At 65.0% G+C, this 47,719-nt stretch carries 44 protein-coding genes (1 of these 44 cut by a window edge); 20 read left to right on the top strand and 24 right to left on the bottom strand.

Annotated features, from left to right (window positions below):
• Positions 1 to 91: 91 nt before the first annotated feature.
• Genes KYX69_RS11865 through KYX69_RS11855 form a run of 3 tightly spaced genes read right to left on the bottom strand, consistent with a single transcriptional unit; the run spans position 92 to position 2,353 of the window.
• Positions 92 to 841: a molybdopterin-binding protein gene (locus KYX69_RS11865; RefSeq protein ID WP_300497503.1), complete on the bottom strand. Its 750-nt coding sequence runs from the start codon at positions 839 to 841 to the stop codon at positions 92 to 94.
• Positions 838 to 1,572, bottom strand: a complete 735-nt coding sequence (locus tag KYX69_RS11860; protein WP_300497501.1) for a cytochrome b/b6 domain-containing protein — start codon at positions 1,570 to 1,572, stop codon at positions 838 to 840. The genes KYX69_RS11865 and KYX69_RS11860 overlap by 4 nt, the downstream gene beginning before the upstream one ends.
• Before the next feature lie 31 nt (positions 1,573 to 1,603).
• The gene (locus tag KYX69_RS11855; RefSeq protein ID WP_300497499.1) at positions 1,604 to 2,353 is read right to left on the bottom strand and encodes a sulfite exporter TauE/SafE family protein; all 750 of its coding nucleotides are present in this window, start codon (positions 2,351 to 2,353) and stop codon (positions 1,604 to 1,606) included.
• 144 nt (positions 2,354 to 2,497) lie between these two features.
• Between KYX69_RS11855 and KYX69_RS11850 the strand changes: the two genes are divergently transcribed.
• Both KYX69_RS11850 and KYX69_RS11845 read left to right on the top strand, forming a co-directional pair.
• Positions 2,498 to 2,887, top strand: a complete 390-nt coding sequence (locus tag KYX69_RS11850) for a CZB domain-containing protein (RefSeq protein ID WP_300497498.1) — start codon at positions 2,498 to 2,500, stop codon at positions 2,885 to 2,887.
• A 72-nt stretch (positions 2,888 to 2,959) separates the two neighbouring features.
• A complete protein-coding gene (locus KYX69_RS11845; RefSeq protein ID WP_300497495.1) occupies positions 2,960 to 3,796 on the top strand; it encodes a PhzF family phenazine biosynthesis protein in 837 nt (278 codons plus the stop codon).
• A 57-nt stretch (positions 3,797 to 3,853) separates the two neighbouring features.
• Here KYX69_RS11845 and KYX69_RS11840 read toward each other — a convergent pair whose 3' ends face one another.
• From KYX69_RS11840 to KYX69_RS11825, 4 genes are all read right to left on the bottom strand, one after another.
• Entirely contained in the window at positions 3,854 to 4,318 is a 465-nt protein-coding gene (locus KYX69_RS11840) for an outer membrane beta-barrel protein (RefSeq protein ID WP_300497492.1), read from the bottom strand.
• A gap of 152 nt (positions 4,319 to 4,470) precedes the next feature.
• Positions 4,471 to 5,679: a 23S rRNA (adenine(2503)-C(2))-methyltransferase RlmN gene (rlmN, locus tag KYX69_RS11835; RefSeq protein ID WP_300497490.1), complete on the bottom strand. Its 1,209-nt coding sequence runs from the start codon at positions 5,677 to 5,679 to the stop codon at positions 4,471 to 4,473.
• An 87-nt stretch (positions 5,680 to 5,766) separates the two neighbouring features.
• Positions 5,767 to 6,231 (bottom strand): hypothetical protein, encoded by a 465-nt coding sequence (locus KYX69_RS11830; RefSeq protein ID WP_300497488.1) that lies wholly within the window; start codon positions 6,229 to 6,231, stop codon positions 5,767 to 5,769.
• Positions 6,228 to 6,854 (bottom strand): histidine phosphatase family protein, encoded by a 627-nt coding sequence (locus KYX69_RS11825; RefSeq protein WP_300497486.1) that lies wholly within the window; start codon positions 6,852 to 6,854, stop codon positions 6,228 to 6,230. Before KYX69_RS11825 ends, KYX69_RS11830 begins: the two co-directional genes overlap by 4 nt.
• Before the next feature lie 132 nt (positions 6,855 to 6,986).
• Here KYX69_RS11825 and KYX69_RS11820 point away from each other — a divergent pair, with 132 nt between their 5' ends.
• The 9 genes from KYX69_RS11820 to KYX69_RS11780 all read left to right on the top strand — a co-directional run bounded on the left by KYX69_RS11820 (position 6,987) and on the right by KYX69_RS11780 (position 17,967).
• Positions 6,987 to 7,643 (top strand): outer membrane beta-barrel protein, encoded by a 657-nt coding sequence (locus tag KYX69_RS11820; RefSeq protein WP_300497484.1) that lies wholly within the window; start codon positions 6,987 to 6,989, stop codon positions 7,641 to 7,643.
• A gap of 147 nt (positions 7,644 to 7,790) precedes the next feature.
• Positions 7,791 to 8,894 carry a DNA polymerase III subunit beta gene (dnaN, locus tag KYX69_RS11815; protein ID WP_300497483.1) on the top strand — a complete coding sequence of 368 codons (1,104 nt, stop codon included), beginning with the start codon at positions 7,791 to 7,793 and terminating at the stop codon, positions 8,892 to 8,894.
• 143 nt (positions 8,895 to 9,037) lie between these two features.
• Positions 9,038 to 10,210 (top strand): tyrosine-type recombinase/integrase, encoded by a 1,173-nt coding sequence (locus KYX69_RS11810; RefSeq protein WP_300497481.1) that lies wholly within the window; start codon positions 9,038 to 9,040, stop codon positions 10,208 to 10,210.
• Between the two features lie 35 nt (positions 10,211 to 10,245).
• Positions 10,246 to 11,811, top strand: a complete 1,566-nt coding sequence (locus tag KYX69_RS11805; protein WP_300497479.1) for a tyrosine-type recombinase/integrase — start codon at positions 10,246 to 10,248, stop codon at positions 11,809 to 11,811.
• Between the two features lie 83 nt (positions 11,812 to 11,894).
• A complete protein-coding gene (locus tag KYX69_RS11800) occupies positions 11,895 to 13,868 on the top strand; it encodes a hypothetical protein (RefSeq protein ID WP_300497476.1) in 1,974 nt (657 codons plus the stop codon).
• Positions 13,861 to 14,334, top strand: a complete 474-nt coding sequence (locus tag KYX69_RS11795; RefSeq protein WP_300497474.1) for a hypothetical protein — start codon at positions 13,861 to 13,863, stop codon at positions 14,332 to 14,334. Before KYX69_RS11800 ends, KYX69_RS11795 begins: the two co-directional genes overlap by 8 nt.
• The gene (locus KYX69_RS11790) at positions 14,331 to 14,828 is read left to right on the top strand and encodes a hypothetical protein (protein ID WP_300497472.1); all 498 of its coding nucleotides are present in this window, start codon (positions 14,331 to 14,333) and stop codon (positions 14,826 to 14,828) included. The genes KYX69_RS11795 and KYX69_RS11790 overlap by 4 nt, the downstream gene beginning before the upstream one ends.
• The gene (locus tag KYX69_RS11785) at positions 14,825 to 17,014 is read left to right on the top strand and encodes an AAA family ATPase (RefSeq protein ID WP_300497469.1); all 2,190 of its coding nucleotides are present in this window, start codon (positions 14,825 to 14,827) and stop codon (positions 17,012 to 17,014) included. Before KYX69_RS11790 ends, KYX69_RS11785 begins: the two co-directional genes overlap by 4 nt.
• Before the next feature lie 59 nt (positions 17,015 to 17,073).
• A complete protein-coding gene (locus tag KYX69_RS11780) occupies positions 17,074 to 17,967 on the top strand; it encodes a hypothetical protein (RefSeq protein ID WP_300497467.1) in 894 nt (297 codons plus the stop codon).
• 264 nt (positions 17,968 to 18,231) lie between these two features.
• Here KYX69_RS11780 and KYX69_RS11775 read toward each other — a convergent pair whose 3' ends face one another.
• Both KYX69_RS11775 and KYX69_RS11770 read right to left on the bottom strand, forming a co-directional pair.
• On the bottom strand, positions 18,232 to 18,888 hold the full coding sequence (locus tag KYX69_RS11775; protein ID WP_300497464.1) for a hypothetical protein: 657 nt from the start codon (positions 18,886 to 18,888) through the stop codon (positions 18,232 to 18,234).
• On the bottom strand, positions 18,881 to 19,093 hold the full coding sequence (locus KYX69_RS11770) for a helix-turn-helix transcriptional regulator (RefSeq protein WP_066660637.1): 213 nt from the start codon (positions 19,091 to 19,093) through the stop codon (positions 18,881 to 18,883). The genes KYX69_RS11775 and KYX69_RS11770 overlap by 8 nt, the downstream gene beginning before the upstream one ends.
• Positions 19,094 to 19,214: 121 nt before the next feature.
• Between KYX69_RS11770 and KYX69_RS11765 the strand changes: the two genes are divergently transcribed.
• A complete protein-coding gene (locus KYX69_RS11765) occupies positions 19,215 to 20,177 on the top strand; it encodes an IS1595 family transposase (protein ID WP_300497458.1) in 963 nt (320 codons plus the stop codon).
• Between the two features lie 186 nt (positions 20,178 to 20,363).
• Here KYX69_RS11765 and KYX69_RS11760 read toward each other — a convergent pair whose 3' ends face one another.
• The 3 genes from KYX69_RS11760 to KYX69_RS11755 all read right to left on the bottom strand — a co-directional run bounded on the left by KYX69_RS11760 (position 20,364) and on the right by KYX69_RS11755 (position 21,411).
• Positions 20,364 to 20,696 carry a hypothetical protein gene (locus KYX69_RS11760; RefSeq protein WP_300497455.1) on the bottom strand — a complete coding sequence of 111 codons (333 nt, stop codon included), beginning with the start codon at positions 20,694 to 20,696 and terminating at the stop codon, positions 20,364 to 20,366.
• A 70-nt stretch (positions 20,697 to 20,766) separates the two neighbouring features.
• The gene (locus KYX69_RS23205) at positions 20,767 to 21,144 is read right to left on the bottom strand and encodes a DUF3800 domain-containing protein (protein ID WP_367280202.1); all 378 of its coding nucleotides are present in this window, start codon (positions 21,142 to 21,144) and stop codon (positions 20,767 to 20,769) included.
• A 129-nt stretch (positions 21,145 to 21,273) separates the two neighbouring features.
• On the bottom strand, positions 21,274 to 21,411 hold the full coding sequence (locus KYX69_RS11755) for a hypothetical protein (protein ID WP_300497452.1): 138 nt from the start codon (positions 21,409 to 21,411) through the stop codon (positions 21,274 to 21,276).
• Here KYX69_RS11755 and KYX69_RS11750 point away from each other — a divergent pair.
• Positions 21,410 to 22,036: a hypothetical protein gene (locus KYX69_RS11750; RefSeq protein WP_300497449.1), complete on the top strand. Its 627-nt coding sequence runs from the start codon at positions 21,410 to 21,412 to the stop codon at positions 22,034 to 22,036. The genes KYX69_RS11755 and KYX69_RS11750 overlap by 2 nt on opposite strands.
• Positions 22,037 to 22,180: 144 nt before the next feature.
• Positions 22,181 to 22,930, top strand: a complete 750-nt coding sequence (locus KYX69_RS11745) for a Coq4 family protein (RefSeq protein ID WP_300497446.1) — start codon at positions 22,181 to 22,183, stop codon at positions 22,928 to 22,930.
• Positions 22,931 to 23,043: 113 nt separating this feature from the next.
• Here the strand turns inward: KYX69_RS11745 and KYX69_RS11740 are convergent, their stop codons facing one another.
• On the bottom strand, positions 23,044 to 23,931 hold the full coding sequence (locus tag KYX69_RS11740) for a hypothetical protein (protein WP_300497445.1): 888 nt from the start codon (positions 23,929 to 23,931) through the stop codon (positions 23,044 to 23,046).
• Between the two features lie 68 nt (positions 23,932 to 23,999).
• On the opposite strand from KYX69_RS11740, the gene recF reads away from it, so the two are divergent.
• Entirely contained in the window at positions 24,000 to 25,061 is a 1,062-nt protein-coding gene (gene recF / locus KYX69_RS11735) for a DNA replication/repair protein RecF (RefSeq protein ID WP_300497550.1), read from the top strand.
• Between the two features lie 47 nt (positions 25,062 to 25,108).
• A complete protein-coding gene (gyrB, locus tag KYX69_RS11730) occupies positions 25,109 to 27,643 on the top strand; it encodes a DNA topoisomerase (ATP-hydrolyzing) subunit B (protein ID WP_300497443.1) in 2,535 nt (844 codons plus the stop codon).
• Positions 27,644 to 27,956: 313 nt separating this feature from the next.
• Here gyrB and KYX69_RS11725 read toward each other — a convergent pair whose 3' ends face one another.
• Positions 27,957 to 28,403 carry a hypothetical protein gene (locus KYX69_RS11725; RefSeq protein ID WP_294080342.1) on the bottom strand — a complete coding sequence of 149 codons (447 nt, stop codon included), beginning with the start codon at positions 28,401 to 28,403 and terminating at the stop codon, positions 27,957 to 27,959.
• 497 nt (positions 28,404 to 28,900) lie between these two features.
• Positions 28,901 to 29,026, bottom strand: a complete 126-nt coding sequence (locus KYX69_RS11720; RefSeq protein ID WP_294080340.1) for a hypothetical protein — start codon at positions 29,024 to 29,026, stop codon at positions 28,901 to 28,903.
• Between the two features lie 232 nt (positions 29,027 to 29,258).
• On the opposite strand from KYX69_RS11720, the gene KYX69_RS11715 reads away from it, so the two are divergent.
• On the top strand, positions 29,259 to 31,130 hold the full coding sequence (locus KYX69_RS11715) for a DUF262 domain-containing HNH endonuclease family protein (RefSeq protein ID WP_300497439.1): 1,872 nt from the start codon (positions 29,259 to 29,261) through the stop codon (positions 31,128 to 31,130).
• A 336-nt stretch (positions 31,131 to 31,466) separates the two neighbouring features.
• On the opposite strand, the gene KYX69_RS11710 is transcribed toward KYX69_RS11715, so the two are convergent.
• Genes KYX69_RS11710 through KYX69_RS11700 form a run of 3 tightly spaced genes read right to left on the bottom strand, consistent with a single transcriptional unit; the run spans position 31,467 to position 37,172 of the window.
• The gene (locus KYX69_RS11710) at positions 31,467 to 34,730 is read right to left on the bottom strand and encodes an error-prone DNA polymerase (RefSeq protein WP_300497437.1); all 3,264 of its coding nucleotides are present in this window, start codon (positions 34,728 to 34,730) and stop codon (positions 31,467 to 31,469) included.
• Positions 34,730 to 36,535, bottom strand: coding sequence for a DNA polymerase Y family protein (locus KYX69_RS11705; RefSeq protein WP_367280201.1), 1,806 nt, complete (start codon positions 36,533 to 36,535; stop codon positions 34,730 to 34,732). The genes KYX69_RS11710 and KYX69_RS11705 overlap by 1 nt, the downstream gene beginning before the upstream one ends.
• On the bottom strand, positions 36,453 to 37,172 hold the full coding sequence (locus KYX69_RS11700) for a protein ImuA (RefSeq protein ID WP_300497434.1): 720 nt from the start codon (positions 37,170 to 37,172) through the stop codon (positions 36,453 to 36,455). The genes KYX69_RS11705 and KYX69_RS11700 overlap by 83 nt, the downstream gene beginning before the upstream one ends.
• A gap of 271 nt (positions 37,173 to 37,443) precedes the next feature.
• Between KYX69_RS11700 and KYX69_RS11695 the strand changes: the two genes are divergently transcribed.
• On the top strand, positions 37,444 to 37,644 hold the full coding sequence (locus tag KYX69_RS11695) for a hypothetical protein (protein ID WP_300497432.1): 201 nt from the start codon (positions 37,444 to 37,446) through the stop codon (positions 37,642 to 37,644).
• Here KYX69_RS11695 and KYX69_RS11690 read toward each other — a convergent pair.
• From KYX69_RS11690 to KYX69_RS11675, 4 genes are all read right to left on the bottom strand, one after another.
• Entirely contained in the window at positions 37,641 to 37,790 is a 150-nt protein-coding gene (locus tag KYX69_RS11690; RefSeq protein WP_300497430.1) for a DUF2256 domain-containing protein, read from the bottom strand. The two genes, KYX69_RS11695 and KYX69_RS11690, sit on opposite strands and share 4 nt — an antisense overlap.
• A gap of 6 nt (positions 37,791 to 37,796) precedes the next feature.
• The gene (locus KYX69_RS11685; RefSeq protein WP_300497428.1) at positions 37,797 to 38,441 is read right to left on the bottom strand and encodes an SOS response-associated peptidase; all 645 of its coding nucleotides are present in this window, start codon (positions 38,439 to 38,441) and stop codon (positions 37,797 to 37,799) included.
• Positions 38,442 to 38,562: 121 nt separating this feature from the next.
• Positions 38,563 to 38,733, bottom strand: a complete 171-nt coding sequence (locus KYX69_RS11680) for a hypothetical protein (RefSeq protein WP_300497426.1) — start codon at positions 38,731 to 38,733, stop codon at positions 38,563 to 38,565.
• A 99-nt stretch (positions 38,734 to 38,832) separates the two neighbouring features.
• Entirely contained in the window at positions 38,833 to 39,201 is a 369-nt protein-coding gene (locus tag KYX69_RS11675; RefSeq protein WP_300497424.1) for a hypothetical protein, read from the bottom strand.
• Positions 39,202 to 39,875: 674 nt separating this feature from the next.
• On the opposite strand from KYX69_RS11675, the gene KYX69_RS11670 reads away from it, so the two are divergent.
• Positions 39,876 to 41,129 carry a DNA repair exonuclease gene (locus KYX69_RS11670; RefSeq protein WP_300497422.1) on the top strand — a complete coding sequence of 418 codons (1,254 nt, stop codon included), beginning with the start codon at positions 39,876 to 39,878 and terminating at the stop codon, positions 41,127 to 41,129.
• The gene (locus tag KYX69_RS11665) at positions 41,129 to 44,572 is read left to right on the top strand and encodes a YhaN family protein (protein WP_300497421.1); all 3,444 of its coding nucleotides are present in this window, start codon (positions 41,129 to 41,131) and stop codon (positions 44,570 to 44,572) included. The genes KYX69_RS11670 and KYX69_RS11665 overlap by 1 nt, the downstream gene beginning before the upstream one ends.
• Here the strand turns inward: KYX69_RS11665 and KYX69_RS11660 are convergent.
• Both KYX69_RS11660 and KYX69_RS23200 read right to left on the bottom strand, forming a co-directional pair.
• Positions 44,569 to 47,229 carry an AAA family ATPase gene (locus KYX69_RS11660; RefSeq protein WP_300497418.1) on the bottom strand — a complete coding sequence of 887 codons (2,661 nt, stop codon included), beginning with the start codon at positions 47,227 to 47,229 and terminating at the stop codon, positions 44,569 to 44,571. The two genes, KYX69_RS11665 and KYX69_RS11660, sit on opposite strands and share 4 nt — an antisense overlap.
• A gap of 290 nt (positions 47,230 to 47,519) precedes the next feature.
• A protein-coding gene (locus KYX69_RS23200; protein WP_367280200.1) for an SH3 domain-containing protein crosses the window boundary here: on the bottom strand, positions 47,520 to 47,719 show its end. It continues 565 nt past the right edge of the window; only the last 200 of its 765 coding nucleotides appear in the window; its start codon lies off the right edge, out of view; the stop codon is at positions 47,520 to 47,522.

Here is a 47,719-nt window from a genome sequence, read left to right as displayed (position 1 = left end):
ATTTGTTTATAAGAGACAGCACCCATAGAATACAGTGTCGTTGGGTGGCCGGGTGGGGGAGCGGGCCGGTGCCGCCCAACTAGAAGCGACTCTAAATCCCCGCATACCATTCGTAATCGGCGACATCCTCCCAATAACCGCCCTTGCCGCGGCCGATCCCGTCGAGCGATGCCACCGCCTCGATCCGCATGACATATTTGGCGTGCTTGTAGCCCAGCTGTCGCTCGACCCGCAGCCGCACCGGCGCGCCATGCGCGATCGGCAAGATCGCATCGTTCATCGCCCAGGCGAGGATCGTTTGCGGGTGGAAGGCATCGATCAGGTCGATCGATTCATAATAAGCTCCGCCGCGCAGACTGTCCGCGCAGTGGAACACCAGATAGCGCGCATTGTCACGCAGCCCCGCCGCGTCCAGAATCCCCGACAGCTTCGGCCCCTGCCATTTGCCGATCGCGCTCCACCCCTCGACACAATCGTGTCGGGTGATCTGCGCGCGCTGCGGCATGGAGCGCAGGTCGGCGAGCGACAGGCTGAGCGGCCGTGTGACCAGCCCGTCGACCCGTAGCCGCCAGTCGGCAAAGCGGTTGGCGGCCAGCGCCTGATAGGCGGGCGTGCCCGGATTGCGCGTGCCGTTCGAGCGGAAGCGCGGCGACATGTCCTCCGGCGAGAATTCACGGGCGAGCGCATTGCGGTTGGTGATGACGCGCTGCAGACTGCGATGCACCGCTTCGGCCTTGAACAGGATGTCGCGCCCGGTCTCACTGCTGCCAACGCGATCGCATCCGACGAGCAGCCCGCCCGCCCCCGCGACGATCAGATTACGGCGCGTGATCAGCGTCATGCCCCCTCCACCGGCGGCACGCGCCATTTGCCGGTCAGCATTGACCGCACCTCGTTCAGCGGCCCGGCCAGGATCACCAGCGCCAGATGCACGATGATGAACCCGGCCAGCAGCATCGCAACGATGAAATGGATCGACCGCGCGCTCTGCCGCCCGCCGAAAATGTCGAGCAGCCACGGCCACGCCGCATTCATCCCCGGCGACATGGCAAGGCCGGTAAAGATCACCAGCGGCAGCAGCACGAAGATCACCCCCGCGTAGCTGATCTTCTGGAAGTTATTATAAGCCCGAGGGTTCTCGGGATCGTGGAAGCGCAGCGCGAGATGCGACTTGAAATCCGCGAGCAGGTGTCCGCGCGACAGCTCGCTCCGCTGGATGCGCAGATCGTTCTGGAAATGCCGGTTGATCAGGCTGACGATCATGTACGCGAGCAGCGCGAACCCCAGCACCAGCGCGAAGAACAGGTGCCAGCGTCGCGCGATCGACAGGCTGTAGCTCGACGGGATTGTCAGCCACCCCGGCACGCGCGCGGTGTCAAAGAACCAGATCAGCTTGAACCAGGGCTGGTCGTAATTCGCGCCATATTCGCCCCAATAAAGCTGGCCATGCGCGTTGAGGATCATCAGCCCGCTGCCAAGCAGAATGATCACGCTGACTGCGGTCGTCCAGTGCCACAGCCGTGTCGCCAGCGTGTGTCGGCGAATGACATCGGGGCTTTCCGGTTCGCTCATATCCACCACTACGCCGGAGGGGTCGAAAAGGTTACAGCCGGGCGAAGAACAGGATCGTCGTTCCGGCCGTCACAAGCAAGGTCCAAATCCGCACCACGCGCGGCGACAACCGCTTGCCGATCGCCGCGCCGCCGAATCCGCCGACGATCGAACCGCCCAGCATCGGCAGGCACGCGCGCCACTCCACCATCGCAAAGCCGATGAACACGAACGCGGCAGCGAGATTGGCCACCGCCAGCATCAGCGTGCGGATCGCGAACAGCGCGCGCGGCTCGATATTTGCGAGCAGGCCATAGGTCGCGGTGGTCATCAACCCCACGCCGCCCCCGAAATAGCCGCCATAAATGCCCAGCAGCCCCTGCGCCCCGATCAGCGTGCGCCGCCCGATCGTTACCCGCGCATGCAGCCAGTCCGCCGCGCGCCGCCCGAACGCCATCACGACGAACGCGAACAGCAGCAGCCACGGGATGATGACGTCGAATGTGTCGGTCGGGGTCAGCACCAGCAACAGGCTGCCCCCGAGCCCCGCAACAAAGGTGATCGTCGCCAGCAGCAGCACCGACAGCCCCGCCACCGGCCCCAGCTCGTCGCGAAATCCCCATGCGCTCGCCGCCGCGCCGGGCAGCAGCGCCACGTTCGAGGTCGCATTGGCGATGTTTGCTGGCAAACCCAGCGCGATCAGCGCGGGCAGCGTCGCAAAGGTGCCCCCGCCGGCCAGCCCGTTCATCACGCCGCCGACGACCCCGGCCCCGGCGGCGAGAAACAATGCGGACCATTCCATTCTGCGCCACTAAGCGCGGCGCGCATAAATGCAAAGACCGCGCGCGGCATTCGCTTTGGGTAGATGATTTGGCGTTCAGGCAGCCCGGCGGGCGCTGCGCGGTCTAAGATGGTATCGGTAAATAACGATAACGGATAGGATTTCATGCACGAACGGGATCTGCTGGCACAGGTACAGGCAGCAATTGGCGCGCATGGCGCGTGGAAGCTGAAGCTGAGCACTGCGGTGTCGACCGGCCGCAGCGACGACGAACCTGCCTCGGTGTGCCGCGACGACCTGTGTCGCTTCGGCGTATGGCTGCACGGCCCGGATATCGATCCTGCCACGCGCGAAAGCAAACCCTATCAGGTCATTCGGCGTCTCCATGCAGAGTTCCACCAGTGCGCTGGCGCGGTGCTCGATCTGGTCAAGCGCGGCGATCAGGCGCGTGCGCGCGCGTTCCTTGAAGGTGAGTATACCGATCGTTCGGCAACGCTGATCCGCGCGCTGACCTTGTGGAAGAGCGAACTTCAGGCGGCATCCGAACTCGCCTGAGCCCCCGGCATCTGCCCCTTGCGCCAGCCCGCGTCGCGGTCCAATCCGCCGGGCCGGAATGAGGAGCGCGACATGAAGCTGGATCTGGTCGATGTGTTCGGGGCGGACGGGAACACCGGCAATCCGCTCGCCGTGGTGCATGACGCCCAGGCGATGGACCCCGATGCCATGCTCGCGCTCACCCGCTGGCTGGGCTTTTCGGAAACGACCTTCCTCATTCCCGCGACCGATCCGGCGGCGGACTACCAGGTCCGCATCTTCTACCCCGCAGGCGAGCTGCCCTTTGCCGGGCATCCCACGCTCGGCACCTGCCATGCCTGGCTCGAAGCGGGCGGCGTGCCGCGCGATCCGACCCGCATCGTCCAGCAATGCGGCGTAGGGCTGGTGCCGGTCGCTCGGACAAGCGACATGCTGTCGTTCCGCGCCCCACCGCTGGTCCGCTCCGGCCCGCTCAGCGACGCCGAGCGCGCCGAAGCGGCGCGGCTCGCCAATGTTCCGTCGGAAGCGATCGTCGATGCGGTCCACGCCAATAACGGCCCCGGCTGGCAGCTGCTCCGGCTGCGCTCCGCGGCCGATGTGCTCGCGGTCGATCCGCCCGCGCGTGCGCCGCTCGGCACCGATATCGGTCTGGTCGGCCCGCACCCTGCGGGCAGCGCCATCGCGTTCGAAGTCCGCGCCTTCTTCACCGATGGCAATGGCCGACTGGTCGAAGATCCGGTGACCGGCAGCCTCAATGCCGCGACCGCCCAATATCTGTTCGGCGCAGGGCTGGCGACCGGCAGCTACACCGCCGCGCAGGGCCGCATGACCGGATGCGACGGTCGCGTCGAAGCGCGGATCGACGCCGATGGCCAGGTCTGGATCGGCGGACGCACGGCCACCGTGGCGCGCGGAGCCGAACTCGCCTGAATCAAAAAGGGCGGACCTTGCGGCCCGCCCTTTCCGTTTGTCACTTCGACCGAAAGATCAGAAGCGGAAGCCGACGCCGACGCCGGCGAAGTTCACGTCCGGACCCTCGACCAGGGTGCGGCGATACTCGACCTTGGCGAAGACGTTCGAGCCCAGGTTGTGCTGGTAGCCAGCGCCTGCGAACGCGCCGTCGTCGCCATCAGCGAAGCCGTAGCCGCCGAGCACATAAGCGCGGCCGGCGTCGCCGACCTTGGCGCCGACGCGACCACCGATGGTCCAGAACACGTCTGCGCCCTCGGTCAGGACCTTGTCGGCCCCGCCTTCAACGCCGATGAACGCGGTGTCGCCCAGGTCGAAGTCATAACCGACTGCAACGCCAGCGAACGCTTCTTCAGCGCCGTCGGCCCATGCGATACCGCCGCGGACTTCGACGCGGCCTTCACCCGGGGCTGCGTCCTGAGCGAACGCGGGCGAAGCGACGGTGGCGGCAGCAAGCGCCGCAAGAATAGCGATCTTACGCATAACAGATTCCCCAAGCAGGATGTTGTTTTGGTTTACGCAACATGTCGTTGCGGAGGCACAACTAGGCAGCGTCCGCGTGCGTTACAAGAGTAACACGGTTCAATTTTGCAACATTGTAGAAATACCGTGATATATCGGCCACAGTCGCTCGATCAGCCGAGCGCGGCCTGCTTCTCTTCGGCCAGCCGGTCCAGCTCGGCGCGGCTCTTTTTCTCGCTCGCCGTCTTCAACTGACCGCACGCGGCGTCGATGTCGCGACCGCGCGGCGTGCGCGCCGGGGCAGAGATGCCCGCACCGAACACGATTTCCTGAAACGCCCGGATCCGTTCCGGCGTGGAGCATTCATAGGGTGCACCGGGCCAGGGATTGAACGGGATCAGATTGACCTTGGCGGGCAGCTTGTACTGCTTGATCAGCCGCACCAGCTCGCGCGCGTCCTCGTCGCTGTCATTCTTGTCCTTCAGCATCACATATTCGAACGTGATACGCCGGGCGTTGTTCGCGCCGGGATAGTCGGCACACGCCTGCAGCAACTCCTCGATCCCGAACTTGCGGTTGAGCGGCACGATCTCGTCGCGCACCTCCTTGGTCACCGCGTGAAGCGAGACGGCGAGGTTGACCCCGATCTCCTCACCCGCGCGCGCCATCATCGGCACGACGCCGCTGGTCGACAGCGTGATCCGCCGCTTGCTCAGCGCCAGCCCGTCGCCATCCATCACGATCTTCAGCGAATCGCGAACATTGTCGAAATTATAGAGCGGCTCGCCCATCCCCATCATCACGATGTTGGTCAGCATCCGGCCCTCCGGCGTGCTCGGCCACTCACCCAGCGCGTCGCGCGCCAGCATCACCTGTCCGACGATCTCGCCGGGCTCGAGATTGCGGACCAGGCGCATCGTGCCGGTGTGGCAAAACCGGCAGTTGAGCGTGCAGCCGACCTGGCTCGACACGCACAAGGTTCCCCGATCCGCGTCGGGGATGAACACCATCTCGTAATCCTGCCCATCGTCGGACCGCAGCAGCCATTTGCGCGTGCCGTCGGTCGACACCTGCGCCTCGACCACCTGAGGGCGCGAGATCACGAAACGCTGCGCCAGCCAGGGCTGCATTGCTTTCGAGATATCGGTCATCAGGCTGAAATCGGTGACGCCGCGATTATAGATCCAGTGCCACAATTGCTTGGCGCGCAATTTCGCCTGCTTCGGCTCGAGCTGAGATGTCTCCAACGCCATGCGCAGATCGGCCTTGGACAGGCCGAGCAGGTCGATGCGGCCGTCGGCGCGCGGCTTCAGGCTGCGCGGAACGGGCACGGGATCAATGTGCCCGGGGATGGGCATGAGCGGCGTCGAGACTGATTGCATCGCGCGCATATAGACGAAGTGGGGTTACATTTCCATGCCCCGCCGCCGTGTGACGCGCGGAGCAGCGCAGCTGGCCGAACGCCGCGCTTACCGCCGTGCGCACCCCATCGCCGCTGCGTCGATCGCCGTCGCCGCGCCCTTGAGCGCATAGACATCGGCAAACGCGCCGCCGCCGCGCGCGACGCTTTCGACGCTCATCGAACGGCTGGACCGGATGGCCGCGACGATCGCGCGGTCGGTCCGGGCGTCCGGGGCCCAGGCGTCACTCGCCCCGGCGATCAGTTCGAACCGCCGCTCGCCGATCGCGAGCGTCACCTTCGCCCGGGGATCGCGCGCGCGGCTGAGGCGGATATGGATCTGTCCGCGCGCACCCGATCGCGGCCAATTGGCAATGCTGGCAAAGGCGGCGCTCCGCGTGCGCACAGGCTGCCCGATCGCATAGCAGCGCGCGGGGGCGGCATCGCGGAACGCCCCCCAGGCGTCGAACACGCCCAGCGATTCGCGGCCCTGCGCCTGGGCGGCGAATGCGATCGCCAGCACCAGCGCGCTCACGCCGGAGCCCGTCCGCTGCCCAGATGCACGACCGTCTCGCGTCCCTGCTCGATCATGACGATCGATCCCTGCGGCAACCCGCCCGCAACCGGCGTCGCAAACTCGGGATGCACGTCGCACCCGGTCATCACGCCGCGCAGCACCCGACTGGAAATGCCGTGCATGATGATCAGTCGGTCGCCCGGATCGTTTTCGGTGTCTGCCAGCCAGGCCGAAACGCGCTCTACAATTTCAGGATAGGTTTCGCCATCCGGCGCCGGATAGAGCAGGCCGGTGGCGGCAACGACCGGTAGATCCCCCGCCATCAGCTCGGCATATGTGCGACCGCCCCAGCTGCCCATGCCGATCTCCGTCAGCCGCGGGTCGTGCCGCGCGCTGTGCCAGTCGAGAGCGAGATGTTCGGCGATCACCGCCAGCGTTTGCAACGCCCTGCCGGTGTCCGACGCCCATAGGGTGAGGGTCGGCGCTGAGCCAAGCAGGCCAGCGAGCGCGCGTCCCATCTCATCCGCCTGCGCGAACCCGGCGCGGGTCAGCGGCGTGTGCAGATGATCGCCCTGCAGCCGCCGGGCGGCGTTGAACACCGTCTCGCCATGCCGTGCGATGAAGTCGCGTCCCTTTCGCATGGCCCCATGGATGGGTGCCCTGTGGCACAAAAGCAACGGTTTTCCGTGTTTATCCAACGTTCATGCAACTTGTGCGGCGCAGCGTCATTAGAGCCCCCGACCCGAGCACGGGTTGAGTTAAGGAGTTTCAGTATGCGTATCGCAATTGCCGCCGCACTGGCCGCATCGACCATGATCGCCGCCCCGGCCTTCGCCCAGGACACCGATCCGACCTTCACCGGCTTCCGCGCCGGCGTCATCGGCGGTTACGACATCGTCCGTCCGGGCAGCACCGAGGACAGCGACATCGACGGCGACGACCAGAATGTCGACGGTTTCCTGTACGGCGTCGAACTCGGCTATGACATCGGCGTCGGTGGCGCGGTGGTTGGCGTCGAGGCCGAATTGTCGGATTCGACCGGCAAGGTCGAGGCACAGTCGACCGATCCGAACTTCTTCGGTTTCGGCGAAGTCGGTGCGGGCCGCGACATCTATGTCGGTCTGCGCGCCGGTGTCCTCGCCTCGCCCAGCACGCTGGTCTATGCCAAGGGCGGCTACACCAACGCCCGCCTGAACGTCCTCGCGACCGACGGCACCACCGAACTGCGCGACAATTTCGAGCTGGACGGCTGGCGCATCGGCGCGGGCATCGAGCAGGCGATCGGCACCAACAGCTATGCCAAGCTCGAGTATCGCTACTCGAACTATTCGAACGCGAATTTCGAATATAGCAACGGTGCGATCACGGAAGATTTCGACATCGACACCGATCGTCACCAGATCGCAGTGGGCGTCGGCTTCCGCTTCTGAGCGCACGCCTGTCCACAAATGAATACGACGAAGGGTCGGAGCCGCTTGCTCCGGCCCTTTTTCGCGTTAAGGATAGCTTGAACTTCCGACGGCAATCCACGCGCCGTCTGTTGAATTTGGGCGACCGCCCGGGGGTTTGGAATACACATGAAAGCGACGATCGAACGCGCCACGCTCCTTCGGGGCCTCAGCCACGTCCAGTCGGTGGTCGAGCGGCGCAATACCATCCCGATCCTGTCCAACGTGCTGATCGAGGCATCGCTCGACGGATCGCTGCGGCTGATGGCGACGGACCTCGACCTGCAGATCGACGAAACCGTGCCTGCGGCGGTCGATCAGGCCGGCGCGATCACCGTGCCCGCGCACACGCTGTTCGACATCGCGCGCAAGCTGCCCGAAGGGTCGCAGGTCGAGCTGACCGCGGCCGAGGGCAAGATCAAGGTCAATGCCGGTCGCGCGAAGTTCGAGCTCGGAACCCTGCCGCGCGACGATTTCCCGGTGATTGCGGAGGGTGAACTGCCCACCGTGTTCGAGCTGCCCGCAGAAACGCTGAAGCAGATCATCGACAAGACCCGCTTCGCGATCTCGACCGAAGAGACGCGCTATTATCTCAACGGCATCTTCCTGCACGTCGCCGACGACATGCTGAAGGCCGCGGCGACCGACGGCCACCGCCTCGCCCGCGTCACCGTGCAGCGCCCCGAAGGGGCCGAGGCAATGCCCGACGTCATCGTGCCGCGTAAGTGCGTGGCCGAACTGCGCAAGCTGCTCGATGAGGTCGACGGATCGGTCGGCGTGTCGCTGTCGGGATCGAAGATCCGCTTCGACCTTGGCGCCGCGATCCTGACGTCGAAGCTGATCGACGGCACCTTCCCCGATTACAGCCGCGTGATTCCGACCGGGAACGACAAGATCCTCAAGATCGACCCGCGCAGCTTCATGCAGGGCGTCGACCGCGTCTCGACCATCGCGACCGAAAAAACCCGCGCGGTGAAGATGGCGCTCGACCGCGACCGCATCACCCTGTCGGTCACCAGCCCCGACAATGGCACTGCCGCCGAAGACGTCCCCGGCGAATATGCCGCGCAGCCGTTCGAGATCGGGTTCAACTCGCGCTATCTGATGGACATTCTCGGCCAGATCGAAAGCGACCTGGTCGAAGTCCACCTCGCCGACGCCGCCGCGCCGACGCTGATCCGTGAAAATGACAAGTCGCCGGCGCTCTATGTGCTGATGCCGATGCGCGTCTAGGTGGTAGTAAGTTGCGTTCGTCAAGTTTGGCGCTTCAACCTACTGATCTAACACGGTTTTTCATCTTTACACTTCTGCTAAAGTGTCAAGTTAAGGTTTCCGATATCCGGCAGTAGATTGAAGTGTAAAGTTTGAGGCCAGATATGTTCGAGATTCGGCAGGTCGTTATGGAAGATGGCGAACGCCTCTTCCATCTCGCCGACAAACAAACCGGCCTACCCGTCGCCGACGTCACCCGCTTCATGATCGTGGAAGTCCGGCCCTCCGGCGCCAGTTCCGGCACAATCCGCAACAAGCTGGCCGGCATAGGCGTCGGGCTGACCCTGCTGAGCGACCTCGGCATCGATCTTGAACAACGGATCCGGAGCGGCCGCTTCCTGGACGACGAGGAGCTGCTCTTCTTCTCGAACCGCTTCGTCGCCCGTGCCAACGGACAAGGCCGGATCAGCGGCAGCGTGGCTGCCGATCGCTACGTCACCTTCCTCGACTTCGTCGCATTCCGCGCCGGCGAGCTGCGGGGTTACGCGCCTGATGACGACCAGAAGATGATCACAACGGCGCTTGCCTCCTTCAAGGCACGCGCGGGACGGCATCGTCCTCGCCCGACGGGCGGATCAGAGTCCAGCGAGCGGCTCGGCCTCGATCCGGCGGTTCGCCTGCGCTTCCTCGAAGTGATCCAGCCCGGACACCCGGAGAACCCGTTCCAGAAGGCGCTTCAAGTCCGCAACCACGCCATCCTGCTGCTCGCCTACACCTTCGGCTTCCGCTCGGGCGAGGAGTTCTCCCTGAAGCGCAGCGACTTCGACGATCGCTCCACGCCGGCCACGATCACCATTAATCGCCGCGCCGACGACGTCGACGAGACTCGCAGGGAACCCGCGCTCGTGAAGACGCATGGCCGAACCCTTCCCATCGAGGGAGAAGCGCTTGCTGCGCTGGAGGCGTGGCTGGCGGAACGCGGCGACCGGAACAGATATCCGGCGGCGCGGAAGCACCCCTTCATCTTCGTCAGCCGCCTCGGCGATCCGCTCACCCTTCGACGCGGACGCCAGCTCTACGAGCAGCTTCGCGCCGCGCATCCCGAACTTGCGGGGCTCGTCCAGCATCAGCTGCGGCACGACGCCAACGACCGCTGGACCGAGGACGACAGGATCCACAAACCGGATCCGGCAGTGTCGCGGCAGGAGCGCAACTACGCGATGGGCTGGTCTGAACAGTCAGCCATGCCGGACCGGTATTCGAAGAAGTCCATCCGCGCCGGCGCCGCCAAGCGCATGGAAAGAATCCAGAAAGAGGGAATGGGGCAGAAGAAATAGTCACTGCTTCAGCCCGGGATACGAACTGCACGCCAATGCCAACCCACGCCCACGACTTCATCGAACGCTTAAACGGCGCGGACGAGACGTTCATCGTCTCGTTCTCGGGCCACCGCGTCGATACTTCGGCAAGGCGGTGGCGGCTTAGCCAGCAGCATGTGATCGACGTGTCCTGGATCGACGACGTGGAACGGCCTGTAGGATCGGCGCTTCGCCGGTTTGCCCGACATCTCGTCGCAAACTATTCGGCTGACTACGCCCGAGGCCAGCTCAGCTATCTAAAGAAGCTGGTCGCGCCCGATGTGGCGACCGCCATTTCGCGAGACCTGCAGTTCGACGACGCACTCAGCTATCGAACCTACGCCGCGTTCGGCGAAGAGGTCGCGAAAGGCATCTCCGGACAGCATCAGGGCGGATACCTCTCCGCCTACATCCGCTGGTATCTGTGGTGTCTGGACGGCGGGCTGTCTGTCTTCGACGCCGACGTCGGAGCCGAACTCGACCGCATTGAGTTCCGTGACGTCGCCAAGGGCGTCGCCGTCATGCGCCAGGACCCGTCCGCAGGCCCGCTGACGCGCGTGGAATACGAGGCTCTCCAAGAAGCTCTGCGCGGTGATCGCGCAACGGACCTGTCGCTTAGCGACCGCGTCGCCGTCTGGCTTTTCATCGCCTTCGGCACAAATCCCAAGAACCTCATCTGGCTCGACGAATCCGACCTGGTCTCCACCTCCCTTCAGGACGGAACCACCGTCCACGAGCTGCGCATTCCCCGCATCAAGAAGCGGACTGCCGGGCCCAGAGACCAGTTCCGCACGCGCAAGCTCATCCCCGAAATCGCAGCGCTGCTGCAGGAGCTGATCGTCGAGAATCGCGCGCTGGCTAGCGCAACGAACGGAACGACTGCGGCACGTCCTCTCCTGCGTCGTGACGAGCGGGCTGCGCTTATAGGGACCGAGTTCGAAGACGAGCGCTTCAGGATGGTCCCGACCGATCTGCGCGAAACGCTGTTCCGCGTCGTTCGCGTTCTCGACCTCCGCTCCCGCGACGGCTCCCCATTGCAGTTGACGCCGCGGCGCCTGCGCTACACGTTCGCGACCAGACTCGTCGCTGGCGGGGCGTCTCCCCAGGAAGTCGCGGATGCGCTGGACCATACCGACACCAGCCACGTCATGGTCTACTTCAACACGCGTTCCGACATCGTTCAGCGACTCGACAAGGCTCTCGGTCTCGCGCTGGCACCGATCGCCCAAGCCTTCATGGGGACCGTGATCGGCGGCAAGGATCAGGCCACGCGGGGCGCCGACAGGGCGAGCCGGATCCCTCACTACAGCCCAACCCTCAAGTCGCTCGAGACCGTCGGATACTGCGGGTCCTTCAGCCTGTGCGGGCTCTTCGCCCCCATCGCCTGCTACACCTGCAAGCACTTCCAGGCGTGGATCGACGGTCCGCACGAAGCCGTCTTCGACGAACTCGAACGCCAGCGCGACGAGCGGCTGGCGAGTGGCGCCGATCCCAAGATGACGCAGATCCACGATCGCACGATGCTCGCCGTCGCCGAGGTCGTCATCCGCTGCTCGCAGCGCGAAACGGACGCCGCATGACAGCCATTCCGTTTCCCCGCCATGGCCTCGGTGACGTCGTTCGCCCCTTCGCTACTCATGGCGAACGCAGGGCCCAGGCGAACATGACCGACTTCATCGCGACCGCGAAGGCGCGGAATCCGATCGGCGTCGCGGACTGGAACGCCATCCGCTGGCCGTTCCCGAAACGCAGTCGCGCGTCGGCGGCCAGCGAAGGAGGCCTGGTATTCAGCCTCCGCTCCGCCAACACGGCTGATCCCGGCGAATTCCCCGAGCCGTTCATGTCCTTCGTGAAGGCCATGGTCTGCGTCTACAACACCCGATCCAGCCAGCTATATGCGGTCGGCCAGTCGCAGACCCTCATCGCCGCTGCGCGCCTCCTGTTCGCCGAGATCCGCGACCGAGGCGGCGATCCCGCCCTGCTGGTCCACGGCGACTTCGACGGGGCGGCCAACAAGGCGGCGGCCTTGATGGGAGAAGGCGCAGCAAACATCGGCAGCAAGCTGAAGGTCATCGCCGACGAGATCGACAGGCATGGCCTCACCCGCCAGCCGATCGGCTGGCGCAACCCGATCAGCCGCGACCACAAGCACGATAGGGTGGGCGAGAAGGCGCTGAAGCGCCGGCACGCCAAGCTCCCCCCGCTCGCCACGCTGGACGCCATCGCCCACGTCTCGGCCCGCGACGATCTCGACGACCGCGATCTCGTCCTCCAGCGAGCCATCGACCTGCTCGTCTGCGGGGGCTTCCGGATCAACGAGGTGCTGACCCTTCCGCGGAACACCTGGGTGGAGGAACCCTCCCTCGACGAAGATGGCAACCAGCTCGTCGACCGCTTCGGCAAGCCCGCAGTCAACGTCGGCTTGCGTTACTGGCCGGAGAAGGGCGGCCATGAGGTCGCCCAGATCAAGTGGCTCCCCACCGTCATGGTCGATCTGGCGCGACGCGCCGTCGACGATCTGCTTCGCATCACGGCCCCGTATGCCGCCACGGCGCTCCACCAGCGCGCCCATCCAGGATCGACGCTTCTCGGCGAGCCATGGGACGGCATGCCCGATGACGCGCTTCTGACCACCGCAGACGTTGCCGCTGCGGTCGGATTGAGCGTGCGGATGCCCCAGATCGCGGGACGCCAGTTCGCCGTGGCGCAGGAGCTCGAAATGATCCGCGTCAACACGCGCGGCAAGCCGATCCTGGTCCCGCTTGGCTCCCTGCGTCGGCGACTATTCGAGCGATCATTCCACGGAAACGTCCTGAACGGCCTCGTCGGCACACTCGACGTCGCCGACTGTCTGTTCGTCGTCCCTTACATGTTCGTGAAGCGATCGCAGAACCGTGGCATCGCCGGCACCGTCCAGCTGATCACCGACGCCATGGTGCAGGTCTATCTCGTGAGCCAGGCCAACGGCAGCCAGCCATCCGTGTTCGAGCGGCTGGGCTACTTGGACGAGAACGGCGAGCCACTGCGCCTGAACTCCCACCAGTTCCGCCACCTGCTCAACACCCTGGCAGCCGAAGGGTCCGTATCCGAGATGGAGATCGCGCGATGGATGGGCCGTCGACAGCCTTCGCAGAACGCCGCCTACCAGCACGTCACGCCCATGGCCCGCGCTGAGGCTCTGCGGGAGCGACTGCGCGGCGGCCAGTCGATCGGCCCCGTGGCCGATCACGTCATGTCGATCCGCGATCCGGTTAGACGCGAAGAATTCATCGCGACTACGACGGCGACCGCCCACGTCACCGACCTCGGCTTCTGCGTGCATCCGTGGGACTCGCTGCCCTGCGCCGAGTTCGGCTCATGCACATCCTGCACCGAGCACCGCTTCCTCAAGGGCGATCCCGCCTCCCGCGCCCGAGCCGAGGCCGACCTGCGGCAGACGGAAGAGATCATCGGAATCGCCGAGACGGAATCCGCCGACGGCACATACGGCGCCGACAACTGGCTCGAGGCCCATCGGACGACCGCCGACAGCTTGCGCCGCATAGTCGCCACCCATGACGACGATAGCGTTCCGGACGGCACGCTCGTCCAGCTCGACCGTCGGCCGACGCATCGCAGGAGCGCGAACGATGCCTAAGGCCACAGCCCGCACTCAGCTCACGGCCAAGGACATCACCGGCATCGTCGTGGCCGTGACCGACCTGTCGCATCGCGTGCGGCCGACATGGGGGCACGTCCAGGGTGCCGCCCTGTCCGTCGCGAAGCGGACCTTCTCACGCCAGGCGCTGTCGGCGCACCCGGCGATCGTCGAGGCATACGAGTCCAAGGTCCAGGAGTATCGCAGCTTCCGCACGACCGGATCGGTTCCCAAGCTGGTTGAACACGACGTCTCGCCGGAACGATCCCGGATCGAACGGCTCGAGGCAGAGAAGGCCGACCTGGCGAAGAAGGTGGCCGCCCTCGACGAGCGGCTGATGCTGCACATCATCAACGCGGTCCGCCTCGGCATTCCGACGCGTGAACTCGAGCGGCCTAGCGAGAAGCCCTACAAGGGCGCGACCGACAGCACGACGGGCCGCAGGCCGCTCAAGTCGGTCAGATGACGCCCAACCCGCAGCGAGATGATAAGGGCATCGGTTCGCGGATCGCGGCCGTCCTCGCCGATCTCGACGCCACCTCCGATCGAACGCTCGGCGGGTCGGCAGCGGCGGCACGAGCCAACGCCCGCCGCGTCGCCGACCACCTCCTCGCAATGGCGGCCGCCGGCGAGGCCCTGCCGCGACATGCAGGGAAGGCCTCGCCGGGCAAGGTCGCCGCTGCAATGGCCGAGCGATCGGGCGCATCCTTCAACCGCCAGAACTTCGCCACGAACGAATGGTGCGCCAGGCTCCTCGCCGAGTTCGCCGACTGGGAAGGGAAGGCCCGAGGCGGCGCGCTGGCGGACGCGGTGGAGGCAGCCGAGGCGAAGCGTCCGGCCGAACGGCGCGTCGGCGAACTCGAGCGCGAGGTCCTCCTCCTGCGGGCGGAGAACCAGCAGCTGCGCAACGAACTCGCCGCGGTCCGCAGCCTGATCGCTCGCACCGGGCGGACACCTTGAGCCGAGCCGCCGTCTCGGTCGAGCTGACGGTCACGTCCTTCCACCCCGGTCCATCCGGCGGCGGCATCCTGATCGGCTGGGATCGCGACGATCGGCAGCGGCCCCGGCGCGCGCGGCTGCAGGACGAATCCATTCCGCGCCACCCGGCCCCGGGCGAGACGTGGCGGGTCACAGGGCCCGTCGTCGAACACCCCCATCACGGTCCCCAGATCCTCGCAGCCATAGCGCTGCCGCTGCTTCCGTCTGGCGGAAGCATCGTCCGCTGGATCGCCACCAGCAAGGCGATACCGCGCGTCGGCGAACGCACCGCGCTCCGCCTCTGGCTTGAACTGGGCGAACGCCTCTACGACCTTCTTCGTCAGGGCGACGCGGCGGCCATGTCTCCGCTCGTCGGTCCCGTTGCCGCCGCCGACATCGTCGCCGCCTTCGCGGGCCTCCGGCACGAAGTGGACGTCCTGCAGGCATTCGACCGCTACGGCGTCGAGCCACGCACCGCGATGGCGGCCTGCACCCTGTGGGGCGAGGCCGCCGTCGACCGGCTCTACGCCGATCCATACCTCGTCAACGCCGTCGAAGCCTGGAAGGTCGTCGACCAGCGGGCGCTTCGGCTCGGCGTCGCGCCCGACGATCCCCGCCGCCTGATCGCGGCGGTGGGCGAGACCTGCTCGCGCCGCTATTCCGGGCGCGAGCATGGCCTTGGCGGCAACCTCGCCAGCACCCGGCAGGAGCTTGAAACCGGGGTGGCGAGGCTTCTCGGCCAGCCGTTCGCGCATCTCGCCGGCCACGCCGTCGATCTGGCGCTCGATGCGGGCGAGCTCGTCGCCGAAGGCGATCTCCTCCAGTCTCGCGGCTGCAGCCTGATGGAGCGCGACGTCGAACGGCTGGTCCGCGCGCGATCCCATCGGCCCCGCACGCTCCTCGCGCCAGACATCATCGACGGCGCGATCCGCAGCGTCGAGGACGAGGCCGGCCATCACCTGGAACCCGCGCAACGCGATGCCGTCCACATGGCCGCGACCACCGGCTTCTGCGTGGTCGACGGTGGGGCCGGCACCGGCAAGACCACGGTGACCCTCGCCATCCTGCGCGCGGTCCGCGCCGGCGGTGGCGGCTACGTGCAGATGGCGCTCAGCGGACGGGCGGCGAAGCGCCTCGCCGAGGCGACCGGCCATGAGGCCATGACCGTCCATCGCTTCCTGAAGGGCGTCGTCAACGGCCGGATCCGCATCGCCGCCGGCACCGTCGTCATCGACGAGGCCTCCATGATCGGCACGCCCGACCTGTGGCAGATCCTCGCCTGGCTGCCGGTCGAGGTGGACGTCGTCCTCGTCGGCGATCCCGGCCAGCTGCCGCCGATCGCGCCAGGTCGCCCGTTCGCCGCCGCCATCGAGGGAAGCGTCGCTCGCACGACGCTGACCCGCATCCACCGCCAGGCGGCCGGCAGCGACATCCCGACGGTCGCAGCCGCCATCCGCACAGGAACCCTTTTGGACCTGCCGGACTTCGATTACGACCGTCCCCACCAGCCCGGCGCGTTTCTCGTCCGCGTGTCCGAAGCCGCCACGGCCGATGCGGCGCTCGCCACCTTCGAACGGATGGCCGGGCCACCGCCGACGGGCGACCGCGACTCGCTGCGTGCCTTCCATGCCGCCCAGGTCCAGCTGCTCGGCGCGACGATTCACGGCCCGGCCGGCGTTACCACGCTGTCCGATCGGATCGAGACGCGCTGGATGTCGAAGCAGCAGCCGATCTCCGACTGGGGCCTGTCGGTCGGCAGCAAGATCCTGTGGACCCGCAACTCCTACGACAGACCGGCGTCGTCGGATCGCCCCGAGGACGTTGTGGATCTCATGAATGGAAGTCTGGGCGTCGTCCAGCGGCCGACCTCCAACGGCGCCATCGTGCTGTTCGACGACGTGGACGGAAGCAGGGCCGAGGTGCTGCGTTCGGATCTGCGCAACATCAGGCGGGGATGGGCCGTGACGGTCCATAAGGCGCAAGGGTCCGCCTTTGCGCGCGTCGTCATGCCGATCTCGCGATCAAGGCTGCTCGACAGGCTGCTGATCTATACCGGCCTGACCAGGGCAACCACCACGGTCGTGCTGGTCGGTGACGAAGACCTGCTTCGGCGTGCACTGGCCGCAGTTCCGACATCCTGGTCCGGTCGGCAGACCCTCCGGCTTTGAGGGTGGGACAGGGGCTTCGGGATTGATCGCAGCGACGATCCCGAAGAAAGGAAATGAAGGTGTCATCCGTCGAACGGACGCAGCCGGCCCCGCTTCGGCTGGACCAAGACAGCATCCGACTGCTCGTGGCGCTGCACCGCGGCCATCACGTCCACCTGACCGACGAACCCACGCTTGCTTGGCAGATCAAGCCGCGCATGGTCGTCCCGGTCGAACTGGATCCCTTCAGCGGCGTCGAACTGGTCGATTACGATCCGTTCGAATTCGTCGATGCAAAGGTCGTCGGTGCGATGCGGCCGCTTGACCAGTGGCCGGCCGAGGCCGAAACCATCGACCTCGCAGTCGGTATCCGTCTGATCCGGCAGGGTCTGGCCCGTCGCATGGGCTACGCCCTCGACGTCACCCATGCGGGACGCCTTATCACCGTTCCCCGCACGGTCGACTGGCCGAAGGTGACCGAGATGCACCCGCGGCCGCCCGTCGAAGGCACACCGCCCGAATTCATTATTGTCGACGAGCCGATCCCCGTCAGCGAGATGCAGGCGATCCCTTGTGAGCAGCGCATCATCGTCTCGGCCCTCGACGACGGTTTCGAGCGACTGATCACCATCAAGGCCGTCGCCGGGGACCGCAGCGTAATCGCCCATCTCACTGTCCCGGAAGCAAAGGTGCTTCGCGGCGTGCGACTCCCGGTCGATGAAGACGGAAAGACCGTCGTGGACATCAGCCCCACAGTCCGTGTGGAACGTCGCGGCCGCAAGCCGACGACGCTCGAGCTCGACATCATCCAGGACTTCGAGCGGAAGCAGGACTTCGATCGGACGATCATCAGCCTGCCGAATGCGATGGCCGCCGTGTTGCGTCATGCGTTGGACATGGCAATCGCCGAGCGTCGAACGACCGACATCCGCGCAAGCGTCGCCTATGCCTCTTTCGATGCTGTTACATCATGAACCGCTATTCGACGCAGCGACTCTTTCTCATCGCGCAGCCGGCTGCTATGATGCCGCAGAGCCAAGTGGCAAGTTTCGCTCCGGGAACATCGATTCTAACGGCTCGATTCGAGCCTATTCGAAGCGAGACTTGACACAATGAGTTCGAAGAGCGTCGAAAACCTCGGAAAGCCGGGCTGTCTGACTGACACTTGTCAGTTAGTCTGCCGCATACGGGTCTGACCGGACCGGGAAGGTGCCCTGCGCGCCTTCCCGCCCGCGTCGTCAGAGCTGACCGAGGCCGCGGCGAAAGCCGATCCAAGTCGACACGACCAGATACACCGCCATCACCAGCGTGATCAGCGTCCAGCTGTCGACGTCCGCCACCAGCCCGAGCTTCGCCAGCGTGGCCCACACGAACAGCGCCAGCTGCGCGCCCCAGAAACACACTGCGCCGGCCATCACCGTCACCTGCCGTACAAGCTCGTCGCTTGTGCGATAGAGCCGCCAGTTGAGCCAGGTCTGGAACGCCAGCACCGCCAACACCGCCGCCGCACCGATCGCACGCCCGTTATCGCCCAGGCCCAGATGTGCCAGCACCGGCGGCGCGGCGAGGATCGGCCCGGTCAGCGCGATGATCACGCCCTGACGCCGGATCGCCAGCATCGAGTCGCGGTCGGGCGGCTCGCTGCCCGGCTGACGAAACGCCACCAGCCGCCGCCAGCGATCTTCCGACGCGCTCATCACCAGCACGAAACCGCCCATGAAGAACAGCATGAATGCGATGCCGAGCGAGGCAAGTTCGGCGATCGTCCAGCGCTCGAACCCGGTCGCATCGACAAAATTGGCGATGCCAAAGCCGAATCCGGCGCCCATCACGCCACCGATCAGCGCCTCCACGGCATGCCGCCGCACGCGTTGCCCGCGCGTCATCTCAGTCACGCTCGGGTGCAATCCAGTCATCGAGGAAGATTTCATCGACTGCCACTCCAAAGATTTTCGCCATCCGCAACGCCAGCGGTAAGCTGGGGTCATATTTGTCCGTCTCGACCGCGTTGACGGTCTGACGCGAGACGCCGAGCAGGCGTGCAAGGTCCCCCTGACTGAGACCCGCCTCTGCCCGTAAGATACGCAACCGGTTGTTCACCGAACATGTCCAGAAGTCTTGTCCATATGACAAGAGCTCTTGTCATTATTCGGCCGCAGCTGTCAAGAGCTCTGGACATTATATACTTTACAAAGCAGCCAATCCGGGGTAGTGAGAATGCATGACGAACCTCACCGCACCCCGCTTCACCGACGCAGACGCAGCCCGCGAGCATCTTGAAGCTCTGCGTTGGCCGCAGGGTCCGGTTTGCCCCCGTTGTGGTTCGGTTGACGCGAAGCGCCTTCCCGACCAGCGCGGCAAGCCTTCCAAGCGTCACCCGGAAGGCGCGGTTCGCAAGGGCGTGATCCAGTGCAACGGTTGCCGCCAGCAGTTCACCGTCACGGTCGGCACCGTGTTTGAGGACAGCAAGGTTCCGCTCAACAAGTGGCTGCTCGCCAACCACCTTATGGTTGCCAGCAAGAAGGGTATCAGCGCGCACCAGCTGCACCGTATGCTTGGCGTCACCTACAAGACGGCATGGTTCATGGCGCATCGCATCCGCGAAGCGATGACCTCGACCGACGATACCCCGATGGGCGGTAACGGTGGCGACGTTGAGGTTGACGAAACCTACATCGGTCGCGTCCCCGGCGCTTCGCGCACCCCGATCCACAACATGAACAAGGTTATCTCGCTGGTGGATCGCACCACGGGCCGCGCTACCTCGGTAGTGTTCACCGGCCACTTCACCGCTGACACCGTGGGCGCGATCCTGAACGACCGCGTTGCGACCGATACCCGCCTACTGACCGACGAAGCCCGCTTCTATAAGCTCCCCGGCAAGGCGTTCACTGGTGGTCACGAAACCGTCAATCATCGCGTTGGCGAGTATGTCCGCAAGGGTGACCGCGCCATCCATACCAACACGATTGAGGGCTTCTTCGGCATCTTCAAACGCGGGATGCGCGGCATCTACCAGCACTGCGGTTCGCAGCACCTGCAGCGCTACCTTGCCGAATTTGACTTCCGTTACAGCAACCGCGTGGCGCTCGGCATCAATGACGAGCAGCGCGCTGACCTCTCGCTTAAGGGCATCGCTGGAAAGCGCCTGACCTATCGGCGGATTGGTGCAGTCGCAGCCTAAGCACCCCGCGCTGGGGCGTAAGCGCGGTTTTAGGATTAGGGGCAAAGTGATGCCTTGACCTTGCCACATCAACGAATCATATCTGATACGTCCAGCGGGCCAGAGGGGTCGATCGACACCTAGAGCCAGCAACGCCGCCCTATAATGGTGCTATCGCAGGCATATCACCTAGGGCGGCGAGGACACCTAGAAGCCGTAATAGAACCGCATCCAAGCCAGTCTCTGGTCGGTGAGAGGCAGCCCCTCTGCCTCATAAGGAAATAGCTTTATGCTGTTTCCCTTATAGGCCTTTGCGGGTGCGTAGTATCTTCCGAGTAGCTCAATCTGCGGTCGGCTGTCGGTAATCCCAAACTCCGTGGACTCTACCGCAAGCGTCAGCGCACTTGCCGCCGCATCGGCAAAGGCGCATCCGTCTGACTGATGGTGCGGGATCGCTGTAACCAACTCAGCGTCGATATGCTCCCATGCCGCACGAGACTTTTTGTCAGTCTGCGGCAGTCGGCGAATATAGTCCTGCATCTCATCGTAGGGAAACTTGTTGCGCTTTGAGAAAACTATCTGGCAACGCTTATCGTCGTTCGATGCACTCTTAGAATCGCGACATATCCACGAAATTCTCGATCAGAAATTTCCCGTAATAAAAATACAATCTCTTGTGGTCACGTCTAAGCTTATCGTTCGTAAGCGATGGCTTGTGAACCAATATGCTTACTATTTGCACCGGGAGTGACGAAAGTATCTGCGCGATACGTATTTTGCGCTTGGCGTCTAGAGACGTAAACTTAAAAGACCAATCTTGGGACTTTTTGTATTCTGCTTTGAAATCGGAAATAGCCTCCGTCAAATTCGGGATGTTTTCCTGAGTAGTGACAACGGCGGTTAGCCCGAACCATTCGCTCGCGCCCTTTCCATGCTCGCCGCCCTCGCATCCCGACTCATCTATGTATGCTACAAAAGTTCCTGCCATAGTGCGCAGAAAGCCAGGCTAGGCTGATCGGAGTCAATCCACAGCTAGGACCTAACGCTCCCAGCGCTTGGATCACGTGAGCCAAATCTGCTATAGGGGCTTTTCGAGGTCCACGCCGGAAAGGCTCGGTCACAGCGACCGGGCCTTTCTGCTGTCTGGTCGCGGCTTAGGCTCGCTTGACTCTTTCGGCTTGTCGTGCGGCTTTGGTGGGGTGTTGAGCATCCGGCGCAACACGTCGTCTTCCTCGCGTCTCTCGGTGGCTTCCATGTCAAACTCCGTCGATGATCAAGAAGTCGATCTGGCAATGCGCTGCGCGGTGGGCGGGGCCATTTTCTCCTGGTCCAGGCTGGAAAACGTTCTGGCGAAGACGTTCAATCTGACCATCGGCAACAGCGCAGCTTACTCAATTCTCGGCTGCATCCGCGCATTTGAGGCGCGTCTGAGCATCGTCAATGCCTCTATCACACAAACCTTCGGAGGCTCAAACGACGATATAATCGAGAAATGGCGCGCACTGTCCGCGCACATTTCCAAGATATCCAAAAATCGAAATATGATCGCGCATTCGCACCAGATCGCGCCCGGAAAGATACAGCCGTATTTCGATTGGTCCAAGGTATTCGACTACGATCCGAATGCATTCCTAAGCGTATCGGACGTTGAGTCATTCGCCAATGACTTCGCCCAAGCGACGGGCGCGCTCTTAGCGTTGAACGATCACATTAGGTATCATGTCGATCTATCTCGCGGGGGCGGTGAAGGCGCGGAGCTTTGGTATAAGAACGCGATAGGATTTCATAAACAAGGTCATGATCTACTAGACCAGCTTGTTCACGATAAAGCCCAGAATCGCGCAAAGCACGGACGCCCTCCGCAATCATCTCGTCAGTAATTTCGAACTCAACCGGCCTGTCACGCTCGGTTTGCGTAGCTCGTTCAGTGTGCTTTGTCATGTATATAATGTCCAGAGCTCTTGTCACCTTGCATAACTGCGGCTAACCACTTATTGACAACTCTGTCAGTAAGGGCGGTCCATATGGCAACTCAGGCGATCGACTGGAGCAAACCGCGCAAGCGCGAATGGGGGACGGCGCTTACCGCGCTGCGCCGTCTGCTCGCCAACGGCGACGATACGGTGCAGGTGTTCCGCATCATGCGCGCGCTGAACGGCGACACGCTGGCGCGCAATTATCGCCGTCTGCTGAGCACGGCGGAGGGCGGGCGAATCGCCTATCGCCGCACCGAACTGGCCGACAAATTCTCCGACCGCGCCTGGCTCGACTCGCTGCCCGAAGGCAGCGTCGGCGCGGCCTATCGCGCCTTTCTCGATCGCACCGGCTATTCGGCTCAGGGGCTGGCAGATGTGAGCTATGCCGACGCCGATGTCGAACGCGGGATCGAGCATCCGCATGCCTGGTATGGCCGGCGCGAGCGCGACATTCACGACATCTGGCACGTCGTCACCGGCTACCAGGCCGACGAACCGCTCGGCGAAGCGTGCCTCGTCGCCTTTTCCTATGCGCAGACCGGCGGGCTTGGCTGGGCATTCATTGCGCTGGGTGCGGCGCTCAAGAGCCTGCGCGTCACCGGATCGCGCAGCTTCGCCAAGGCGGTGCGCGAAGGCTATCGCCATGGCAAAGCCGCGCGCTGGCTGTCGGGCGAGGATTACGAGCTTTTGCTCGCCGAACCGCTCGCCGCGGTGCGCAAGCGGCTGAACATCGGTGATCCGGTGCTGTACCGCGCGGCGCAGGCCGAATTGCGCGACAAGGGCCTGATCGGGATCTGAAAGCAACGTTCCGTTTGTGCTGAGCCTGTCGAAGCACCGCTCCTGCCGCTGATGTCGGGCACGCCCTTCGACAAGCTCAGGGCAAACGGGCGGATGGCTTAGCCATGCCCGCCCTAACGCCGCACCCCGCGCATCGGGCTGTCATCCTCGACCGGGGTGAGCACCTTGAGGTCTTCGCGCAAGGTCTTGCGATCGCGCACCGTCGCCGGCAGCATCAGCACCGCGCCCCGGAAGCTCGCCGGACCGAAGCGTTGTAGCCGGTACAACTCCATCGTCTGTCCCGCCTCACCCCGCACCGACAGGCGCAGCAATGTGCCCTTGCCGAACAATTCCGCTGCAGCCTTGGCGAGGTTGCGGCGCGTGCCCTCGGGCTCCAGCGCGGCGACATCGGCGGGCGCCATGTGCATGCGAATGAGGCGCCCGACCTGCGCCAGCTCCGGATCGCTCGACATCACCGCTTCCAGCCCGTTGGGGCGCGGGTCGCCGACCGCGCTGAGCCGCCAGACCTTGCCGCTGCGGCCACCCACCTCTTCGGTGCCGACCGGCACGACCTGAAACGTGACCACCGGCGGCGGCGTGATCAGCATTTCACGCCCATCGTACAGGCGGACGACCCGTGTGCCGTCCGGGCGCAACTCGCCCGACGCCTTCGCCGCTGCCTCGGCCTGCTCCACGCGCTTGCGTTGCGCATCCGCCAACGCAGACAATGCCGCCATCACATCGCCGCGCAGCGCCGCGACCGGTTCCATCTTGTACTTGGTCTTGTCGATCGCGACGCGGCGCTCGTTCATCAGATAATCCTGGCCGTCGCGGACGATGATGCCGCGCCGCTTGCCGGCCCACAGCCGCGCATTGCCATCGTCATCGAAGTTGATCGTGATCGCGTCGGCGCGTCCCTCCTTGCTGTAGCTCGCCTCGATCCCGTCGATCACCCGCGTCGCCGGATCGCCGCCGCATCCGGCCGTGCCGAGCAGGATTGCCGCCAGAATCAGTCGCTTCATAAGTCCCCCCGGACGCTATCGCCGCGCGGACGCTATCGCGCGCCACGCTGGAACGCTAGATGCCGCTGATGGCCCTCACCCGCCTCGTCCTGACCGATTTCCGCAACCATCGCGACACGATCCTGAATGTCGGGACCGGCTTCGTCGTGCTGGCGGGCGACAATGGCGCGGGAAAGACCAATGTGCTGGAGGCGGTGTCCCTCCTCGCCCCCGGCCGCGGCCTGCGCCGCGCGCCGCTGACCGAAATGGCGCGACAGGGTGGCAGCGGCGGGTTCGGGGTGGCGGCGCAACTCGATGGTGAGGTCGAGATCGGCACCGGCACCCAGCCCACTGCGCCCGAGCGTCGCATCGTCCGGGTCAATGGCGCGACCGCCGCGGCGACCTCGCTCGGCGAGTGGCTGACCGTGCTGTGGCTCACGCCCGCGATGGACCGGCTGTTCGCCGAACCGGCAAGCGAGCGGCGGCGCTTCCTCGACCGCCTCGCCCTCGCACTCGTCCCCAGCCATGCCCACCACAGCGCGCGCTACGAAGCCGCGATGCGCGAGCGCAACCGGCTGCTCGGCGCGGAGGAGCCCGCCGATCCCGACTGGCTGACCGCGCTGGAGGCGCGCATGGCCGAACATGGCGCGGCAATCGACGCGGCGCGCCGCACCACCGTCGCCCAGCTCTCCGAACGCCTCGTCGCGCAACCCGAAGGGCCCTTCGCCCGTGCCGGCCTTGCCATCGAAGGTGACGATGCGACCGACCTCGCCCAGCGGCTGCGCATTGGCCGCTCCCGCGACACCGCCGCCGGGCGCACGCTGACTGGGCCGCATCGTCAGGACTTGGCAGTCACGCATCTCGGCAAGGGCCAGGCCGCGCATCTCTGTTCGACCGGCGAGCAAAAGGCGCTGCTGCTCGCCATCGTCCTTGCCCATGCCGAACTGGTCGCGGACCGCACCGGCCGCGCCCCGATCCTGCTGCTGGACGAGGTCGCCGCGCATCTCGATCCCGCCCGCCGCGCGGCGCTGTTCGAACGGCTCGCCGGGCGCGGACAGGTATGGATGACCGGCACTGAACCGGCGCTGTTTGCAGAAGCAGGGGCGGCGATTCGGCTTACCGTTCACGACGGCGCGATCCACCCCGCTTAAGGCCCATTTCGCTTCCGTTTTGTGACGGCGGACCCTATATGCTGGGCATGGCATCAGACGACAACAACACCACCGATTCCGCCCCCAACTCCAACGCCTACGGCGCCGACAGCATCAAGGTCCTCAAGGGCCTCGACGCGGTCCGCAAGCGGCCGGGCATGTATATCGGCGACACCGACGACGGTTCCGGCCTGCACCACATGGTATTCGAGGTTTCGGACAATGCGATCGACGAAGCGCTTGCCGGGCATTGCGACAAGATCATCATCCAGCTGAACGCCGACGGATCGGTCTCGGTCGAGGATAATGGTCGTGGCATCCCGACCGGCATACACAGCGAAGAGGGTGTGTCGGCGGCGGAGGTCATCATGACCCAGCTCCACGCCGGCGGTAAGTTCGAAAACACCTCGGACGACAATGCCTATAAGGTGTCCGGCGGCCTGCACGGCGTCGGCGTGTCGGTCGTGAACGCGCTCAGCGAATGGCTCGATCTCAACATCTGGCGCGATGGCGAAGAGCATTACATGCGCTTTGCCTATGGCGACGCCGTCGCCCCGCTCAAGGTGATCGGTCCGGCGAACGGGAAAAAGGGCACGCGCGTGACCTTCCTCGCCTCGACCGAGAAGACGCCGGGCGATGGCGGGACGTTCAAGAACCAGATCGAATATGATTTCGACAAGCTCGAGCATCGCTATCGCGAGCTGGCGTTCCTGAACTCGGGCGTGCGCCTGTTCCTGCGCGACGCGCGGCACGAAGAGGTCAAGGAAGTCGAACTCTATTACGAGGGCGGGATCGCCGCCTTTGTGAAGTGGCTCGACCGCAACAAGTCGCCGCTGTTCCCCGACCCGATTTCGGTGACCGGGCAGCGCGACGATATCGGCATCGACGTCGCGCTGGAGTGGAACGACTCCTACTATGAAAACGTCCTCTGCTTCACCAACAACATCCCGCAGCGCGACGGCGGCACCCACTTGGCGGCCTTCCGCGCCGCGCTGACCCGCACGATCAACAGCTATGCCGACAAGTCGGGCTTGCTGAAGAAGGAAAAGGTCACGCTGACCGGCGACGACATGCGCGAAGGTCTGACCGCGATCGTCAGCGTCAAGCTGCCCGATCCCAAGTTCAGCAGCCAGACCAAGGACAAGCTGGTCAGCAGCGAAGTCCGCCAGCCGCTCGAAGCGCTGATGGCCGACAAGATGAACGACTGGCTGGAGGAAAATCCCGCCCACGCCCGCATGATCATTCAGAAGGTGATCGACGCCGCCGCCGCGCGTGAGGCGGCGAAAAAGGCGCGCGAACTCACCCGGCGCAAGGGCGTGATGGACATCGCCTCGCTCCCCGGCAAGCTCGCCGATTGCCAGGAGCGCGATCCTGCCAAATCCGAACTGTTCCTGGTGGAGGGTGACTCGGCCGGCGGATCGGCAAAGCAGGGCCGCGACCGCCATTTCCAGGCGATCCTTCCGCTGCGCGGCAAGATCCTGAACGTCGAGCGCGCGCGCTTTGACCGGATGCTGTCGTCCAAGGAAATCGGCACGCTGATTCAGGCGATGGGCACCGGCATCGGGCGCGACGACTTCAACCTCGAAAAGCTGCGCTACCACAAGATCGTCATCATGACCGACGCTGACGTGGACGGCGCGCATATCCGCACGCTGCTGCTTACCTTCTTCTACCGCCAGATGCCCGAGATTATCGAGGCCGGGCACCTCTTCATCGCCCAGCCGCCGCTGTACAAGGCGAGCAAGGGCCGGTCGGAAGTGTATCTGAAGGACGATGCCGCGCTCGACGACTATCTGGTCGAGGCGGGCGTTGCGGGCAACCGGCTGGAAACCGCCACGGGCACGCGCTTCGGCGACGATCTGGCGAGCCTGGTCGACCATGCCCGCCGCATGAAGACGCTGATGCGCTACGTCCCGCGCCGCTATGATTCCTCGATCATCGAGGCGCTGGCACTGGGCCGCGCGCTCGATCCCGAAGCGACGCGCGAGCAGCGTGGCGAGCGGCTGGCGGCGGTGACGCAGCGGCTCGACCTGACCGATGCCGATGCGCGCTGGACCGCGCGGGTGACCGAAGATGGCGGCTTCCACTTCGAGCGCTGGTGGCGCGGCGTGACCGATCACCACATCATCGAGGCGGCGTTCCTGACCTCGGCCGAAGGACGCAAGCTCCACGCGCTCGCGGCGGAACAAGCCGACAGCTATGCGCAGATCGCCAAGCTGGTCTCCGCCAAGGTCGCGCAGGTCGAGGAAGCGGCTGCGGTCGCGGAGGGTGAGGAGGAACTGCCCGTCGCCGCCGCCAAGGGCGAGACGCTGGTCGCGCGGCCGAGCGAACTGCTCGACGCGATCCTGGCCTCGGGCCGCAAGGGTCTGTCGATCCAGCGCTACAAGGGGCTGGGCGAGATGAATGCGGAACAGCTGTGGGAAACCACGCTCGACCCGGCCAACCGCTCTATGCTGGTGGTGCAGGTCGATCAGGCCGACGTCGCGGACGAAATCTTCACGCGCCTCATGGGCGATGTCGTCGAGCCGCGCCGCGAATTCATCCAGGAAAACGCGCTCAGCGTCGCCAATCTCGACGTTTGACCGCAGAATTCTGAAATAAACCGATTGCGTGTCTACAGTAAGTGATTGCGTGTCTAAAAACGGCAATTGCGTGGATATCTTTTGACGGACTGTAGTCGGCGACAACGACATTGTGGGCACCGTCGCCCGCGTAGGCTGGGGTCATGACGCGCGCTCGTGGAGGTCTCGAGGTGAAGCTGTCTCTTCACCGTTGGCCTAATCCCTTCGGACAGGTGGCCATTCACCTTCCGTTCCGTCGGCCGAGGCACTTTTGGAGCCGAAGGGCGTTCGCTCGGATTGGGCGCCCGCGCTGTTAGAGGCAGGCGCCTGAGGCTCAGCCAGCGGCAGCTACCGGCTCCTCCAGGTCGTTTGCGGCGAGCCGGCGTAGCAACTCCGCGCCGCGCGCGAGGCCCTTGGCCACGTTCGTCTTCGGTCGGCCCGGCCGGTAGTCCATCCCGTCCGGATCGAAACTCGTCAGCCCCATCTCGCTAACCTGGCGCGCGAGCAGGAACGGTCGGCGGCGTGGATCGGCCCAGACCGAGCAGTCGGTCTTGACGTGGACGATCCGGTCGCGGTGCATCCCCACGAGGATCCGCTTGGGGCCTTCCGCCTCGCGTCCGGGCTCGAACACCAGGTGGACGTGGTCGGCGTCGAACTGGTCGGAGGCAGCCTTCGCGATCGAACCGAGCTTCAGCAGGTTGACCGAGGCGCCGCCGGTGATCACCACCGGCGCCGTCTGCTGGGTCATCATCGCCCGGAGGGGGTCGGCGATGGCGCGCATGGCTGCGATAACGCCTGAATCTGACGCTTGCCGTTGTCATCGAACATTCGTTATCTCCTTCGTCCGCACATCAGCGGAGCGCTTTTCCCCTCCCGTCGAGAGCGCACTGAAGGCGTCAAGCACGGTGTATGTGCACTGCCCCCTGCCCGAGGGACGATGGTTCGGCGGCACGGCGTGCCGTGCGGCGATCAGGTTAGCGGGCAGCGCGAGCCCAACTGCGCCCGTTGGGACGCGGCGTCGGCGATCAGGCGGCCGCCGCATCGAGGGTGTGCACCTCGATGCAGCTGCCGGCCGTGGCCTTCCTCGCGGCGGCGACGAATCTCCGCATCGCGCGGATGGTGCCGGCTGCCAGATCCGCCGGGCGGCCGTGCCGCCGCTCGAGGCCGTCCGGCCCGATGGCGAAGTGAAAGGTTGCCGCTACGGCGCCGCGGTGCCAGGACGTAGCGGCCGTCGGCGTCGGTAGCAAGCGCACAGTCGTGCGTGATTTCCGCGCCGCCCTACCCGTCCGCGACCGAAACGGAGAAGCTGAGCGGCCCCATCGACTTAGACGACTTGCCGAATTCGAGCGAGACCAGGCTCCAGCCCTGCTCAAGCGCCGCGGCCAGCGCGCAGGCCTCGACCATCGATGACGGCAGTGCAACCAACGGGAGCGAAGTATCTCGCGATGGCCTGTGTGTTCTCGAACACCGTGTCCAACCGGCGCGGTGTTCAAGACGTCGGTTGCGGCTTCGGTCCGATAACTGTTCGCTCGATGGCTGCGAAGCGGATCAAAACAATCTTGCTCGCCGCTCCCCCTGCCGCATAAGTCGATGATCGGCCCTGCAGATCGATTGCATGTGTCGGTGGGGGGAACATATGCAGCCGACCTACATGCCGATCGCTCAGATCTTCGGCGCTCAGACCAGGCATACAGTGCCGCTGTTCCAGCGCCCCTATGTCTGGTCCAAAGAGGAGCAATGGGAGCCGCTGTGGGAAGATGTGATCGGCCTTCTCGACCGGCTTGAGGCACGTCAAGGTGATGAAGCGGTCGCAAGCCACTTCCTGGGGACAATCGTTCTCGAGCAGACGCCCAACGCGACGGGCAGTCTGCCTCGGCGTGAGGTGATCGACGGGCAGCAACGTCTGACGACACTGCAGATCCTGCTGAAGGCGTCCGAGCACGCTCTCGCCGAAGTTGAGGCGGGCATCGATGGCGATGACGCTGGTATGGTCGCCTTCGCGAAGCAGCGGTTGGGCATGCTGACTGCCAACACCGCCTATGAACCCCAGGAGAGATATAAGGTCTGGCCGACCAACGAAGACCGGGATCCCTTCCGCGCCGTTCTCGACAGCGACGCGGCGTCCGGCCCGACGGGTCAGACGACCAGAATGGCGGAAGCCTATCGGTTCTTCCGCTCGGCGGCGCTGGCTTATCTCCGGCCTGACACGGACGTTGCTAGGGCCGGGCATCGTGCTCAGCGGTTTGCCGCCGCGCTGGCGGACTATCTCAAGCTCATCGTCCTGGATCTTGACCCCAGCGACGAGCCGCAAGCGATCTTCGAAACGTTGAACGCGCACGGCACCCCACTCCTGCCGGCTGACCTGATCAAGAACTGGCTGCTCTGGGAAGCGTCGCGGCAGAAGCTCGACCTCACCGATCTTTACGAGCAGCACTGGCGCCGTTTCGATCGCGATCACGAGTTCTGGCGCAAGCAGGTAGGCACCGGGCACGCTGCACGCGCTCGTGTGGACACGTTTCTGCAGAGTTGGCTCACGAAGGAGACGCTCGAGGTCGTCTCGGCCAAGCACCTATACGACAGGTTCCTGCGCTATGTGAACGCGCTTCGGCAGCAAGCGCCCGATGGCCGTATCGATGTGGCGGCTTTGATGACGGGCATTGCGCGTGATGCCGTGCTCTTCGAGCGGATCGCCATCGCGAGCGGCTCCGACCGGTTCTCGCGCTTTCTTCAACGCCTCGGCATTCTGGATGTCGTCGTCCTCGATCCCGTGCTGCTCGCGCTCATGGGTCGTGACGGATCCGACGAGCAGGATCGCATCACCGCCGCTGTGGCGATCGAGAGCTACCTAGTGCGCCGTATGATCTGCGGGCAACAGACACGCGGCTACGGGGCTCTCACAATTCGGCTGCTCAAGGCCATCCGCGACGTTGCAGTCGACCAGCCTGTCGCACCGACGATCGCCTCGGAACTCGCTACCACCGCGAGCGGCGCAGACTCATGGCCCGATGACGAGACGTTCGGCACCCACTGGGCAAGCCGGCGCTTCTATAACGGACTGCGCCGTGATCGTGTCCTGATGATCCTGCAGGCGATCGAAGAGGCTTACCAGACGCAGAATTTCAAAGCCGAGCCCATCCTCACCTTCGATCTGTCGAAGCTGCAGATCGAGCATATCATGCCGCAGAGCTGGCAGGAGCACTGGCCGCTGCCGGAGGACGGCGTTACCGCCGAGGGTCGTTCATGGTCCGTCGATGGGATCGGCAATCTGACGCTGGTAAGCGCCCGTCTCAATCCGTCTCTTTCGAATGGTCCGTGGAACGGTGTGGTGGATGCATGCAAGCGCAGCGGTCTGGAACAGCACAGCAAGCTGGAGCTGAACCGTCGCTTGCTTGCTGAACATCCTGATTGGGATGATGATCGCATTCAGGTGCGTGCTCGTGACCTCTTCAAAGAAGCGAAGACGATTTGGCCCCCAGCCCCTCTCTCCGCCGAAGCTGAAGTTAACTAGGAAGACACCTTGCACCGAGCGTTGCTCATTTCATTTGAAGTAGCTGTGGCGTGCGGACTGGTTCTATTCATATCGTCCCGCCGACCGCAGCTGACGGATAATGCCATTGAAGCTGGCAGTGCAACCTTGCGCCCGGCCGATGTCGTTCTCAGTCGCCGCTGAGTCCCAGAACATGTCGAGCGGCCAACGTTCAGGGCAGTGATGCAGCAGGCAACGAAGTGCGAGCCGCACCTCCACTGTATCAACGCGTCCAGAGCCGGCACGGGATAACGCGGCTCGCAAAATGCGAACCGACAAATCGATGACGATTCGTTGATGGCGCGATAGCCGTCCCACTTAGTGGAAGTCGCGAGACTTGATCTTAACCGCATCCTCTGGGTCCATGCCGCCGGCGAACGGAGGCCAGTAGAGGTCGCGCGCGCCGGGCTTCCAGCGCTCGTCTCCGCGATCGGGCGATCCAGGATAGGTGGCCCCGTCGCCGCGCCCGGAGCGGATCGGTAGCTCCATGTCTCCGACCCGCCTCAGCAGATCGCCATAGTCGATGACGCGGTCAACGATCACGTGGATGACCTCGCCCTCCTTCTGGACGCGCCCCTTCAGTCCGACCATCGACGCGGACATGACGGTGCGGCGCTGGGCTTCGAAGCGATCGGGCCAGAGGATGCCTTGTCCGACGCCAGTCTCATCCTCGATTGTGATGAAGAGCACGCCACGTGCGCTCCCGGGCTTCTGGCGCACCAGGATCATGCCCGCGACCTCGATCATCGAGCCGTCCCTGACGCGGGTCAGGTCGGCGCACGGCCGCACGCCCCGGCGCGCCAGTTCCTCGCGCAGGAACGACAGGGGATGGGCGCGCAGCGAAAGCTGAAGCGCTCGGTAGTCCTCGACCACCTCGCGCCCTTCGGTGAGCGGCCGAAGCGGTGCGTCCGGCTCCAGGCCCTCGGGCGAAAACCCGCCTTCGCGCGCGTCCGCGGCGGCGAACAGCGGCAGCGGCGCTTCTCCCAGCCCCTTCACCTTCCACAGTCCCTGTCGGCGATTCTCGGCTAGGCAGTGGAACGCGTCCGCCTCCGCCAACCGCTCGACCGCCGCGCGGGGCACGCCCGCGCGGCGCCACACCTCCTCGACGCTGGCGTATGGCGTGGGGCCCCTAGCGCCGACGATCTGAGCGCCGTGCATGTTGGCGAGCCCGCGCACCTGGCGAAAGCCGAGCCTTACGGCCATGTAGCGGCCGTTGCCAGGTTCCAGCGTGCAGTCCCAGTGGCTCTCGTTGATGGAGACCGGACGCACCTCGACGCCATGCTCGCGTGCGTCACGCACAATCTGCGCAGGCGCGTAGAAGCCCATCGGCTGCGCGTTCAGGAGGGCGGCGCAGAACACGTCCGGATGGTGGTGCTTCATCCAGCAGGAGGCGTATGCGATCTTGGCGAAGGAGGCCGCGTGGCTCTCCGGAAACCCGTAGCTGCCGAAACCCTCGATCTGCTTGAACGTGCGCTCGGCGAACTCCTGCGGATAGCCGCGCGCGATCATCCCGTTGACGAGCTTGTCGTAGAAGTGGCTGACCCCGCCGGTCAGCTTGAAGGTCGCCATTGCCCGGCGAAGCTGGTCGGCTTCGACCGGCGTGAAGCCCGCGCCGACGATAGCGACCTTCATCGCCTGCTCCTGGAACAGCGGAACGCCGAGCGTCTTCTCGAGCACCGCCCGCAGCTCAGGTCTCGGATATTCCGGCTTCTCCTTGCCCTCGCGCCGTCGCAGATAAGGATGCACCATGTCGCCTTGGATCGGCCCCGGGCGCACGATGGCCACCTCGATCACCAGGTCGTAGAAGCGCGCCGGCTTCATGCGCGGCAGCATCGACATCTGCGCGCGGCTCTCGATCTGGAAGACGCCGAGCGTGTCGGCCTTCTGGATCATTGCGTAGACGTCTGGATCGTCGTCCTGAAGGTCGGCCATCGTGACCTGCACGCCCTTGTGCTGCTCGAGCAGGTTGAAGGCGCGGTTCATACAGCCAAGCATGCCGAGACCCAGGACGTCGACCTTCATGAAGCGCAGCGCGTCGATGTCGTCCTTGTCCCATTCGATGATCTGCCGATCCTCCATCCGCGCAGGTTCGATCGGCACCAGATCGTCCAGGCGATCTTGCGTCAGAACGAAGCCGCCAGGATGCTGCGAGAGGTGCCGTGGCGTGCCGACCAGCTGGCGGGCCAGCCGGAGCGTCATCTTCAGCCGGTGGTCGTCGCTGTTGAGGTTCAGACTCTCGATCTGCTCGTCAGAGATGCCGTCCATCGACCAGCCCCAGACCAGCCCAGTCAGCATCTTGGTGAGATCGCGCGGCAAGCCGAGCGCCTTGCCAACCTCAGCCACGGAACCCCTCGTGCGATAGCGCGTGACGACCGCGGTCAGCGCCGACCGCTCGCGCCCGTAGGTCTCGTAGATCCACTGGATGATCTCTTCGCGGCGCTCGTGCTCGAAGTCGACGTCGATGTCGGGCGGCTCCTTGCGCTCGCCGGAGACGAAGCGCTCGAAAAGGAGCTCGTGCTGGATCGGGTCGATGGATGTGATGCCGAGCAGGTAGCAGACGCAGCTGTTGGCCGCGGATCCGCGACCTTGGCAGAGGATGCCTCGCCGTCGGCTCTCGGCCACGATCGAGTTGACCGTGAGGAAGTATGGCGCGTAGCCGAGATCGTCGATCAGGCTCAGCTCGTGCGCGATCTGCTTGGCGTAGGCGTCGGGGACGCCGCACGGAAACTTCGCGGCGGCGGCGTCGTGCGTCAGGATCGCCAGCGCCTCTTGGGCGGACTTCCCATCGATCACCTGCTCATAGGGATACTGGTAGCGGATCTCGCCGAGGTCGAAGGTGCATGCCTCAGCGATGTCCGCGCTTGCCTGGATCGCGTCGGGGAAAGCGGCGAAGCGCCGCTCCATCTCGGCCGGGCTCTTCAGATGGCGATCCATGAACCGCTCGCGACGGTAGCCGAGCGCGTCGATAGTCGTGCGTTCGCGGATCGCGGAGACCACGTCCTGTAGCGGTCGCGCCTCGGGGGTGTGATAGAGCACGTCTGCCGTGGCCACGGCGCGGACGCGCGCTTCCCGCGACAGCGCGTCCAGCGCGCGCAGTCGCGCATGGTCGTCTGGGCGCCGGCGGTATGACAGGGCGCAGTAGCTGCGCTCGCCGAACGCTGCCGCGAGATCGGCAAGCTGCATGGCGGTTCGCTCGTTGGGTTGATCGGGAACGAGGATGCCGATCAGGCCGTCGCTATGCTCCGTGACGTCGGACCAATCGAGGATGCAGTTGCCCTTGCCGCCTCGAGCCTTGCCCAGCGACAGCAGCCGAGTGAGGCGAGACCATGCCGGTCGGTCTGTGGGATACAGAAGCAGCGTGTGCCCATCGCGCGTCTGAATGCGCGCGCCCGGAATCATGCGCACGCCGGTCGTCTTCTGCCCGTCCCATCCGCGCACGACGCCCGCCACGGTGTTCCAGTCTGCGAGACCCAGCGCGGCATGGCCCTGCAGGGCGGCGGCCGCGAACAGTTCCTCCGGCGCGCTTGCCCCGCGCAGGAAGGAGAAGTGGCTGGTGACCTGGAGTTCGACGTAGCGGGTCATCAGCCGAACAGCCCATGGAGGTGCCAGCTGAGGTCGCCGGTTTCGGCGTCGATCCCGTCCCCGCGACGGAACACCCAGAAGCGCTGCCCGCCCTCAACTTCGACCCGGAAGTAATCGCGCGTGGCCCAGAGCTCCCGCTCGCTTCGCCACCATTCGCCATGGATGCGTTCGGGACCGTCTCCGGCGACGACCTTGTATGGCATGCCGCGCCAGGTGAAGCGGCGGGGTGGATGGTCGGGCAGCAGCGCGACGACGTTCGAAAGCCGTTCGGGTCTCGCCAGCAGTCGAGCCGGCCGCTTCCACGAAGGCCAGCCCGCCGGAACGTCGAGCGGGTCGGCGCGGCGCACTGCGCGTTCGGGCACGTCACTCTCCCGAGGGGCCATGCGGAACACGGCGGCCGACCCGGCACGCCCGACCATCTGGTCTACGGCGGGCGCCAGGTCGGGCACTGCACCTTCCGAGACGATCAAAGATCCAATTGCCGTCGAGCCAAGTGGCTCGGCGTGCGGCACGGAAAGGCGCATCGCCTCGATGCCAAGGCCGGGTTCGATCCGCTCGAGCTTGAGGACGAACATGCGCTTGAGGTGCTTGGCGTCCCGCGTCGCGCGCGAAGTGCCAATCACGAGGCGCTGTCGCTCGCTGTCGACCCGCTCTGCGGCGAGCACGAGCCGGCGAGCGCCGAGCCCCCGCTCGCGCAGGATCGGCATCAGGTCGTCGATTAGGTCCGCCGTGACTTGCGCGATGCTCTCCGCAGTGCCGATCGGCTCTACCAGCCGCCGGCTTACCGACGGCATCTCGACGGGGGTCACCGGAACGATCGGCTCGCTAATCTGGCCGAGCGCCTGGTCGAGCCGCCTCACCGTCGCGAGACCCAGTCGTCGCGCAAGCGGACCGCGCGGGAGGCGGATCAGATCGTCGATCCGGTCCAGCCCGAAACGGGCAGCAGCGGCGAGCGCGGAGGTTTCGAGCCTCAGTGCGACCGTGGGAAGTGCGCGAAGCGCCGAAGCCTCTGTTCCCGTCTCGATCAAGGCAATGTGCTTGCCGCCATAGCGAGCCAGCGCATGTGCTGCGCCGGGTGTGCCCGCAATTGCGACGCGAGCGGTGATTCCGAGTCGCGCGAGGAAGCGCAGCAGCCTCTGGCAGAAGCGCTGCTCGCCGCCGAACAGATGGGTCGTTCCAGTGAGGTCGAGCCACAGCCCGTTCGGTCCGTCGACGCTGGCGCCTGGCGTCCAGTGCAGCGCGCCGTGCAGGGCCAGCCGCTCCAGCCAGGCACGATCGGCGTCGGGCTCGGCATCGCGGACCTCCAGATCGGAGACAAGCGCGCGTGCGTGCGCGGCCGCCATTCCTGGCACCAATCCCAACGAGAGCGCGACCGGGCAGGCGGCAAAGATCAGATCCCGCTGGCCGAGGCGTTCGATCAACACCGTTGGACGGCGCGAAACATCGGAAGGTGGCGCACCGGACGCACCGCTGCGGCCGACGTCATCGCTCCGCATTGCCTTGAACGGGTGCTCCGCAGCCTCCGAGCGACGCCCGAGCATGCGCGTTGGAGGGCGCTGATGCGCGGGCAGTTCTGCGATCTGCTGCGAGATCTGCGCGCGATTTGACGTCGCGTCATGAGCCCAGCGCGCACCCGGTCGCCACCCGCCGCCGCGAGGAACCGAGCACTCGCCCGGATCGTCGTCGATCGGCGGCTCGAGCGCCAGGGATGCCGGGCGCGGTTCAGGCGGCGCGAACGGCCGCGCTACCCTGCGCAGCCGCTCGATCGGGAGCTGCGGAAGGTAGAGCGAGGCGACCCGTGTCATCGCAAGCCTCGACGATCAGAGAGAAGGGATTGCCCCCGCGCTGCCGGACCAGCTCGAGCGACCAGCAGGGTCGCCCGACACCTGGATGTCCGAGGTGCACCGAAGGCGCGCAGCCGATCCGCCATCGCGTCATTGCGGAGGAAGGTGCTTCGAGCGGGTCGCGACCGGCCTTCTTCCACCGCCGAAGCATCAGCATCGGCGTTTTGCCGTCAGCGGCGGCGAGTTGCAGTCGCCGTGTCGCAGTCTGATCCGCAGCCTTCACCTCCGCCACAACGGCCGCGAAGCTGCCATCGCGCAGGCAGTCCTCGGCGACGGCTAGGACTGTCGTCTCGTCCTTGGCTTCGACATACAAGGTGCGATCGGGGGCAAGGCCGGCCTGTTCGAGCCCCGGCGCATACAGGTCGAAGCGGGTAAGCGCCCAGACGACGTGACCTGTGTCTCCGGCGAAACGCGCTGCCGCGCCCGCCCAGAACAGCGTTGCCGCCGCATCGTCACCGAGAGTCGTCGAGGCCGGACTTGCCTCATGCACCCCGCAGGCATCGAGACCTCCATGCGCCAGACGATTGTCAATTGCATCGACTCCGAACGACAGCGCTTGCGTGGCCCCGTAGCTCTGAATCTCAACACTCGCGCGCAACTCGGCTAGGAGGTGCAATCGGTCTTCATCAGGGGCAGCGGGAAGCGACATGGTTGGGAACACGACTCAAATGTTCCCCTATTGTTCCGATTCTAGTCGCGGCCGTCAATGCAGCGAATCGCTTGCGTTGGCTGCGTGGCCGACAGCAGACCCGATCGTGTGACGCGTTTGCTCAAAGCCGTTTAGCTAAGCGGCCGTTCGCGGCATGAGCGAAACGATGGCAGCCATTGTGGTTGTCAGCTGTTGAGTGCGTTCTTGGAGGGGGCAACTCATGGCACGAGAACGCATCGCATCGGTCGGATTGCTGACTCGGCGTGATCTCGAGGTGCTCGGCGCCGGCTTCAACCGGCACTTTCCGGTGGTCGACGACGCTATATTCGACGACCTGCTTGCCCAGCTCGACAAGGTTGAGGCCGAACCGTTGGGCAAGGGTGTAGTGCTGCGGGCGGACGGCAGCCCGAAGCGCGGCTAGACAGGACTGCCCTTCGCTCCAGCCGAACGGCAGCGATCAGAACAGAACTTCACGTTGTCCCAGTCGCGTTCCCACTTCTTGCGCCAAGAGAATGGGCGATCGCAGGCCGCGCAAACTTTCGTGGGCAGGTTCAGCTTCTTGTGCATCGCCAGTCAGATCAGGCTCGCTGTCTCGGCAGTCGACTTCCGCCTAACCCAAGGTTCGTCAGTGCGCTCCATATTGATCAGATGGTCCGGGAAGCACCGCTCCTGAAAGCCGATAAGGTCGTCGAAGCTGCCGCCCAGCCACTGGTCATACTCGTCCGCGTGCAGCAGCATCGGCATGCGGTCATGCACCGGACGGATCGCCTCGTTGCAGTCGGTCATTACGCCGGAATAGACCGGCCCCCATTCGGCGCTGTCGCGCCACAGACCAGCCCAGGCAAAGATCGGCGCGTCCTTTACGCTAAACCAGGTGCGGGTCTTCGATCCTTTGACGCCCTCGGCTTCCGCGAAGCCGGTCACCGGGATCAGGCAACGCCATTCGGGCTTGCGGGCGAGGCCGATCCACATGCCTTTCCGCAGGTCGGCGATGTTGTTGACGGGCTTCGGCTTTGCGGTGGGGCTCATGGACTTGAGGCGAAGCGGAAAGCCCCACGTCATCGATTGCATGACACGATGACCCTCAGCTTCGCGCACCACCATCCCAGGTGTGCCGGGGTATACTTCCTCCCCGGCGTTCGACTGGACCGGATTGGCAACGGCGAAGTGGGCAGCGACTTCTGCGGCTGACTTGCGCACGGTGTAGAGGTTGCACATGTCGCGAGCTTGGCTGCAGCAGCGCCCATACGCAATGTCGAGGACCGAAATCGAGGGGTCGCGACATTGGGAGAGCGGAAGCGGGCAGGCTTTCCGTAACCGCCCGTTTCGCGTTCACAATTCAGGCAAAGTCCCCTAGCTCCGCCGCCAACTTCTCATCGTCGGGCGCGCTCTCGGGGTTGGCATTCGAACCCTCGGCCGCGTCGTCCATCGGTGGCTGCTCCGGCGGGATGATCTGCTCAGGCTCGACAGCCATGCCGGCGGGATCGGTCGTGGTGCGGTCGTCGGTCATCGTGGTCTCCTTGGGTTGATGGAGCCACAACGCGCTTGGGCGCGAAAGGGCATGGCCTGCCCCACTGCATCAACACTGGCCGGATGTGCGAACGGCATCCTAAACAATCCTTGGCAAGCCCCCGGCGCACGGCTCAGGGCGCTCCGCTCGTTCATTTTCGAACGGTCGCATCGTCGCGTCCGCTCGGCCGGCCGCGTCCAGGATCGAGATCATTGCGCCCAGCGCCGAGCCGAGCACACGGTCAACGACAGCCAGCATCCATCGCAGCATCCGCGCGTTGGCCCGGCAAGGAGAGCAACGATGATTATGAATCCCGAGGAAGCTGAGCACGACGAGCAGGATGAGGCCGAGCTGATAGAAGCGCAGGAAGATGCCGCCAAGAAGCGGGAGGAAGAAGGCGGTTACCAGTGAATCGTCACGAACGACGGGCAGTGGCGGCAGGCACCAAGCGGCCGAAGAGGCGGTCATGCGCCTGCTGTGCACCAGTCGATGAGGGTCGGCACAGCCAGGCCCACGCTGACCAGAACTCTCTGCTTCAGCAGCATCCGAGCGGCACCAAATGATGCTCGAAGAGCAGGCCCAGTCGATCGGGGCGGCGATACACGGCCGTCGCGGTTGCTTCAGCCGTGTAGAAACCTCGATACATAATCCGCTGTCGGCTCTCACAGCACGACGCATATGACACCGGTGTTTGGCGATCAGCCCCAGGCCGACCGCAGCGTTAAAAAAACATGATTCAGCCGCTCTGACGGACGGCGTTCGATTGCTCGCCGTTCAAGGGCAGAGGGGGTCTTGGATATCAGCGCCTTTGACTGGATCGATGTCGATGACGCGCGGGTGGGGAATTAGGCTGAGCGACATTGGCAGGGTAGTGGTTTATCGAAACAGCATCGATAGCACCTAAGTTCCGCCAGGAGCGGCGGTTAATGGGTAGGTTGCAGAGACAGACAGTGAAATCAGCCATTAAGCAGCTGTTCGAGTTCTTGCTGACGAAAGGTCGTTAGCCGTAGCGGTCTGGCGGAGCGGCTGACCCTATGCCGGCCTCGGCACGCTCGCAATGTAGCCCGGATCGTCTAATGTGAGCCAAGCAAGGGGCACCGTGGCGTTCGTTTTCAGAGAAGTGACGAACCGAGGGGGAGTAAATGGGCAGCTTCCGATTTCTGCATGCGGCGGACGTGCACTTGGACAGTCCGCTCCACGGTCTCGCGCGCTACGAGGGCATTCCGCTTGAAGACGTCCGCAGCGCGACCCGTGCTGCTTTCGATAACCTGATCGACCTAGCGCTCCGGGAGCATGTCGACTTCCTGGTCATAGCCGGAGACCTATACGACGGCGACTGGAAGCACATGGGAACCGGTCTCTACTTTGCCCACGCCATGGGCCGACTGGACCGAAAAGGCATCCCGGTCTTTCTACTCGCGGGCAATCACGACGCGGCCTCGGTGATAACCCGCCAAATACCTTGGCCTGCCAACGTGCGGCTTTTCAGCAGCCGCCAGCCTCAGACGCACCTGCTGGAAAAGCTCGGCGTCGCGGTGCACGGCCAGAGCTTCGCCACGCCTGCGGTCACGGACAATCTCGTGGCGAAATACCCCGACGCCATCCCGCACGCCTTCAACGTCGGCGTGCTCCACACCGCTCTTTCCGGCGCTCCTGGGCACGCGCCCTACGCCCCCTGCGACGTTCTCGACCTGAGGGCAAAGCGCTACGACTATTGGGCCCTGGGACACGTCCACGCCCGGCAGATCGTCTCCACCGAACCGCACGTCGTCTACCCTGGCAATCTTCAGGGACGGAACATCCGCGAGACTGGTCCGAAGGGCGCGATGCTCGTGGAGGTGGCCGACAGGCAGGTGACCTCCGTTACGCCCGTCGAGCTGGACGTGCTTCGCTGGAGCAAGATCGAGGTGGACTGCACGGATACCAGGATGGACGCTGTTACCGACCTGATTCGTTCGGCTCTGGGGTCCGCCTTGCGAGGCGAAGAGGCAGGCCGACCGCTGATCGCCCGTGTGGTGCTTCACGGATCCTCGGAGATCGCGGGCACGCTGAAGGACCGCGCGGCAGAATTCCGCGACGAGGTTTGCGCTATCGCCACATCAATCTCGCCCGATCTCTGGATCGAAAAGGTGGTCAGCGAGGTAACTTCGCCGCCTGCCGCCCAAGCGCCGGAAGCTGGTCTCGACTTCGCCGAGATCATCGACGAGGCACATTCAGATCCCGACCTCATGGCGGAGCTGAGGACGGAGCTCGAGCCGTTTATCGTCTCTGCTAGGTCCTCTCTCGGAGCACCCGAGGAGGAGGAACTGCGTGCGTTTGCCGAAGCCGGCAGCTGGGACCGCATCCTCGAAGCGAGCGCGACCGCACTGCGGGCTCGCTTGGTTGGGGAAGCCTGATGCGGTTCGCCAAGCTGAGTCTGGAGAAGTATGGCCACTTCGAGGATCGCGTCCTCGAGTTTCGCTCGGGCGCTTCTGACCTCCATCTCATTTACGGCGCGAACGAGGCCGGCAAGAGCACGTCGATGGCCGCGGTGACAGATCTTCTGTTCGGCATTCCCATGCGGTCGCGCTACAACTTCCGCTTCGACTACCCCCTGCTTCGCATTGGCGCCCTCTTGGAGGAGGATGACCGACAGACCGCCGTCCGCAGACGAAAGGGCGGCAGCGGGACGCTGGTCGATGCCGACGACAAACCGATGGACGAGGCGCCACTTCTCGGCATGCTGCGCGGTCAGACGAGGGAGACGTTCGGCCGATCCTTCAGCCTTGATCAGAGCGCGCTGCGCGAAGGCGGCGAAGCGATGGTGAAGGCGAAGGACGACGCCGGGCAGGCGCTCTTCGCCGCGGGATCGAACCTGACCGCCGTCGCCTCGGTGCTGGCCACGCTCGAGGACGATGCTGACGGCATCTGGGGCAAGCGTGCCAAGGCCAGCCGCACCTACACCGCCGCCGAGCGCAACCTAGAAGCCAGCCTCCGCACGGTTCGAGACGCCAGTCTCAAGCCGAAGGCGTGGTCGGATGCGCGCGCAGCCTTAGAAGAAGCTAACGCGGCACTGAAGGAGCTTGAGAACGAGCGGCTGGCACTGAAGCAGGAGCTGCGCTCCCTCGATCGCCTCCGGGGCGTCGCCAGTCTGGTCGAAGCTCGCGCCCGAACGTTGCAGGAGCTTGGCGAGCTCGCTGACGTCATCGTCGTCGGCGAGCAGATCGAGGCCCAAGCACGAGAGTGCCTTGGCGCACTCGAACGGGCGGAACGCGATCGCACTATGGCGAAACGGCTCTTGTCGGAGGCCGAAGAGCGAATATGCGCCGTCGATCTCCGTGACCCGGTGCTCGACGCCTCGGAACAGATCGAACGGCTTTTCGAACGGCGCGGAGCCGAGACCAAGGCCGCTGAAGATCTGCCCAGACTCGCCGCGAAGCATGAGCAGCTCGAATTTCAGGTGAGCAACCTTCAAAAGGAATTCGGATCCGCGGTTGCGGTTGTGCCAACACGCACTCAGGTGACCGAGCTCCGGCATGTCCTGAACGGCATCGTGTCCGCGCGCGCAGCTGCCGACCAGGCTGAATGGAACCTCGGGGACGTTCGCTCCCGACTCGCGCGCCTGGAGCAAAGGCTCACCGAGCTGCCCGCGGACGCGGCCCTGACCACGCTCGTCTCCGCGGTCAGTGCGGCCCGGCAGCTTGGTGCCGACTTCGACGACCGCTGCGACGCGGCAGCCGAAACCTTAAATCGGACCGCTGCCCGGCGGGATGCGCTGCTCGCCCAACTGAAGCCTTGGAGCGGATCGGCCATCGACCTGCTCGGGCTACCTTCGCTATCGGACGCAGAACTGCAGCAGGGGCAGGATTGCTTCGCGGAATTGGAGGCCGAGCTTAAGAAGGCGTCCACCACTGCCACACGGCTTCGGAACGAGGTCGAGACCCTCTCGCATCAGATTGAAAGCGGAAGCGCCTCGGAGGGAGCGGTAACGATGGAGGCGCTCGCAGCTGCCAGGCGGGTCCGGGACGCGGATTGGGATTTCATCCGGGAGGGACTAACGGCCGGATCCGTGATTGAGGACGGCCGACGGCGAGCAGCCGCATACGGCGATCTCGTCGAGAAGGCGGACGCGCTCGCCGATAGGCGCTATTCGTCTGCCGAGGTATCCGGCCGCCTCGCGGAGATGGTCGACGTGCGCAATCGGCTTCACTTGGAGTCAAAGCAAGCCGGCCGCGCCGTGACCGAGGCTGAGGCAGCTCTGAGCGAATTCAGACGTGAATGGGACGACCGTCTCGCGCGGGCGGGGCTTCCACTTCTTGCGCCGCTCCCGTTGGCCGCGTGGCACGCGGCTCGCACCGACGCGATCGAGGCATTCGAAGCCGTAGCCGGCGCCGAAGGCGAACTCGCACGTGCGCAATCTCGCCGGCGCGATGCGTTGACGGCGCTATGTCGGGCTCTGGACATCGAAACTCCGACGAATCCAGTGATCGTGCCGATCCTCACCGCAGCGGAAGCCGCGCGGGAGATACGCGAGGAGCAGGCGCTCGCGAGAAGGGAACTCGAACAGGAGATCGCGAGGCTTGTCGACGAGGCGGACGCCCTCACCAAGTCGATTGCCTCCCACAAGGGGGGGGAGCAGAAGGGCCTTAGGGCCTGGAAGGCCGTGTCGGAGCGCGCCGGGGTCGATCTGCCGGTCGAAGGTGCCGACCTGCGCTTCGACATCATCGACGAGCTTCGTAGCGCTTCCGAGGAGCAGGCCACCCTTCGAACCCGTGTCGTCGGCATCGAGCGCGACGCGAACGTCTTCAAGTCCGCCGTGGCGGAGCTTGCGGCCAGGCTCGACTGCGCTCCAGGCGGCAGCGACCCGCTCGACGTCCTGAAAAGTCGTCTTTCGAAGGCCCGGGCCTCCGAGGCGCGAGCTCGGGAGCTCAAGGCCGAGGTGTTGCGCCGATCGGCCGAAGAGGGCGAGGCCGCCGCAAAGTCAGAAGCGGCCAGAAGCGGCCTCGGGGAAGTCATGAAGCAACTCGCGATCGAGGACACGGACCTCCTCTCGGACCGCCTCGACGCATCAGCGCAGGTGCGCGCTTTGCGTGCCAAGGTTCGCGAACTGGAAATGGAGATCGTCGCCAAGGGTGACGGATACGGACTTGAACAGCTACTTGAAGCGCTCGCCGAGACCACGCCCGACGAGATCGCATCGCGCAGGGAGCAGGCCAGCGGCGAGGCCGACGCGCTCGACGACACCATCTCCGATGCAGCCAGAACCTACGGCGACGCGCGCCGCAGGTTCGATGACCTCGACGTCGACGGCCACTCAGCCGCAGACGCGCAAGCGGACGCCGAGGCGGCACGTGCAGAGATGGCGGTGCAGGCGGACGCCTATCTGATGAAGCGCACCCAGGCCGTCATGCTGCGGTGGGCAATCGAAAAGTATCGCAAGAAGCACCAGGATCCGCTGCTCGCTCGAGCGAGCACGATCTTCGAGACGCTGACGCTGGGCCGCTACAAAGGCCTGGATGCCGACATGCAGGACGCGACGCCCAGACTGATCGGCCTTTGCGAAGACGGCAAGACGGTCGTGGAAGTGGGACAGATGAGCGAAGGAACGACTGATCAGTTGTTCCTGTCGCTGCGTATCGCGGCGCTAGAACAGTCTGTGGGCGCTGGCGTGCGGCTCCCCTTCTTGGCCGACGACCTCTTCGTGAACTTCGACGACGATCGTTCGCGCGCGGGATTTCGCGTGCTTGCGGAGCTGTCGAGATCAACTCAGGTCCTGTTCTTCACGCACCACGAGCACTTGGCGGCAATCGCCAAGGAGGTGCTTGGCAGGGAGGGATGTTCGGAAATCAGGCTCGCCTAGAGCAGCGTCGCGCCGACCGGATTCTCGAGGGCGGAACGCGCTGCGCACGTCGCCTTCCGCCGCTTGCCGAGCGCTATCCTGAAGTCGTCGAGCACCTTGAGATCGGCTTCCATCTCGTCAGGGGATGGCTGCGGGAGGTTCCGGCCGGCCGACATGTCGTGGCCTGAGCGTTCCGACGCTCGCTTCATTGCAAAGAAGATTGTCCGATAGTCATCGTCGGTGACGGTAACCTCCTTGAGCCTGCCCGTCATGACATCCGGCACGAACCTTACGACCGTCTTCGCGAAGACGACCTCCTCGACCGCCCGTTCCCAGGATTCGCGCAGGTCCGAGTAGAAGTCCTTCGCCTGCCGCCGGTATTCATCCGTGTCGAAGTCGGTCACGACCTTGAGTTCCTTCGCGCGCGTTCGCAACGTGTCGATTCGTGCATTGAGGTCGGCCACCCATGGCTCGCGGTTCTCGCGGATCACGCCGAAGCCCTCGGACTGGGTCTTGGCGACGACCGACTTGACCAGCGGCGCGGCGTCCCCTGCCCTGGCCGCCTCCGACACGACCTCGTTAAAGAACACCAGGTTGTGCGTGAAGATGATGACCTGCCGGCCCTTCTTCGCCTCGGCGACGAGACGGTGCGCGACCTTGCGGATGCGCAGGTGGTCGAGCGAGGAGACGGGGTCGTCAACGATGATGCCGTAGCGCGCGTCGTCGCCTCCGATCTCGGCGAGGAAGCAGGCGAGCGCGAGCGCCCGCTGCTCGCCCTCTGAAAGCACCTGGTTGTTCTTCACCGCGCCGGCACCGTGCAGGCCGACCGAAAACAGGCTCTTGCCACCCGAACTGGAGTCGCTGACCTTGAACGGGAGATGGGTGAGGTCGAGCGCGGCGATCTCCTCCGCGATCCTCCGTTCGAGCTCCTCGGTGACGAGATGCTTGCGCAGGGCGGTGATCTGTGTCGAGATCGACCGTGTCGCCACCTGGGCTTGGCATCCCGTCAGCGACCGTTGCTCCGTGACGTCCCGCAGGCGCTGCAGAACCGTCTCCAGATCATTGGCGAGCTTCGCCCGGTCCTTGAGTTCGGCAAGCCGCGTCCGCTTGGCGTCCAGCACCTCGGTGTGCGAGGCGCGTCGCTGGAGCGAGGCGGCCTCGTCCTCAAGGCGCGTGAGTTCCGCCGCGACCGTCTCCACGAGCGCGGTTACGTCCGTCGCCGGTGCAGGCGTCGCCGTCTCGTCCAGCAGTGCGGCGCGCCTCGCCTCGAACCCGGCCAGCGCCTTCAGAATGTCGGCAACGGTCATGGCCCGGGTCGCATCGAGCTGGCCGTATCCGGCGAGGGTCTCCTCGACCACGGATGCCTCCGGCACCTTAACGTGCTCGACCTGCGCTAGGAGCACCTTGAGGGCGTCGCGCGCGCCGTCGGCGCGCTTCGTGGCCTCGCCACTGACGAAGTCGTTGAACCGGGCCAGCCGGGCCGAGCCCGTTGGGGTGAGTGGCTCGAGGCACAGGACGCACAGGTCGCCCGTCGCCTCGGGCAGACGCGCGGGCGCGGGTTCTAGGCCGGCGGCCACGAACCGGCGCGCCGCCTCGAACAGGACCCGCCAGGCCTCGCCGCCGACGTTCGCGATGGGCTCGCCTGTGAAACTGGCGGTCGCCGCGATCCTCTCCGCCTCGACCGCCTGGGTCAGCTCGCGCCGAGCCGACGCAATGATCTCACCGACCCTGTCCGAGAGACCGTCCCGGAGGGTGGCCAGCACCTCGCCCACGCGCTTCATCACGGTGATGGCGCGGCGGCGGGTCGCCGCAAGCGCGACCGGATCGGCGACGAGCTCGGCTTCGAGCCGGGCGAGTTCGGCGAGCTCCGGCTCGCTCAGCTCGGACAGGCTGCGGATCTCGTCCTCGGTAGGCAGCGAGGGGGCTTTCGGATCCAGCTTGGCGAGGGTCAGCGTGACCGCGCTACCTGGGGTGTAGCCGGCCGGCAGCGCGATCCGCAGCCGCAGGGCGAGCGCCTTCTCGTCCGCCGAGAATCTCGTTGCCATCCGTTGGCATAGCTCGCCGTGGTGCTCGAGGATCGCGAGCTCGCGCGGCAGGTAGGCAATCCGGTTACCACTATCTACGTAGAGCCGGGCGTTGTGGCTGTCGAAGACCGAGATCTGACGGAGCTGCGAGGGAGGTGGCGTTGCGGGATCCCAATCGATCTCAGTCACCGCGTCGTCGCCGACTTGGTAGCGCACCTGCACCCGCATCGACCCGCCGCCGGCGTCGAACACGTTCCCCCGTAGTTGGTCCGAGGTCAGGCTCCGGCAAAGTCGCTTAGCGATGCGGGTGTATCCGCTCTTTCCGCTCCCGTTTTCCCCGTAAATCAGCGTGATGCCCACACCGGCCATGCGCAGCTTTTGGCCACCGGCAAGGCGGTCGATGTTCTGCACGGGACCAAGCTGCGCCAGCACCGTCCGCCGCGCCTCTCTCGAGCCGCCTCCGAGATGGGAGGCGTCGATGGCTGTCATGGGGTGGACGGTCGAGCCTGCCCCGGCCGCGGCGCGCACGTTGTCGAGGATGCAATCGACATCCGCCTGCTCGATCGAATGGTCCGCCGCGACGGCGATCCGCCGCAGGCTGTCCTTCACCCAGTCGGGCTGCTCGGCAGCCCAACCCATTAGATCCTTGGCCATGTCCCCTCCCCTTTTCATGCCAGACTGATCGGGTCTGGTGACGGACGCAAGCAGGGTTTCGCCCGTCGCGGCGGGAAGCGCTCTTGCGCTCAGCGAAGCGCGGCAGGTCTCTTGAACAGCAGCTTACAGGAGCGCTTCGCTTCCTCCGAAGCGACCGCTTTTGGGACGCTTTGCCGACGGCAGACTGTCTCAAGACGTCCCACGCTGGCTTTAGCCTATCTGCACATCGGCGATTGGTAACAGCTCAATGTGTGAAACGGGCGGCCGCCGTAGTCGCGTCACCGGTAACCTTAGACGCCATACCGTTTGTTGCCGCCGCTCGTAATGCAATAACGGCCGCCCCGTGGCCCGATGCAGACCTGGGATCCTGAGCATGGACAGCCCGAACCGTAGAAGCTGCCTCGCGAGCCTCGTCGGCTCCGCGAAGATCCGCGCCGCTTGGATAAGGCATGCTTGCGGCTGGACTTTACCGTTTTTCCTGCAACGTAGC

The sequence above is a fragment of the Sphingomonas sp. genome (assembly GCF_030145815.1).
In the GTDB taxonomy this organism is placed as follows: domain Bacteria; phylum Pseudomonadota; class Alphaproteobacteria; order Sphingomonadales; family Sphingomonadaceae; genus Sphingomonas.
Note: the sequence above shows the minus strand (reverse complement) of the source record. Positions and strands in the feature narration are given on the sequence as shown.

Coding starts and splice junctions, on each gene's coding strand:
- KYX69_RS11850 (WP_300497498.1), top strand. CDS start 2,498: ATGCACGAACGGGATCTGCTGGCACAGGTACAGGCAGCAATTGGCGCG.
- KYX69_RS11740 (WP_300497445.1), bottom strand. CDS start 23,931: ATGAAGCGACTGATTCTGGCGGCAATCCTGCTCGGCACGGCCGGATGC.
- KYX69_RS11855 (WP_300497499.1), bottom strand. CDS start 2,353: ATGGAATGGTCCGCATTGTTTCTCGCCGCCGGGGCCGGGGTCGTCGGC.
- rlmN (WP_300497490.1), bottom strand. CDS start 5,679: ATGCAATCAGTCTCGACGCCGCTCATGCCCATCCCCGGGCACATTGAT.
- KYX69_RS11695 (WP_300497432.1), top strand. CDS start 37,444: ATGGCACGAGAACGCATCGCATCGGTCGGATTGCTGACTCGGCGTGAT.
- KYX69_RS11825 (WP_300497486.1), bottom strand. CDS start 6,854: ATGCGAAAGGGACGCGACTTCATCGCACGGCATGGCGAGACGGTGTTC.
- KYX69_RS23205 (WP_367280202.1), bottom strand. CDS start 21,144: ATGGCAGGAACTTTTGTAGCATACATAGATGAGTCGGGATGCGAGGGC.
- KYX69_RS11755 (WP_300497452.1), bottom strand. CDS start 21,411: ATGGAAGCCACCGAGAGACGCGAGGAAGACGACGTGTTGCGCCGGATG.
- KYX69_RS11865 (WP_300497503.1), bottom strand. CDS start 841: ATGACGCTGATCACGCGCCGTAATCTGATCGTCGCGGGGGCGGGCGGG.
- KYX69_RS11760 (WP_300497455.1), bottom strand. CDS start 20,696: ATGCAGGACTATATTCGCCGACTGCCGCAGACTGACAAAAAGTCTCGT.
- KYX69_RS11860 (WP_300497501.1), bottom strand. CDS start 1,572: ATGAGCGAACCGGAAAGCCCCGATGTCATTCGCCGACACACGCTGGCG.
- KYX69_RS11715 (WP_300497439.1), top strand. CDS start 29,259: ATGCAGCCGACCTACATGCCGATCGCTCAGATCTTCGGCGCTCAGACC.
- KYX69_RS11705 (WP_367280201.1), bottom strand. CDS start 36,535: ATGACACGGGTCGCCTCGCTCTACCTTCCGCAGCTCCCGATCGAGCGG.
- KYX69_RS11795 (WP_300497474.1), top strand. CDS start 13,861: ATGCCTAAGGCCACAGCCCGCACTCAGCTCACGGCCAAGGACATCACC.
- KYX69_RS11810 (WP_300497481.1), top strand. CDS start 9,038: ATGTTCGAGATTCGGCAGGTCGTTATGGAAGATGGCGAACGCCTCTTC.
- KYX69_RS11680 (WP_300497426.1), bottom strand. CDS start 38,733: ATGACCGACGACCGCACCACGACCGATCCCGCCGGCATGGCTGTCGAG.
- recF (WP_300497550.1), top strand. CDS start 24,000: ATGGCCCTCACCCGCCTCGTCCTGACCGATTTCCGCAACCATCGCGAC.
- KYX69_RS11745 (WP_300497446.1), top strand. CDS start 22,181: ATGGCAACTCAGGCGATCGACTGGAGCAAACCGCGCAAGCGCGAATGG.
- KYX69_RS11670 (WP_300497422.1), top strand. CDS start 39,876: ATGGGCAGCTTCCGATTTCTGCATGCGGCGGACGTGCACTTGGACAGT.
- KYX69_RS11685 (WP_300497428.1), bottom strand. CDS start 38,441: ATGTGCAACCTCTACACCGTGCGCAAGTCAGCCGCAGAAGTCGCTGCC.
- KYX69_RS11790 (WP_300497472.1), top strand. CDS start 14,331: ATGACGCCCAACCCGCAGCGAGATGATAAGGGCATCGGTTCGCGGATC.
- gyrB (WP_300497443.1), top strand. CDS start 25,109: ATGGCATCAGACGACAACAACACCACCGATTCCGCCCCCAACTCCAAC.
- KYX69_RS11805 (WP_300497479.1), top strand. CDS start 10,246: ATGCCAACCCACGCCCACGACTTCATCGAACGCTTAAACGGCGCGGAC.
- KYX69_RS11845 (WP_300497495.1), top strand. CDS start 2,960: ATGAAGCTGGATCTGGTCGATGTGTTCGGGGCGGACGGGAACACCGGC.
- KYX69_RS11665 (WP_300497421.1), top strand. CDS start 41,129: ATGCGGTTCGCCAAGCTGAGTCTGGAGAAGTATGGCCACTTCGAGGAT.
- dnaN (WP_300497483.1), top strand. CDS start 7,791: ATGAAAGCGACGATCGAACGCGCCACGCTCCTTCGGGGCCTCAGCCAC.
- KYX69_RS11710 (WP_300497437.1), bottom strand. CDS start 34,730: ATGACCCGCTACGTCGAACTCCAGGTCACCAGCCACTTCTCCTTCCTG.
- KYX69_RS11690 (WP_300497430.1), bottom strand. CDS start 37,790: ATGCACAAGAAGCTGAACCTGCCCACGAAAGTTTGCGCGGCCTGCGAT.
- KYX69_RS11840 (WP_300497492.1), bottom strand. CDS start 4,318: ATGCGTAAGATCGCTATTCTTGCGGCGCTTGCTGCCGCCACCGTCGCT.
- KYX69_RS11720 (WP_294080340.1), bottom strand. CDS start 29,026: ATGGTCGAGGCCTGCGCGCTGGCCGCGGCGCTTGAGCAGGGCTGGAGC.
- KYX69_RS11820 (WP_300497484.1), top strand. CDS start 6,987: ATGCGTATCGCAATTGCCGCCGCACTGGCCGCATCGACCATGATCGCC.
- KYX69_RS11800 (WP_300497476.1), top strand. CDS start 11,895: ATGACCGACTTCATCGCGACCGCGAAGGCGCGGAATCCGATCGGCGTC.
- KYX69_RS11675 (WP_300497424.1), bottom strand. CDS start 39,201: ATGACCGCCTCTTCGGCCGCTTGGTGCCTGCCGCCACTGCCCGTCGTT.
- KYX69_RS11660 (WP_300497418.1), bottom strand. CDS start 47,229: ATGGCCAAGGATCTAATGGGTTGGGCTGCCGAGCAGCCCGACTGGGTG.
- KYX69_RS11750 (WP_300497449.1), top strand. CDS start 21,410: ATGTCAAACTCCGTCGATGATCAAGAAGTCGATCTGGCAATGCGCTGC.
- KYX69_RS11725 (WP_294080342.1), bottom strand. CDS start 28,403: ATGCGCGCCATCGCCGACCCCCTCCGGGCGATGATGACCCAGCAGACG.
- KYX69_RS11765 (WP_300497458.1), top strand. CDS start 19,215: ATGACGAACCTCACCGCACCCCGCTTCACCGACGCAGACGCAGCCCGC.